This window comes from Inhella sp. (genome assembly GCF_041912635.1).
GTDB lineage: Bacteria > Pseudomonadota > Gammaproteobacteria > Burkholderiales > Burkholderiaceae_C > Inhella.
Window position 1 is genome coordinate 1 of record NZ_JAYRMO010000042.1, and the last position, 44,080, is coordinate 44,080.

Consider the following 44,080-nt stretch of genomic DNA (forward strand, 5'->3'; position numbering starts at 1 on the left):
GCCGATGATAGTGCGGATTGCCCGTGTGAAAGTAGGACATCGTCAGGCTATTAATACCCAAAACCCCCCCGCAGGTAACTGCGGGGGGTTTTGCTTTTGGGACTTGCTGCAAGAATGCTCACGCTAAAGCGTAGAAGCTAATTTGGCGTAGCTCGGCCTGTACCGACCCAAATCGACAGCAACGGAGTTGTGATCAATGAAAGACTCGCTAGGTTCGGATGCGCAGCCCCCCGCCCAAACGGCGGTGGTGAAGGACGGAGCAGCAGCAGGAGTCCTTCTCAAGGAGCTTTTCCCGGCGCTCTTCTCCGGCGCAGCTATGCCGCTCAAGCTCCGCATTCAAACGGATATCGAGTTGCGCGCCCCCGGACGATTTAGCCGCTCGGCTCTATCTGCCTTCTTGCGCCGCTACACCGCTACGACTGCGTACCTTATCGCCATTACGAAAGCGACACATCGCTTCGATTTGGACGGCCAGCCAGTGGCCGAACTCAGCCTCGAGCACAAGACCGCAGCACGTGAGGCGCTTGCTGAGCGCAAGGCACGGCTTCGTGCGCGAGAGACAGAGATGGAAGCGGCTCGCCGTTGGCGAGCGGAGTTCTTGCGAGATTGGTCAGGCACCAACCTGTCGCGGGCCAATTTCTGCACCCTGAAGGGCATCGCAGAAGAGGCCCTTGAAGCGCTCTTAGAACAGGCCAAGACAGAGGCGAGCGCTGTGCAAAAGACGCCTCCTCATCCGGCCCACCGTCCTTTGAGGCAGCGGGAGCGGGCCAAAAGATCCGCGACGTCCCCCTCAAAACCCCGCTGATTAGCGGCTATCGCAACCGGGATTGCAGACTCGTTCGTTGCGGCCAAGAACCTTCAAACTCCGCAGGTTACTTGGTAAGCGATGTTTCCCGCATTTGAAGCAGGACCGCATGTGGCCACTGCCGAAAAACGGAGATCCACCAACCTTCGACTCGTAACGCAAACCGTCATCGCGCACGGCCGTTTGGGTGTCCTGGAGCATGGGGCGTCTGCTTGGCAGTTGGGACGCCGGAATACTAGGCGCCGAAAATGACGGTGCCACTACCGATTTGCCCGTGTACCGCACGATCCGATTCCGGGCGCCGAAATAGAAGCGCCCTCGACTGAGGGCGCTCTCTTTTGTGCTGAACCAAAAAGCGTTAGGGCTTTTTGGCTGCCAGTTGTTCTTCGAGCTCCTTGCAAGAAGGTGCGCAAACCGGTTGACTCTTGCCAAGCAGCTTTCGTGACTTCAACATCGCCCGAGGACGATGCTTGCCGCACAAGAAGCACGACATTGTTGCGGCACCGAAGGATGAGGTCGCCGCAAACGGCGAGCCCGGGGCTTTGGACTTGTAGCGTAGGCCATCGGCCTCGATCAAGGTTTTGGTGGTTTCCTTCGCCACGCTGTTCCTGCCTGTAGTCTGGTTCGTTGGTAGGGTGCCGCAGATCTGCACCGCGGCGAAGCGGCAATTGTCGCTCAAGCTGCCGCACGAGGGCTAGCCGTAAACAGCCGTTGAACCCGAAGAGGAGTCACGAACCTTCGAAGCAAGGGGGGCGTTTCTCTGCCCAGGCCCGAAGGCCCTCAAGCAAATCGCTGGATTGAAGGCAGCGCTGTTGATCGGCCAACAGCTCCCCAAGCACTAACGTGTCAGCGGCAATCCGATTCAGGTGACGCTTCATCCCGCGAAGCGCCAGAGGTGCCAAAGCCGCAACCTCCTGGCTTCTTTGTGCTGTCAATTCCCGTAGAGCGGGCTCATCGGCAACCAGTTCATCCAGGAAACCGATACGCGACATCTCTTCGGCGCCCAGGGTTTGGCCGCCCAAAAGAAGCCGCTTGGCGGGGCCCAATCCGAGTCGGGTGACCAAGCGGCGCATCCCCCCGAGGTGGTAATGCAGGCCCAGGCGGGCGGCTGGCACGGCCATCACGCAACGGCGTGTGCCAAAGCGGATGTCGCTCGACAAAGCAAGATCGGTGGCGCCGCCCCATATCCCGGCATGCAAGGCCGCCATGGTGATCTGCGGCAAGCTCTCCCAGGCATCGCACAGTCGCTCAAAAATGGCAGGAGCGTCGACACCGGGCACTGCATCGATGTGAAAGCCGCTGCAGAAGTGCCGGCCCATGGCTTGAAGCACCACAACGCGCACCTCATCAGCCCCGCGAAGCGTTTGCATGTGCGCCTCCAGGGTGGCGAGGTCGCCCAACTCCAGGCGGTTGGCCTGGTGGGGTCTTCGCAGTGTGATGGTGGCCAGGGGCCCATCCACCCGAAGATCAGGAGATTCAGAAGGCTGCATAGGGAAGCATTCTCGGCGCCCTAGAATCCTGCGCTCCACCGATCAGGCTTGCCCTGATACTGTCAATTCGCGGCTTCCGCCGCTCATGGAACGAGTCCCCCAGTGCTGATTTCCAACGCCTTTGCCCAGGCCGCCGCGCCCGCCGCCACGCCCGAATCGAGCCTGATGAGCCTGCTGCCCCTGGTGGCGATGTTCGTGGTCCTTTACTTCATCATGATCCGCCCCCAGATGAAGCGTCAGAAGGAGCACAAGGCCATGATCGAAGCCCTCGCCAAAGGCGACGAAGTGGTGACCGCTGGCGGTCTGCTGGGCCGCGTGGCCAAGATGGGCGACAGCACCATTCACGTGGAACTGGCGACCGGTGTCGAGGTGCAGATGCAGCGCTCGGCGGTTGTGCAAGTGCTGCCCAAGGGCACGCTGAAGTAAACCGGCCGGCCCCGCTGCTGGGGCTAGCACTTTGCCGCGGGCGCCCCTGGGCCATTTTCATCCCCCGGGGGGGCCCCGGGGGGGGGGCCTCGCTGTGGGGGGGGGGGCGGGGGGGCCCCCCCCCGCCCCTGGGAGGGGCCATGAATCGTTATCCGTTCTGGAAGTACCTGGTGCTGGTGGCGGCACTGATGATCGGGGTCATCTATACCCTGCCCAATTGGTTTGGTGAGGCGCCGGCCGTCCAGATTTCGAGCGGACGAGCCACGGTCAAGGTGACCGAAGAAGTGCGTGCACGCGTTGCGCAGGCGCTCAGTTCCGCCGGGATCGCGTCGGACTTTGTGCAGTTCGAGGGCAACTCGGTGCGCGCACGCTTCAACGACACCGATGTGCAGATCAAGGCCAAGGACGCCATCGCCAAGGCTCTGAATCCCGACCCGGCCAACCCCGACTTCGTGGTAGCGCTGAACCTGATCTCCAGGTCGCCGCAATGGCTTGCCAAGCTGCATGCCTTCCCGATGTACCTCGGCCTGGACCTGCGCGGAGGTGTCCATTTCCTCATGGAAGTGGACATGAAGGCGGCATTGGCCAAGAAGAACGATGCCTTGGTCGGGGACGTGCGCACGCTGCTGCGCGATAAGGGCATCCGGCATGCGGGCGTCAGCAAGGACGGCGAGCGCTTGCAAGTCGCGTTTCGCGACGGTGCAACCCTGGAGGCGGCACGCAACCATCTGCTCGAAAAGCTGGCGGACCTGGAGTGGCAGACCACCGGCAGCGGCACTGAGCTCCAACTCGTGGGTCAGCTCAAGCCCGCGGCCCGCATTGCGGTGCAGGAGGGCGCGCTCAAGCAGAACATCAACACGCTGCACAACCGCATCAACGAGCTGGGCGTTGCCGAACCGGTGATTCAGCAGCAGGGTTTGAACCGTGTGGTGGTGCAACTGCCGGGTGTGCAAGACACCGCCAAGGCCAAAGACATCATTGGCCGCACTGCAACCTTGGAGGTCCGGCTGGTCGACGACAGTGCCGAGGCCCTGGCGGCCTTGAGTGGCTCCGGCCCGGTGCCCTTCGGGACGGAGCGCTTCCAGGAGCGTGGCGGCCAGGCCTTGATCGTCAAGCGCCAGGCGGTGCTGACGGGTGAGAACCTCAACGATGCTCAGGCCGGGTTTGACGATCAGCACAGCCCAGCCGTCCACCTCACGCTGGATGCCCGTGGCGCACGCATCTTCAAGGATGTGACGCGCGAGAACATCAACAAGCGCATGGCCATCATCCTGTTCGAAAAGGGCAAGGGTGAGGTGGTGACCGCGCCGGTGATCCGAGGCGAGATTGGCGGCGGGCGCGTCCAGATTTCGGGTGCGATGACTTCGACCGAGGCGGCAGATACCGCGCTGCTGCTGCGCGCCGGTTCGCTGGCGGCACCCATGGAGATCATCGAGGAGCGCACGATCGGTCCGACGCTGGGCAAGGAGAACATTGACCGGGGCTTCCAGTCGGTGCTGTGGGGCTTTGCCGCGGTAGCGGGCTTCATGTGCGTGTACTACATGCTCTTTGGTCTGTTCTCATCACTGGCCCTGGGCTTCAATCTGCTGATGCTGGTGGCGGTGTTGTCCATGCTGCAGGCCACCTTGAGTCTGCCCGGCATGGCGGCCATTGCCCTGGTGCTTGGCATGGCGATTGACTCGAACGTGCTGATCAACGAGCGCATCCGCGAGGAGTTGCGCGGGGGTGTTGCACCTCAGACGGCCATCCACCTGGGTTACGAGCGCGCCTTCGCCACCATCTTGGATTCAAACGTCACGACCCTGATCGCCGGTCTGGCCCTGCTGGCCTTCGGCACCGGGCCGGTCAAAGGCTTTGCCGTGGTGCACTGCCTGGGCATCATGACCTCGATGTTCTCGTCCGTGATGTTCTCGCGTGCGCTCGTGAACCTTTGGTATGGGCGCAAGCGCAAGTTGCAGACGGTGGCGATCGGCCAGGTTTGGCGCCAACAGGCCGCGGCACCGGCCGACGCGCAATAAGGGGAGCCCGAAATGGAATTCTTCCGAATCAAGCGGGACATCCCGTTCATGAAGCACGCGTTGATCTTCAACGTCGTGTCCTTTCTCACCTTCGCCGCTGCCGTGTTCTTCTTGGTCACCCGTGGCTTGAACTACTCGATCGAGTTCACCGGGGGCACGGTGATGGAGATCGAATACGGCCACGCGGCCGACGTCCAGCATGTGCGCGAACTGATCGAGCCGATGGGCTTTGGCGAAATCCAAGTGCAGAAGTTCGGCAGTTCACATGACGTCATGCTGCGGCTGCCGGTGCGCCCGGGCAAGAAGCAAACCGAGGTCGTGGACGAGGTGTTCGGCGTGCTCTGCAAGGCCGAAGCGGGGCAGTTGCAGCAGAAGTCCTATGTCAGCGACAAGGGCGAGGCGGTCACTAAGACGGTCTGCGTGAACGCGCAGGCCGCTGAACCCTTGAAGCTCACGCGCAGCGAGGTGGTGGGCCCCTCGGTGGGCGCCGAACTGGCAGCCGATGCAGCGAAGGCGCTAGCCTTCACTGTCTTGGGCATCATGGTCTACTTGGCGTTCCGATTCGAATGGAAGTTTTCGGTGGCCGGCATCATTGCCAACCTGCATGATGTGGTCATCATCCTGGGCTTCTTTGCCTACTTCCAGTGGGAGTTCTCGCTGTCTGTGCTGGCGGCCGTGCTGGCAGTGCTCGGCTACTCCGTGAACGAGTCGGTGGTGATCTTTGATCGCGTGCGCGAGGCCTTCCGCAAGTACCGCAAGCTCAGCACGCACGAGGTCATTGACCACGCCATCACCTCCACCATGAGCCGTACTGTCATCACGCACGGAAGCACGCAGCTGATGGTGCTTTCCATGCTGGTCTTTGGTGGGCCCACGCTGAAGTATTTCGCTGTGGCGCTGACCATCGGCATCCTGTTCGGCATCTACTCATCGGTCTTTGTGGCGGCGGCCATTGCCATGTGGTTGGGAGTCAAGCGCGAAGACTTGGTGAAGGTCGCGGCCAAGACCGAGGATCCCGACGACCCGAACGCTGGAGCGGTGGTGTAAGGTCCATCCCACCGTCCATGGCCTGCCGCGCTTCTCTTCCATGACTTCTCCTTCCGCTGCCCCAGCGTTGGCCCAGGCCGCGCGGCGCGTGTATGTGGAGGCCTTGGTCAAAGGGTCGGCGGCAGTGCCGGCGGCCCTGGTGGAGGCGTTGCAGCAGCGTCTCTTGAAGCCGGCGGAACCACTGAAGATCCGCGCTTGGCGCGACACGTTGGCTGCGCTGCAGCAGCACGGTGCCACCTGGCAAATGGGCGTGATCACGCGCCTGCGCCGGCTGAGCAAGTCCCAGGACCCACTGGGGCCGCCAACTGCCGGTCGACCGGCCAAGCCGTTAAGCCTGGTTGAGGATGACACCATCGAGCGGGAGATCCTGGCCTCACGACTGGCCTTGTCGATCCAGGGCGATGCCCAGTGGCAGCTGACCGACATGCGCACTCGCATGCAGGTTCTGGAAGGGCACCCCGATCTCGATCCGGAGGACAAGCTCCACCCCGCCGTGATGGCACGGCTCTGGGTGGATGCCTGGCGCGAGGCCGACCTCGGTCATGTCGATTGGCAGCAACTGCAGGATGTACTGCACCATGAATTCGGACACTGGATGGGCAGTGCCTACCATCTCACGAATCGTTGGTTGCTGGAGCAGGGCGTGTTGCCGGATGTGGACCTGCGGCCATTCATCGTGCGGTCGGTCGGTATCAACACCGGTGTTCAGCTGGGCGGGAGCTTTCTGGAGTCGACGAACCGCCGAACCCCCGAGTTCGAATCGGGGGGCGCGGCGCAGCTGAGCGCAAGCAGGCCAGGCAGCGGGCCCGGAAAGCTGCACGCCAGCGCCAGCACGCCCCAGCGGGCAGCGGGTGCCGGCAGTCCGCAGAGCCAGCAGGCCTTCCAGGTGCTGGAGCAGTTGCATGAGGTGCTCCAGCGCCAGATGCCGAGTTTGGCGCAGGTGATGGCGCAGCCCGTGCCCGCAGGCGGGCCTGAAGTGACGCCCCCGCCGACTGCCGCCAGCCTGACGCCCCGGCTGCAGGCCGTAATCCAGCGTGCCCAAGGGGCCTTGCAGCGGCCGCCCAGTGCGGAAGGGTCGGGCACGGCGGTGCTGGAAGAAATGCGCGCGCGCAGCCAAGCCTTCAAGCAGGTCTTGAAGCAGGCCGCAGGCACGCCGGAGGAACGCGCCACGATCGAAATCGTGGCCATGATGTTCCAAAGCATCCTTCAGGATGACCGGCTGCCAGCGACGGTGCGGGTCTGGTTCGCACGCTTGCAGATGCCGGTGCTTCGCGTGGCCGTTGCCGAGCCGGACTTCTTTGCCGCCAACGACCATCCTGCGCGACTCTTGATCGACCGCATGGGCGCCTGCGTGCTCGGGTTTGACAGTGCGGACGCTGTTGGTGACGTGCTGGAGCGAGAGATCAAGCGCGTGGTTCAGGTGGTGGAGGCCTACCCAGACACCGGTCGACGTGTGTTCCAGACGGTGTTGACCGAGTTTGAGCAGTTCCTCTCCAACTTTTTTGAGAAGGAGAACCCGCTCAGCCGCAAGGGTGTGTCCCTGGCGCAGCAGGTGGAGCAGCGTGAAACCTTGGCCATCCAGTACACGATCGAGTTGCGCAAGATGCTCGCCGACATGCCTGTCGATGAAAGTCTGCGCGACTTCCTGTTCCAGGTCTGGGCCGATGTGCTGGCCGTGACGGCGGTCCGCGAAGGCAGCCAGGCCGAGGTTACGCGGTTGATGAAGCGCGCCGCAGCCGATCTGATTTGGTCGGCGGGAGCGAAGGGCTCACCGGAAGAGCGGGCCGAGGTCATCCGGCGCTTGCCGGTCTTGCTCAAGACCCTGCGTGATGGCATGAGTCATGCCGGTATCGCGCCCAAGAAGCAGGATGAACACATCCGGCGTCTGAACAACACGCTGGCGGCCGCCTTCACGGCCAAGGCGGCGCCGATTCCGCGCGAGCGTCTGGAAGAGCTGATGGATCGTTTGCAGACGCTGGAATCGATGCTGCCCGGCTTGAGCGATATTGATCTGGACGAGGGGCTGCTGCGCGACATCTCCGGCCACGAGACCGAGGGGCTCGAAGTGGTGGGAGAGGGCGGTTCACCGCCGTCGCCGGCGATGCTGGCCTGGGCGCGCGAGCTGCCGGTGGGCAGTTGGTACCGACTGCAATTCAGGGGGCGCTCGGAAACCGTGCAATTGGCCTGGGCCGGTGCCCGCCATCAATTGCTGCTATTTGTGTCGCCTCAGGGGCGTGCCGTGCTCTTTCCCTTGCAGCGTCTGGCGGCCTTCCTGCAGGCCAGCCTGATGCAGCCGGCGCAAGATGAATCCGTGACGGTCAAGGCCACGCGTGATGCCCTCGCCCGACTGGAGAGTGATCCGGAGCAGCTGCTGCGCTGAAGGCTTGCCAATGACGACGGCTGCGAGCCGTTTAGTGGATTAGGCGTTCTTCAGGAGCGACGAAGAGCTCGTCCAGGATCAGGGCGTCCGGCTCTTCGCCCAGGCTCCAGAACACCATCAGCACGATGATCTTCAGGTCTTCAAGGTCGACCGGCCCGCCTTCGATGGCCATGGCTCGATCCAGCACGACCTCGCGCATCGGGGGCGGCAGGACACCCGCGCTGGCCAGGAAGCTGATGAACTCAATCGAGGCAGGGCCCAATTGAGCCAGCTCATCGGTTGTGTAGACCCGCAGGCTGTGCGCTTGCGTCTGCTCCCCCACCGACTGGGCTGCGGCCGCCAAGCCATCGAGCCAGTTGAGCGCGTCGCGAATGTCATCGCGCTCGAAACCCACAGCCGACAGCTTGCGGTGCAGCTGGGCTGCGTCCGGGCAGGCGTCGGGGCGCCAGTAGGTCTCGTAGAGGTAGACGAGCACATCAAACATGCGATCGATGATAGCCGAGGGGCCTCGGGCCACCGGCTCCGAATCAGGGGGGCTGCGACCCCGCATTCGTGCGCACAAAGCGCTCACCGGGTAGGCGTTGCACCTGGCCCTGCAATTCAAGCTGGAATATCTGCGTCAGCACTTCGGCAATGCCCCAGCCCAGGCGCTGCTGCAGACGGTCCAGTCCAACGGGCTCGAGCCCCAAAGCTTGCAACAGGGGGTCCGCGGGCTCAGCGTCGGGCGCGGAAAGTGGCGCCTGCGACGGCGCCGGGGGAGAAGGCGCGGGCAGCTCGTCCAGGATGTCCTGAAGGCTTTGCACCAGCTTGGCACCCTGCTGGATCAGCTGATGGCAGCCCTGTGCCTGCAGGGATCGAATCGGGCCGGGCACCGCGAACACCTCGCGGCCGGCTTCGCTGGCCAATCTTGCGGTGATCAGCGAGCCCGAACGCAGCGCGGCCTCGACCACGAGACAGCCCTGACTCAGACCGGCAATGATGCGGTTGCGGACTGGGAAGTTGGCGGGCAGGGGCGGTTCGCCCGGCGCGTGCTCACTGATCAGCAGGCCTTGCTCGCGGATCCGCGCCGCCAGGCTGCGATGCCGGGGCGGGTAAATCTGATCCAGGCCGCAACCCAGCACAGCCCAGGTACTGCCCCGCTGCAATGCGGCGGCATGAGCGGCGCCGTCAATGCCCAGTGCCAATCCGGACACGACCACCCAACCCGCTTGAGCGATGTCCTCGGCAAATTGCCGAGCCAGCTCCAGCCCGCTGGGCGTGGGGTGTCGGGTGCCGACGATGGCCAATGCGGGGTGCGAGAGCTGCTCGCGACGTCCGTCCAGGAACAAGGCGAGCGGGGGGTCCGGACTGTTCAGCAGTTGCTGCGGGTAGTCGGCATCGCCGAGCTTGAGCAGGCTATGGCCGGGTTCTTCCAGCCAAGCCAGCGCCTGTTCGAGGCGCCGCTGCTGCTCCGCCGAGGGAACGGACAAATGGGCCTGGGCGCGCCGGGCATCGCAAGCGCAGGCCTGCAGCAGCCGGCGTGCCTGGGCGCGCCCCATTTCGCCGCTCAGTCGCAGCCAGGCTCCCAGTTCCAGCTGGTCAGCTCTGGCAGGCACGGTCAGCGCGGTTCGCTGAAGCGGTCCCCGGTGCTGACCGGCTCCTTGACGGAGATGATCAACGCATAGGACACCCGCTTGAAGGTCTGGAACACGAACAGCACGCCGTGGGCCTCGTCCGGCAGCTGCACGGCTTCATTGCGATCGTCGGTACGGTCCTTCACCACGCGGCCGGCGCGCCACAGGCTGAGCACATGGCCGCGCTCCAGTCCATCGGCGCTGCCCCGGTTCAGGGCCACGATCTGGTTTTGCCCGGCGGTGATGGCGTCGCCGTACACGGAAATGATGCGTCCGCCGATCGGCTTGCCCGGGGCATGGGGCACGTAGCGGGAGTAACTGCGCGCCGGCACGGGCGCCAGGCGGTCACCGACACCGATCTCCTGCCGCATCTGGCGGATGGTGATGGTGGCCGGTACCTCCAGTTTGTCTCCCTGGTTCAGCGTCTCGCCGCCCAGTCGGGTCAGGTCGGCGGTGCCGAGGTAGACCGACTCATAGCCCAGGACTTCTTGGGTATCAATGTCACGCAGCGGCTTGGCGCTGCGGAACACACGGTAGCTGGACATCGGCTGCTGAATGCCGCGCACGTAGGCCGTCTCACCCTGGGACAACATTACCCGGCCTTCTTGCGCAGCGACGATGCGTGGCGACGTCGCCAGCTCGTCGCTGTCCAGCACGATAGCCTCGTTCAAGAAGGGCTCGATCAGGTGCTGCGGGATGGCCGCCACCGGGTTGTCGGCTAGGTCGGAAGTGCGCACGCGTGGCGTCAGCACGACGTCGCCGTTCTCGCCTGTCATGGCGGCCGCAGCGGTCTCACCCGGGCTCATTTGCAGCGTGGCACGGCCATCGCGCTTGACCAGGTACAGCGTTTGCCCCGGGTAGATCAGATGCGGGTTGGCGATCTGCTGCTTGTTCATGCCCCAGAGCTCTGGCCAGCGCCAGGGGCTCTTGAGGAAGATCGACGAAATGGCCCAAAGCGTGTCGCCCCGCTTGACGGTGTGGCTGTCCGGTGCGTTCGGGGCCAGCTCATCCAGCGGCACACCAGCCTGGGCCACGCGTTCGGCGGTGGCGCGCTGGTCCTCCGTGATGGGATAGGGATTGGCGCCAGCCGGCAGGGCATAGGCACAGGCCAGGGCGGCGGCGGTCAGACTCAGGCGTAGGCTCTTCAACAGGTTCTCCCGGTGCGCGCGCCGGCATGGCCTGGGCGCCGACAAGGTCCATGGGGCTGGGAGACAATCCGCGCCCCTGGGCTGCTTGGCATTCTGCCGTCATCGCCACGCATTGCCGCGATCCGTCTGCCGGGGCACACCTGGGGCAGACCCGCGCCACGTTGCGCACCGCCCACAGCCCTCCTGCATCGTCACACCCGTACACAGTCTCTATGGCCCGCCTGAACATCCTGCGATTCCCCGATCCTCGCCTGCACACCGTTGCCAAACCGGTCGCTGCCGTGGATGAGCGCATCCGTCAGCTGGTCGATGACATGCTGGACACCATGTATGCGGCCGAAGGCGTGGGCCTGGCGGCTACCCAGGTGGATGTGCATGAGCGCGTGGTGGTGATCGATGTCTCCGAAGACCGCAAGCAGCCGCGCGTGTTGATCAACCCGGAAATCATCGCCACCAGCGCCGAGATGTGCGAGGGCGAGGAGGGCTGCCTGTCGGTGCCGCAGACCTACGACAAGGTGATGCGCCACAAGCAGGTCACCGTGCGGGCGCTGAACCGCGAGGGCCAGACCTACGAGTTCGAGGCCGATGGCCTGCTGGCCGTCTGCGTGCAGCACGAGCTGGATCACCTGATGGGCAAGGTCTTCGTCGAGTACCTGAGCCCGCTCAAGCGCGATCGCATCAAGACCAAGATGCTGAAGAAGGCCCGCGAGGAACAGCAGCAGGTGCCTCGGCGCGCCTTCTGAAGGCGGGCCGGCGATGCGTCTGGTCTTTGCGGGTACCCCGGAGTTCGCTGCGCGGGCGTTGGACGCGCTGCTGGCGACCGGCCACGAGGTGGCGGGCGTGCTGACCCAGCCCGACCGCCCGGCGGGCCGCGGCATGAAGCTGCAGGCCTCGCCGGTCAAGCAGCGCGCCTTGGCGGCTGGCATCCCCGTGGCGCAGCCCCAGGGCCTGCGCCTGGATGGGCGTTATGCCGAAGACGCCGCGGCAGCCCGGCAGCAATTGCTGGCCTGGGCGCCCGAGTTGATGGTGGTGGCCGCCTACGGCCTGATCCTGCCGCGCTGGGTGCTGCAGTTGCCGGCGCGCGGCTGTTTGAACATCCATGCCTCGCTGCTGCCGCGCTGGCGCGGCGCGGCACCCATCCAGCGCTGCATCGAGGCCGGCGATGTGCAGACCGGCGTGACCATCATGCAGATGGACGAAGGCCTGGACACCGGGGCCATGCGCCTGATCGAGAGTCTTGAACTGGCCGCCGACGAGACCGCCGCCAGCCTGCACGACCGCCTGGCCGAGCAAGGCGCGCGGCTGATCGTGCAGTCCCTGGCACAGCTGGACGATCTGCCGCTGCGGGCCCAGCCCGAAGCGGGCGTCACTTACGCGGCCAAGATCGAAAAGCGCGAGGCCTTGATTGACTGGCGCCAGGACGCCACCCAGATTGAGCGCCGGCTGCGCGCCTTCGACCCCTTCCCGGGCGGCCAGACCAGCTGGCAGGGCGAGATCCTGAAGGTCTGGCGCGGCCGCGCCGAGCAGGGCCAGGGCGAGCCCGGCACGGTGCTGGCCCTGCACCCGGACGGCCCGGAAGTGGCTTGCGGCCAGGGCAGCCTGGTGCTGACCGAGCTGCAGCGGCCGGGCGGGCGCCGTTCCCCGGGGGCCAGCCTGGGCCTGCAGGCCGGTCAGCAGCTCGGGCAGACTTGAAGTCCGGCCCTGCGCGCCCATCTGGCGCTTGAATCCACTCTCTCCGGAGGACTGCTGCCATGTTCAATCTGATGAAGACCGCCATCCTGATGGCGGCCATCACCGCGCTCTTCATGGTGTGCGGCCAATTGCTTGGCGGGCAGAACGGCATGATCCTGGCGCTGCTGTTCGCGCTGGCGATGAACTTCTTCAGCTACTGGTTCTCCGACAAGCTGGTGCTGAAGATGTACAACGCGCAGGAGGTGGATGCCCGCTCCGCGCCGCGCTTCTACGCCATGGTGCAGGAACTGGCCGCCACGGCCCAACTGCCCATGCCGCGCGTCTACCTCATCGATGAACAGGCCCCCAACGCCTTCGCCACCGGCCGCAACCCCAGCCACGCGGCGGTGGCGGCCACCACCGGCATCCTGCGCGTGCTGAGCGAGCGCGAGCTGCGCGGCGTGATGGCGCATGAACTGGCCCATGTGAAGCACCGCGACATCCTGATCAGCACCATCAGCGCCACCATGGCCGGTGCCATCTCGGCCCTGGCCAATTTCGCCATGATCTTCGGGGGTCGCGACGAAGACGGGCGGCCAGTCAACCCGATTGCCGCCATCGCCGTGGCCATCCTGGCCCCCCTGGCCGCCAGCCTGATCCAGATGGCCATCAGCCGCTCGCGCGAGTTCGAGGCCGATCGCGGCGGTGCCGAGATCAGTGGCGACCCCGAGGCCCTGGCCAGCGCGCTCGACAAGATCCACCGCTATGCCAGCGGCATCCCGCTGCCCGCCGCCGAGGCCCACCCCGAGACGGCGCAGATGATGATCATGAACCCGCTCTCCGGCGGCGGCCTGCGCGGCCTGTTCAGCACCCACCCCAGCACCGAGGAGCGCATCGAGCGCTTGCTGGCCATGGCCCGAACTGGGCGCTGAAGCCGGCGCTGTTCCCGCTCAAGTGCGCGCCCCGCGCTCCGAAATGAAGGCCATGCGTCTTGTCATCTTGACCCTGCTGATCGCGCTCACCGGCTGTGAGCAGTTGGGCATTGAGGACCCGGCCAAGGTGGCGGCGGTCAAAGAGGCCGAGGGCAAGGCCATCGGCAGCGCCTGCCGCCATGCCATGCGCGCCATCGAGGACTGCTACACCCTGAACCCCAAGGCCAGCAAGGCCGCGGTGTACGCCGGCTGGCGCGAGATGGACGAGTACATGCGCGAGAACAAGCTCGAAGGCGTGGCGCCCGCGCTACCACGCGCCGAGCCCAAGAAGGCCAAGCCGGCCGACGAGGAAGAGGAGCCGGCTTCGGCGCCTGCGCCCAAGAAGGGCGGCAAGGCAGCCTCGGCCTGAAGCAGTTCGGCAGCGCCGAATCGCGCTTCGTCGCAGCGAGCTTGGTGGGCAGCCCGGGGCTGCGGGACGATGAATTCCATCGACAACCCCTTTGGAGCCCCACCATGAGCCTGGTCCGCCGCAGTCTTCTCACCGCCACTCTTGCAGCCGCCGCGGCCGCCACCCTCAGTGCTGGTGCGCTGGCCTGGGGCCAGGAACAGGTCAGGGGCGACGGCAAGATCGTCAAGGAGGCCCGTCAGCTGGATGGCTTTGACGGCATTGCCCTGGCGGGCCCCTTCGAGCTGAAGCTGCGCCAAGCCGATACACAGCGCGTGGAGCTGGAAGCCGACAGCAATCTGCTGCCTCTGGTGGAGACCCGCATCGTCTCGGGCTCCAAGGGCAAGACCCTGGAGGTGCAGGTCAAAAAGGGCTACTCGGTCTACTCCAAGCAGCCGCTGCGCATTGCCGTGGATGCCGCCACGCTGCGCCGCCTGGCCATTGCCGGTTCGGGCAAGGCCGAGATCGAGGCGCTGAAGACCGACAAGGTGGACTTCAGCGTGGCCGGGGCCGGCACCGTGCTGGCGCCGCAGCTGGATGCCGGCTCGGTCAAGATGAGCGTGGCCGGTGCGGGCGACATCCGTGCCGGCGGCAAGGCCGCCGAGCTGGAGGTGTCGATCGCCGGCAGCGGCGATGTCAAGGCCTTTGAGTTGGCGGGCGACGAGGTCAAGGTCTCGATCGCTGGCAGCGGCGACGCGCAGGTCCAGGCCAACAAGACGCTCAAGGTCTCGATCGCCGGCAGCGGCGATGTGGTCTACACCGGCAGTGCGGAGCCTTCGACCTCGATCGCCGGTAGCGGCAGCGTCAAGCGTCGCTGATCCACACGCGAACCCTGGGCCGGTGAGAATGCCGGCCCTGTGAAGTCTTCGCTGACCGCGCTGTCGCGCGACCCAGAATTTCGGCGCGGGGCCCGCGAGATGTCGGGCCCCGCGCTCGGCATTGCGGCCTGGGGTCTGGTGACGGGTGTGGCGATGGTCAAGAGCGGCCTGACGCTGGCTCAAGCTCTGGGCATGACCCTGCTGGTGTTTGCCGGTAGCGCCCAGCTGGCGGCCATGCCGTTGATGGCGGCTGGCGCACCGCTGTGGGTGCTGCTGGCCACGGCCTTTTGCGTCAACCTGCGCTTCGTCATCTTCAGCGCGCAGTGGCGTCACTATTTCGGCCACCTGCCACGCCGCCAGCGCCTGGCGCTGGGCTACTTCGCGGGTGACCTGAACTTCGTCTACTTCGTTCAGCGCTTTCCCGAGCCGCAGCCCGCACCCGGCCAGCTCGCCTATTTCCTGGGCACGGTGGCGGTGAACTGGACTTCCTGGCAGCTCGCCTCCATCGTCGGCATCCTGGCCGCGCATGCCATTCCCACGCAGTGGGGCCTGGGCTTTGCCGGCGTGCTGGCGCTGCTGGGCCTGAGTTACTCGCTGCTGAACGAGCGCCGCCTCTGGTGGACCGCACTGGTGGCGGGGCTGGTGTCGATCGCCGCCTATCAGCTGCCGCTGCGCCTGCACATCGTGGCGGCCATCGCGGCGGCCGGGCTGTTCGCGTGGCTGCTCAAACGTCTGGCGGCGCGATGAGCGAGGCGCAGATCTGGCTCGCCATCGCCGGCCTGGCCGGCATCTCGGTGCTGGCGCGCGGTTTCTTCATGCTGAGCGACAAGCCCTGGCCGATGCCCGAGTGGCTGCGCGAGCTGCTCAAGGTCGCGCCCTTGGCGGCGCTGGTGGCGGTGATCGCCCCCGAGGTGCTGATGAGTCAGGGCGAACTGATCCAGACCTGGCGCGACCCGCGCTGGCCGGCGGTGCTGGCCGCCACGGCCTACTTCTTCTGGCAGCGCAGCATCCTGGGCACCATCCTGGTCGGCATGGCCGTGCTGCTGGGCCTGCGTCTGGGCCTCGGTTGGTAAGCTGAATCCATTCCCTCTCCCTTTTCCCACAAGACCATGAAAGTTCTTCGCTTCTCCGACCTCATTGCGCAAGGCCAGGTGGCCGGCAAGCGCGTGTTCATCCGCGCCGACCTGAACGTGCCGCAGGACGACGCTGGCCGCATCACCGAGGACACGCGCATCCGCGCCTCGCTGCCCGCCATCCGCATGGCACTCGATGCCGGCGCGGCGGTGATGGTCACCTCGCACCTGGGCCGCCCCACCGAGGGCGAGTTCAAGCCCGAGGACTCGCTCGCCCCCGTGGCCGCGCGCATGGCCGAACTGCTGGGCCGCGAGGTGAAGCTGGTGGCCAACTGGGTCGATGGCGTGCAGGTGGCGCCGGGCGAGCTGGTGCTGCTGGAGAACTGCCGCGTCAACAAGGGCGAGAAGAAGAACAGCGAGGAGCTGGCGAAGAAGCTGGCCGCGCTGTGCGACATCTTTGTGCACGACGCCTTCGGCACGGCCCACCGCGCCGAGGGCACGACCTACGGCATCGCCCAGTTCGCGCCCATCGCCTGCGCCGGTCCGCTGCTGGCGGCCGAGATCGACGCCCTCACCAAGGCCTTGGCGACGCCGAAGCGCCCGCTGGTGGCCATCGTGGCCGGCTCCAAGGTCAGCACCAAGCTCACCATCCTGCAGGCGCTGGCCAGCAAGGTGGACGGCCTGATCGTCGGCGGCGGCATTGCCAACACCTTCATGCTTGCGGCCGGCCTGAAGATCGGCAAGAGCCTGGCCGAGCCCGATCTGCTGGGCGAGGCCAAGGCCGTGATCGAGGCTATGAAGGCGCGCGGCGCGGCCGTGCCCATCCCGGTGGACGTGGTGTGCGCCAAGGCCTTCGCGGCCGACGCCCCGGCCACCGTCAAGGCCGCCACCGAGGTGGCCGACGACGACCTGATCCTCGACATCGGCCCGCAGACTGCGGCGCAGCTCGCCGCCCAGCTCAAGGCCGCTGGCACCATCGTCTGGAACGGCCCGGTGGGCGTGTTCGAGTTCGACGCCTTCGCCAAGGGCACCGAGACCCTGGCGCGCGCGATTGCCGAATCGGACGCCTTCTCGATCGCCGGCGGCGGCGACACCCTGGCGGCGATTGCCAAGTACGGCATCACCGATCAGGTTGGCTACATCAGCACCGGCGGCGGCGCCTTCCTCGAAGTGCTGGAGGGCAAGACCCTGCCGGCCTTCGAAATCCTGAGCCGCCGCGCGGCCGGCTGAAACCGGGCTGTTCCCAGGCGCGGCTCTGTAACCGTATCATCCGCAGATCAAGTAATCGAGTTACATCCATGAGCCGTGCCACCAAGATCGTCGCCACCCTCGGCCCCGCCTCCAACACGCCTGAAATCCTGGAGCGCATGATTCGCGCCGGGGTCGATGTGGTGCGCCTGAACTTCAGCCATGGCAAGGCGCAGGACCACATCGACCGCGCGCAGATGGTGCGCGAGGCCGCGCTGCGGGCCGGCAAGGCGGTGGCCATCATGGCCGACCTGCAGGGCCCGAAGATCCGCGTCGGCAAGTTCGAGGGTGGCAAGGTGCAGCTGGAAAACGGCATGCCCTTCGTGCTGGATGCCGACCGCACCGAGCTCGGTACGGTGGAGGCCGTGGGCCTGGACTACAAGGAGCTGCCGCGCGACGTGAAGCCCGGCGACACCCTGCTGCTGAACGACGGCATGATCGTGCTGACGGTGGACGCGGTGCGTGGCAGCGCGGTGTTCACCACCGTCAAGGTCGGCGGTGAACTGAGCAACAACAAGGGCATCAACAAGCAGGGCGGCGGCCTCACCGCCCCGGCCCTGACCGGCAAGGACATGGAAGACATCAAGACTGCGATGTCCTTCCAGTGCGAATACCTGGCGGTGAGCTTCCCCAAGAGCGCCACCGACATGGAGCTGGCGCGCCAGCTGGCCAATGTGGCCGGCGAGCCCTACCGCCACAAGCCCGGGCTGATCGCCAAGATCGAGCGCAGCGAGGCGATCCCGCAGCTCGAAGCCATCCTCAAGGCCAGCGACGGCATCATGGTGGCGCGCGGTGACCTGGCCGTGGAAGTGGGCAACGCGGCCGTGCCGGCGCTGCAAAAGCGCATGATCAAGATGGCGCTGGAGATGGACAAGCTGACCATCACGGCCACGCAAATGATGGAATCCATGATCGTCAACCCGGTGCCCACGCGCGCCGAGGTGAGCGACGTGGCCAACGCCGTGCTGGACGGCACCGACGCCGTGATGCTGAGCGCCGAGACCGCAGCCGGCAAGTTCCCGGTCGAGACCATCGAACAGATGGCCGCCATTGCGCTCGAAGCCGAGCGCGCCGAGTTCGTCAGCCTGGAAACCGACTTCGCCGACCGCCGCTTCGCGCGCATCGACCAGTCCATCGCCATGGGCGCGCTGTTCACCGCCCACCACCTCGGCTGCAAGGCCATCGTGGCGCTGACCGAGTCGGGCTCCACCGCGCTGTGGATGAGCCGGCACCGCATCCATGTGCCGATCTATGCGCTCACCACCCAGGCCATCAGCCAGCGCAAGATGGGCCTGTACCGCAACGTCTACCCGCTGCTGATGCCGCGCATGGACGACCGCGACACCGCGCTTCTGGCAGCCGAGAAGCTGTTGGTCGACAAGGGCGTGCTGATGCCGGGCGACACCTATGCCATCACCTGCGGCGAGCCGATGGGCTACCCGGGCGGCACCAACATGCTGAAGGTCTGCCGGGTCGGCTGAGCCTTTCCGCCGCGGCGCCAGGGGTGTCCAATTCCTTGGTGCGCCCCGTCACCGCCCTGAACCGCCGCCGTCTGATGTTGCTGACGGCCGGCGGGATGTTGACGTCTGTGTGGGCGCGCACCCGTGTGCCGCTGGCGGTGGGTGACCACGGCGGCCACCAGCACTGGATGCCGCTGTTCGAGCTGCTGGCCCGCGCCGTGACCCTGGAGTGGGAGCTGCGCCCGATGCCCTGGCCGCGCGCACAGGCCTTTGCCGAGCAGGGTGACGGCCTGATGTTCGGCCTGGCCCGCACCCCCGCACGCGAGGCCCGTTTTGCGTTCAGCCGCCCGGTGGCTGTGATGCGCAGTTGGGCCGTGGTGCGTGAAGGCGAGGCGCACGCGCTGGGCCGGCCGGGCGGGCTGGCCGAACGCCAAGTGTGTATGGCGCGAGGCTCGTCCTACCCCGACACCTTGCGGGCTCAAGGTGTGCCGATTGGTCACTGGCTGGAGTCGGACCAAGGCGACCCCGGCGCCCTGCGCATGCTGGCGGCGGGCCGCTGCGATGCGGCGGTGCTCACCCTGCCGGGGGCCACGGCTGAGCTGGCCACCCAGCATCTCGCCGCCATCGGCGTTCCCACGGCGGGCCTGGAGCTGCTGTCACAGCATCTGCAGCAAACGCCGCTGCACTTTGTGACCGGGCGCCGCAGCCGCTGGCGCTGGGTGCTGGTCCGCCTGGACGACACACTGCAGCGCGACCGCCGCCTGCAAGAGACCCTTCAGCGGCTGAGCGGTTGAGCCGGGTTACGCTGGGGCCATGAGCCCCGCCCAACTCGCCCAAGAGCAGCTGATTGCCTACAACGAGCGCAATCTGGACCGCTTCCTCGCCTGCTACGCCGAAGACTTCGCGCTCTACCGCCCACCCGCCGCAGAGCCCGTGATGCGCGGCAAGGCCGCGCTGGCCGCGCACTACGCCAACAACCGCTTCAACCTGCCCGGCCTGCATGCCGAACTGCTCGGCCGGCTGGTGGTGGGCAGCAAGGTGTTCGACCACGAGCGCGTGCATGGCGTGCGGCCCGAGCCCTTCGAGGTGGTGGCCAGCTACGAGGTGCGTGATGGCCTGATCGTGGCGGCCTATTTCTTCGACGCCTGAAGGAGACCCGCATGAGTTCCTTTGCTGGCACCCGTGCCGCCGATGAAGCCTGGCTTGATCTGCCCGCGCTCGAAGCCTTGCTGCGGCGTGAGCTGCCGGGCTTCGAGGGGCCGCTGAGCGCCGAGCGCTTCAATGGCGGCCAGAGCAACCCGACCTTCAAGCTGCTGACCCCTGGCCGCGCCTATGTGATGCGCTGCAAGCCCGGCCCGGTGGCGCAGCTGCTGCCCTCGGCCCATGCCATCGAGCGCGAGGTGCGCGTGCAGCGGGCGCTGGCGGGCAGCGCCGTGCCGGTGCCGCGCATTCATCTGTTGCACGAGGACGAAGCCCTGCTGGGTCGCGCCTTCTACGTGATGGAGATGCTGGACGGCGAGGTGCACTGGGATCCGCGCCTCAAAGACCATGACCCCGCGCAGCGGGCGGCGATCTTCGACGCCATGAACGCCACCATCGCGGCCATCCACGGCGTCAACCTCGATGCCCAGGGCCTGCGCGACTACGGCGCCGCCGGCAATTACTACGACCGCGGCATCGGCCGCTGGGCCAAGCAGTACCGCGCCTCCGAGTTCAAGGAGACGCCCATCGAGGCCATGGAGCGCCTGATTGAGTGGCTGCCCGCCAACGCCCCGCCGCCCGAAACCGTGCAGACCCGCCTGGTGCACGGCGACTTCCGGCTCGACAACCTGGTGTTCGAACGCGGCAGCGCGCGCGTCATCGGCGTGCTCGACTGGGAGCTCTCCACCCTGGGCGACCCGCTGGCCGACTTTGCGTACCACGCCCTGGCCTGGGTGGCACCGCCGGGGCCGATGCGCGGCCTGGCCGGCGTGGATCTGGCTGCCGCCGGCATCCCCAGCCTGGCCGACTACTGCGCGCGCTACGAGCAGCGCAGCGGCCTGAAGGTGGACGGGCGCTGGAACTTCTACTTCGCCTACAACCTCTTTCGCCTGGCCGCCATCATGCAGGGCGTGGCCGCCCGCGCCCGCCAGGGCACCGCCAGCAGCGCCCAGGCCGTGGCCCAAGGCGCGCTGGCGCCGCAGGTGGCGGCGCTGGGTTGGCAGCTCGCACAACAAGGACTGAATCCATGAACTTCGACACCACCCCGCGCGGCCGTGAACTCTGGGCCCGCGTGGACGCTTTCATGCGCGAACGCATCGAACCCCAGGAGCAGGCCGCGCGCGAGGAACTAGCCGCCAACACCGCCGCTGGGCGCCGCTGGACGCCACTGCAAACGATTCAGAACCTGAAGCAGCAGGCCAAGGCCGAAGGCTTGTGGAACCTGTTCCTGCCGGACAGCGACCAAGGCGCCGGCCTGACCAACTTCGAGTACGCCCCGCTGGCCGAGCGCATGGGCCATGTGCTCTGGGCCTCCGAGGTCTTCAACTGCAGCGCCCCCGACACCGGCAACATGGAAGTGCTGGCCCGCTACGGCACGCCCGAGCAGCAGGATCGCTGGCTCAAGCCCCTTCTGGCCGGCGAGATCCGCTCCGGCTTTGCGATGACCGAGCCCGAGGTGGCCAGCAGCGACGCCACCAACATCGCCACCCGCATCGAGCGCGATGGCGACGAGTACGTCATCAATGGCCGCAAGTGGTGGACCAGCGGCGCCGGCGACCCGCGCTGCGCGGTCTACATCGTCATGGGCCGCTCCAACCCCGAGGCGGGCAAGCACGAGCAGCAATCGATGATCCTGGTGCCGGCGGACGCACCGGGCGTCAAGGTGATCCGCGCGCTGCCCGTGTTCGGCAATGACGACGCCCCGCACGGCCATTGCGAAATGCTGTTCGAGAACGTGCGCGTGCCCGCCAGCAATCTGCTGCTCGGCGAGGGCCGCGGCTTCGAGATCGCCCAGGGCCGCCTGGGCCCCGGCCGCATCCACCACTGCATGCGCCTGATCGGCATGAGCGAGCGCGCGCTGCGCCTGATGTGCGAGCGCCTGTCCAGCCGCGTCGCCTTCGGCAAGCCGCTGGCCACGCAGGGCGTGTGGCACGAACGCATCGCGCAGAGCCGCATCCTGATCGACCAGGCACGCCTGCTAACCCTGAACGCCGCCCACATGATGGATACCGTGGGCAACAAGGTGGCCAAGCAGGAGATCGCCATGATCAAGGTGGTGGCGCCCAACGTCGCCACCCAGGTCATCGACTGGGCCATCCAGGCCTGGGGCGGGGCGGGTGTCAGCGATGTGACCCCGCTGGCCGAGCTGTACGGCGCGGCGCGCACGCTGCGTCTGGCCGATGGGCCGGATGAGGTGCATCGGGTGTCGATTGCGAAGCAGGAGTTGGGGCGGTACGCAGCCGCTCGATGAGTCGTTTTCGGTTTGCCGCGGCGCTGGTCGCGGCTTTGGGCCTGTTGGTCCTATGGGTTGGGTTGCGTCAGGCGCCAAAGGAGCCCCAACCGACTGCTGCGGCTGCGCCTACAGCCGAGCCTGCCGAACGACCTGCTTCCTTGTCAGCAGGGCAACAGCTGGCGCAGCCTCCACACCTGGCATCGCCCGTCATGCCCGGGGCCGACCCCAGGCTGGCGCCGGATTGGGAGACCTCCGTAGCAGGCCTGCTGGAAAGCCGCGAGTGGTGCACCCAGGCCGTGCGCCGGGCGCGTGGAGAAGAGGAGGCCCAGCGGCGTGCCGAACTGCAGCCGGGGCGGCCACAGCCGGATCCTGAACCTGATACGGTGATGGAGCGGGCGCAGGAGCGCGTGGTGCTGCGCTGGGCGAGGCAGTTGCAGGCCGAGGGCGATGAGGCGGCTCTGGCCTTGGCGGATTTCCTGCTGACGGGCGCCCCAACGGAGCAGGTCGGCGCTCGCGAGCGCCTGGTGGAGCGTGCGCAGCGCAGCTCGCAGGGTTTCGTGATCAGCCTGGCCTTGCAGCGCTGCGCGCTGGACAGCGTGTGCAATTCGTTGGCGCGACGCTGGACGCAGCAGGAGCCGGACAACGCGGCCGCCTGGCTCCACAGCGGCGGTGTGCTGACGCCGGCCGAGGTGTTGAGAGGCGTGCAAGCGGCGACACGTGCACAGGATTACCGGCTGACCCTGGCAGCGCGCCTGCTCGGCCTGGCGCAGGCGCCCTCGGTTGGCTTGCGCGATGCAGCCGAGCTGCAGCTGATGTTTGGCATGTCCGCGGCCTGGGCCTTGCCCCGCTGGGCGCCGCTGCTCAAGCACTGCCGGGCGCTCCCTCAGGCCTCAGAGTGCGTGGGCAGTGCGGATCGGCTCTGGCGCCTGGAAGACCCTCAGCTCATCAATCGAATACTGAGCATCAAGCTGGCCGGAGAGCAGGCGCGCCAATCGCCCGAATGGCATGCCAGAGCGGCGGAAGCGGAGGCCATTTCGCAATGGAGCCTGGAGCGCAGCGAGTTGGAGCTGGCGGCTTGGCACTCGGTCGATAGCTGTGACCCAAGCCAGGGCTTCGGCGCCTGGCTGCGCGTCCGTCTGGCGCAAGGGGAATGGCCGCGCTTGGTGGCGGACATGCGGGAACAACGCCAGAGCGTGGCCGAGTTGGCCGAACGCCGCCGTCTGCGGACGGGCCGCAGCCTGCTGGATCCACCCAAACCCTGAGTGCGCCGGATTCACCCCGTTTGCGCTGCTCGGGCGTACAAGCCCTGCAACCGCCCTCCGGCGGACCTCACGGAGACCTTCCATGCAGCGATTCAACCCCTGGCGCCAGGCCCTGGGCCTGCTGACCGCCAGCCTGCTCTGGGCCTGCAGCGCCCCCGGCTCCCAACCCGAAGGCCCTACCAGCCCGCCCCCGGCCCGGCAAGAAGTGGCGGCCCAGCCGGTGCTGGAGTCGGTACCCATGGTCAGCGCGGCACCCGTGCCTGCCGCCCCTCTGCCGCGGGCCGACCTCGGCAAATCCGCGCTGGCCGACGCCCCGCGCGCCCAGGAGCTGCGGCCAGCGCCGCCCCCTGCTGCTCCCGCCAAGCTGATGGCCCAGGGCAGCCATGCGCTGATGGCGCCGCGCCCATTCATGCCCCAGCCCCAGTCTGATACCGCCCAGTACACCGGCTTCAAGGACAACCCCTGGCAGCGGGTGACCGAGCAGCCGGTCTCGACCTTCAGCGCCAGCGTGGACACCGGCTCTTACGCCAATGTGCGGCGCTTCCTGAACCGCGGCCAGTTGCCGCCGCGCGATGCGGTGCGGGTGGAGGAGCTGGTGAACTACTTCGGCTATGCCGACCCGCTGCCGGCAGCGGGCGATGCCCTGCCGCTGCGCGTGACCCTGCAGCAATCGCGCTCGCCCTGGCATCCGGAGCGCGGCCTGTTGCGCATCGGCATCCAGGGCCGCGACACCGCGCGTGCCACCTTGCCGCCGGCGAATCTGGTCTTCCTGGTTGATGTGTCGGGCTCGATGGGCCCGCCGGATCGGCTGCCGCTGGTGCGCTCCTCCTTGCAACTGCTGGCGCAGCAGCTGCGTCCGCAGGACCGCGTCAGCCTGGTCAGCTACGCCAACGGCACCCAGGTGGTGCTGCCGGCCACGGCGGGTGATCAGCAGGAGGCCATCCGCGCTGCCATCCAGCAGCTGGCCGCAGGCGGCGGCACCTACGGTGAGGCCGGCATCCGCCTGGCTTATGCGCAGGCGCGCGCCGGCTTCATCAAGGGCGGCATCAACCGCGTGCTGCTGGCGACGGATGGCGACTTGAACATCGGCGTCACCGACCCCGCCGCGCTCAAGGCCCTGGTGGAGGAGCAGCGCCAGGCCGGCATCGGCCTGACCACCCTGGGCGTGGGCGACAGCAATTACAACGAGGCCCTGATGAAGAAGCTGGCCGATGCCGGTGACGGCAGCTACCACTACCTCGATTCGCTGCAGGAGGCGCACAAGGTGCTGGTGCAGCAGATGCGCTCGACGCTGGAGGTGATTGCGAAGGACCTGAAGCTGCAGATCGAGTTCAACCCCGCGGTGGCCGATGAATACCGTCTGATCGGCTACGAGCTGCACCAGCTGCAGCGTGAGGACTTCAACAACGACCGGGTCGACGCCGGCGAGATCGGCGCCGGCCATCGCGTCACCGCGCTGTACGAGTGGGTGCCCAAGGGCGGCGCGGGCACGGTGGACCCGCTGCGCTACCAAGGCGAGAAGAAGGCCGGCGGCCCGGCCCACGAATTGGCCTGGTTGAAGTTGCGCTTCAAGTACCCGGGCCAGAGCGAGAGCGTGCTGCACCAGCTGCCAGTACCCGTGCGGGCCCTGGTGCCGGCGCAGCAGGCTGATGCCGAACTGCGCTGGGCTGCGGCCGTGGCGGGCTGGGGCCAATGGCTGCGCGGCAGCACCCAGATCGGTGATTTCGACGGCCAGCAGGCCCTGAGCCTGGCGCGCACGGCGGTGGGAGAGGATGCCTATGGTCACCGTGCCGAGGCGTTGCGCCTGATGACGCTGTCGACGGCCCTGAAAACCAGCGCCCCCAAGCCCTAGACTGCCCCCGCGTCGCCTGATGCGGCGTGGGAGAGCAGGTCAGGATGAATACCGCAACCCGCACGCTCGGCACCCTGGTGGTGCTGGGCGTTTTTGCTGCCGCGCTGTTCTGGGCGCTGCGCGATGGCAAGGTCGAAAAGCAAGCCGCGCAGGAGCAGGCCGAGATCGCCTCGGCCGAGCCGCTGAAGGGCCTGATCGCCGTCGACGCCGAGCCCTTCTTCAAGGACGAGCGCGTGCAGAAGGTGCTGGCCGCCCACAAGCTGCCAGTGCAGGTGGCGCGCGTGGGCAGCCGCGACATGGCGAGCAAGGTTACGGCCAGCGGCGGGCCGGACTTTTTCTTCTCCAGCGGCGTGGTAGCGGCCAACATGATCCTGGACGCGGCGCGCCGCACCAAGATCAATGCCACGCAGAGCTCGCCCTTCCACACCCCGCTGGTGGTGGCGAGCTGGGAGCCGATTGCCAAGATTTTGGTGGCCAACCAGATGGCCAAGCCCAACGCCGCCGGCTATTACGAGCTGGACATGGCCGCGCTGACCAAGGCCATGCTGGCCAAGCAGCGCTGGAAGGACCTGAAAGGCAGTGCGGCCTACGACGTCTCGCGCAGCGTGCTGGTCTCGACCACCGACATCCGGCGCTCCAACTCGGCGGCCATGTACCTCGCGCTGACCTCCCAGGCCCTGAGCGGCGAGGTGGTGACCGACCGCAACGCCGCCCAGCAGCAGGCCGCGCAGCTGGCCGAACTGTTCAAGCGCCAGGGCTACCAGGAGAACTACGTCAACGGCGCGTTTGACGACTACCTCTCCATCGGCATGGGCAAGACGCCGATGGCCTTCATTTACGAGAACCAGATGCTGGCGCACGCGCTGAAGAACGGCGTTCGCAAGGACATGGTGCTGCTGGTGCCCCAGCCCACCATCGTCAACAAGGTGGTGTGGGTGGCCATGAACGAGCGCGCCAAGCGCCTGGGCGAGCTGCTGGCCACGAACAAGGAACTGCAGGCGGTGGCCCTGGAGCTGGGCTTCCGCACCGGTGATCCGACGGCCTTTGCCGCCGCCGCCCAGCGCGCCGGGCTGGCGGTGGATCAGCAGCTCAACAACGTGGTGGACCCACCCAGCTTTGAGCTGATGTTCGAAATGATCGACGTGGTGAGCCGGGAGATGAACCAATGAAGCCGATGCGCCGCATCCTCTGTGTGATGGGTCTGGGCCTGCTGCTGTCCGCCTGCAGCAAGGAGGAGCCCGCCGCGCCGGCTGCGCCGGCCGTGGTGGACACCACCCCACCGCTGCAGATTCTGGCCACCAGCGATCTGAAGGACTTGGAGCCCCTGGTGCCGCTGATCCGCGAGGCCACCGGCGTGAACGTCAAGTTCCGCTTCGGCGGCACGATGGAGAGCACGCAGGAGGTGCTGGGCGGCGAGAGCAAGGCCGATGCCGCCTGGTTTGCCAACGCCAAGTACCTGCTGAGCGACCGCATCGGGCAGTCGCGCGTCAAGGTGCAAGAAAAGATCATGCTGTCGCCCATCGCCATCGGCGTGAGCGAGTCCGACGCCAAGAAGTACGGCTGGGTCGGCAAGCAGATGACCTGGGCTGACATCACCGCCGCGGCCAAGGCGGGGCGGCTGACCTATGCGCTTTCTAACCCCGCCACCAGCAACCAGGGCTTCATGGCCCTGCTGGGCGTGGTGGCTGCGGCCAGCGGCAGCCCCGAGGCGCTGACGGCCGCCGATGTGGACCGCGGCGCGATTGCCGACTTCCTCAAGGGCTACAAGATCGTTGGCGACAACTCCACCTACCTGGCCGAGCAGTTCGCCAAGTACCAGGGCACGCGGGCCAACGCCTTCATCAACTACGAGAGCTGGCTGCTGACCTTGAACAACAGCGGCAAGCTGCGCGAGAAGCTGCACCTGATCTACCCGCACGAGGGTGTCAGCACGGCCGACTACCCGCTGATGCTGCTGAACGAGGCGCGCCGCGCCGACTACGTCAAGGTGGTGGAGTACCTGAAGGGCGACAAGGCCCAGCTATGGCTGGCGCGCCAGACCCTGCGCCGCCCCATCAAGGCCGAACTGGCCCAGCAGGTCGAGGACCTGCTACCGGCGCGCGGCATGCAGGTGGAGCTGCCCTTCTCGCCCGAGCGCCAGCTGGCCGACGGCCTGATCGATGCCTACCTGAACGAGTTCCGTCGCCCGATCGCCAGCGCCTTTGTGCTGGACACCAGTGGCAGCATGCACAAGGAAGGCCGCCGCCAGCAGCTGATCGAGGCCATCCACTACCTAGCCGGGGCCGACAACAGCCTCACCGGCCGTGTGGCCAAGCTCACCAACCGTGAGCGGCTCTGGTTCGTGCCCTTCTCCGGCACGGTGGGCAAGCCCGAGCTGTTCGAGATCCCGGCCGGCTCGCCGATGAAGAAGGGCGTGGCCCTGCAGGCCGACACCGAGGCCAAGCTGGCCGAACTGCGGCGTGTGCGCGATGCGGCCGATGCCCTGCACATGGACGGCGGCACGGCGCTCTACGACGCCGTGTACGAGGCCCTCAAGCACCTGATGCAGGAGCGCAAGCGCAACCCCGAGTACCAGTATTCGGTAGTCGCCTTCACCGATGGCATGAACAACAACGGCCGCAACCTCGAGCGCTTCAAGCGCGATTACGAGGCCCTGCCCGAGGACGTCAAGGCCATCCCGGTCTTCATGGTGCTGTTCGGTGAGGCCGCCGAGGGCGAGCTCAAGGCTGTCGTCGAACTCACCGGCGGCAAGGTTTTCGACGCCCGCAAGACGCCGCTGTACGCGGTCTTCAAGGACATCCGCGCGTACCAGTGATGCAAGGACTTTTCCGCTGGTTGAACGCACCAGCCAATTGGCTGGGCTTTGGCGCCGCCACCCTGGTGCTGGTGCTCAAGGCGCTCGGTTTTCTGGGTAGCTTGGGTATCGGCGTGGCGGCCATCGGTTATGGGGCTGGCTTGGTGGTTGGGGGGCTGTGGTGGGGCTGGCCCAGCACGCGTGAGGCCCCGTTCGAGGCCCTGGTCTTCAAGGACGAGGGCGATGCCCGCGAGGCCATGGGCCGTGCGCTGAGCGGCGTGCGCCGCCTGACCGAGCACAACCCCGGTCAGCGCATTCCGCCGCCGCTGCGCCAGCGCATCCTCTCGCTGTGCGACTCGCTCGAAGCCCTGCTGGACCAATGGGAGCGCAGCCGCGGCCAGCTCTCGCTGCAGGAGACCTTCCATGCCCGCCACATCGCCATCAGCTACCTGCCCGAGGCCCTGAACACCTATCTGAGCATCCCGGCTCAGTTCGCCACCACCAAGTTGCTCGGCAATGGCAAAACCGCCCAGGCCACCTTCGAGGGGGTGCTAGGTGAGCTGGAGGCCAAGGTGGTGCAGCTCGGTGACGACCTGGCCGGGCAGGACGCCCAAGCCTTCCTGACGCACAGCGAATTCCTGAAGCAGAAGTTCGGTCAGGCGACCGAACGCATCAAATCCTGAACCCACCCCTGGGGAGCCCCATGAGCGAAACCAAAACTGCTGTCAAACCCGTCTTCACGCTGGAGCCGCCCGAGGTCATCACCCCGGTGCAGCCCGAGGCCGCCACCGAAGTCGTGCCCCTCAAGCCCGAGGTGGCCGACAAGGTGGACGAGCAGGTGCAGCGCTTCATCGAGGCGCTGGAGCAGGAGGACCTGCACAGCGAGCCCTTCAAGCAGCGGCTCGACTCTGCCTTCCAGCTCGGCCGCCAGGAGATCAGCGTGGCCGCCAGCCTGATGCAGAGCAGCCTGATGCAGCGCAACTTCGTTGGCGCCGAGGACACGCCGGCCTACAAGGCCATCTCGGCCATCCGTGCGCAGCTCGACGATCTCAACCCTGGCAAGGAAGGTGATCTGTTCCAGCCGCGCAAGCTGCTCGGCCTGATCCCCTTCGGTAACAAGCTCGAAGCCTATTTCCGCAAGTTCGAGAGCGCGGCCTCGCAGCTGCAGACCTCGATGACCCAGCTCTACGCGGCCAAGGACGGTATCCAGAAGGATGTGATCGACATCGAGGCCACGCGCGGCAAGCTGTGGGAGGCGATGCAGTCGCTCGCCGCCGCGGCGCGCTTCGCCAAGGTGCTGGACCAGCGCCTGGAAGAGCGCGTCAATGCCCTCAAGCCCACCGACCCGATGAAGGCCAAGGCGCTGGAGCAGGAGGTGCTGTTCTACGCGCGCCAGAACCTCACCGACATCCAGACCCAGCAGGCCGTGTGCGTGAACGGCTACCTGGCGCTCGACGTGCTGAAGAAGACCGGGCGTGAAATGATGAACGGCTGCGACCGCGTGGCCACCACCGGCATGAGCGCCCTGGCCGTGGCCCAGACGGTGGCACGTGCCACTGGCAACCAGATCCAGGTGATGCAGATGCTGCAAGGCGTCAACGCCACCATCGGCAATCTGATCCAGGAAACCGGCCGCCAGCTGAACCAGCATGTCGACCAGACGGCCGAGTTCGCCGCCAACCCCATGCTGGGCATCGAGCAGATCCAGTCGATGTTCGACCAGACCTTCCAGGCCATGGACGCGATGGACAACTTCCGCTCCAAGGCCATCGAGACCATGGGCCAGAACAACAAGCTGATCGCCGAACAGCTGCAGCGCTCCGAGGCCTACATCGACCGCGTGCGCCAGCAGCAGGCCAAGGACGCGGTGGCGGGCAGCGTCAGCGGACCGGTCAAGCTCTGACTGTGCAAGGCCCTCGCGCTCTGCGGGGGCCGCGCAGGCAATAAAAAAGCCACCCGAAGGTGGCTTTTTGCTTCAGATCCGGGAGGATCAGAAGTTGTGGCGCACGCCCATGGCCAGCGAGCTGAACTCGTTGTCGGCCGCGGAGGTGTTCTTGTTCAGGTCGTTCTTCGTGTAGAAGGCGTAGACCTTGGTGCGCTTGCTCAGGTTGTAGTTGTAGCCCAGGGTCCACTGGTCCTGCTTGGGCGACAGCACGGTGGCGCCGCTCTTGGCTTGGCTGGCACGTCCCATGTTCACGTGGAACTCGCTGGCGCCCACGGCGTACATGGCAGCCAGACGCCACACGTCACGGGTGTCGGCGCCGAGGTCGTCCTTCTGGTAGTAACCACCCACCACCACGGGGCCGGCTTCCACCAGGGCGCGCACGGCCCACTGGTTCATCTCGCCCTGCTTGCTGTAGCCGAAGCCGCCATGGAAGGGGCCAGCGTCGTAGTTCATGGCGAAATCGGTGCCATTCTTCTCGACCTTCTCGCCAGCGGTACCGGCGATCGAGGCGCTGAAGCCGCCCACGGTCGGGGTCATGTACATGACCTTGTTCTTGTTCAGGAAGGGACCGCCGTACAGCGCATCGCTCGAGGTGCCCGTGTCATGGTTGTGCATGCTCACGTAGTCGGCGGTGGCGAAGTACGACTCGGGGGTGATGTTGCCCAGGCGGATGGCACCGAAGGAGCCAGCCAGCTGCACCCAGGCCTCACGGCCCCAGAAGGTGGCGTTGGCAGCACCGGTGTCCGACGCGAAGCCATGCTCCAGCTGGAAGCTGGCCTTCAGACCGCCGCCCATGTCTTCGGTACCCTTGAAGCCGATACGCGAAGAGTTGTTCTGCACCACCCACTTGCGGGCCTGGTTGTTCACCTTCTGGTTTTCGACCGTGGTGTTCAGGCGGCCGTACAGGGTGACCGAGCTTTGAGCGAACGCCGGGGCTGCGACAGCAGCAGCCACCAGAGCGATGGCGGACAGAGTGAATTTCTTCATCATTGGCCTTACGTTTGGGGTTGAGAGGGTGCTCCGGAATGGGGCACCTGATTCAAGGTCGGGGCAGTATAGGCAGCGGGTTTTCGCGCATTCCCGCCTTCGACGCGTAATTGCAACACCGTGACTTCGGCCAGCTTCCGGGCCGTCAAAGCGTCTCCCACAACACGGGGAAATTTTTGTTTGCGGCCCGCTGCAAGAGCTCCCGCAGGGGCCAGGCGCGCTGGCGCAACTGCGGGTCGGGCAAGCCTTCGTTTGCCTCGCCCTCGTCCGGTTCGGCGTCAGGTACGGGCAATTGTTCTGCGCGGTCCAGGCTGTGCAGCGCGGCGGCAATCTGCTCGGGCAGGAAGATGCCCTGGGGCGCCGGTTCGCGCCCGAGCGCGCGCAACACCCGGTCGGCATGCGCGGCGAGCATCAGCACATCGGCGCCCGCCTTGGAGTGGAAGCGCAGCATCGGGCCTCAGGCGTCCAGGGGGCTGGCTTCGCTGGCGTGGAAGTAATAGGCGAAGCGGGCCCGCGGGCGCAGGTAGAGCGTCGCGGCACGCGGCAGATCGGCCGATTTGAGGCTGCGCCGGATGCCCAGCGTAGGGCTCTCTTCCAGATTGAGCGACAGCGCCTGGTCAGATGGCACATGGGCGTCATAGACCATCACACGCGGTTTGAGAGGCCGGCTGGAGTTCACCGCCACCACCAGGGCGTAGCGGTCGTCGGTCAGTTGCACGATGGAGCCGGGCGGGTAGACACCCATCATGCGGATGAAGGCGTTCAGCATGGTGGCGTCGAAACGGCTGCGGCCCTGGGCAAACATCAGCGACAGGGCCTCGTGAGGAGTCAGGCTCTTGGAGCTGACGGCCGGATTGCACAAGCCGTCGAAGCGGTTCACCAGGGCCACCACGCGCGCCAGCGGGTGCATGCGCTCGCCACTGAGCTTCTGCGGGAAGCCGGTGCCATCGGCGTGCTCATGATGCTGGGCGATCACCGCCAGCGCATCGGGCCCCAGCAGCATGTTCTGCGCCAGCTTGACGCCCTTGGCCACATGCTCCTGGTAGGCCAGCAGCTCGATCGAGTTGAACTGCTCGCCGCGGTGGCGGAAGCGGCTCTCCACCTCGAGCTTGCCCACATCGTGCAGCAGCGCGCCGGTGCCCAGGGCCAGCAGTTCTTCTTCACCCAGGCCGCAGGCGCGGCCCAGAAGCAGGGCCACCAAGCTCACGTTCAGGGCGTGCGCGGTGGCGCGGTCACCGGCCGCCTCGTTGAGCAGGCGCAGGTTCAGATCGCCGGCCACCAGCATCTTGTCGAGCAGGCTGCGCGTGAGCAGCATCGCCTGCTGACCGGCCGCGCGCGGATCGGAGAACACCAGGCCCATCAGTTCGGTCAGGGCCTGGGCGGCTTCACCGTACTGGGCTTCGCACTGGGCCAGCTGATCCTGCTGGGCCTTGAGCGCGGCGCGGCGCGCCTGGGCCACCTGCTCGGCGGGGTCCGGCGGCGCTTCTTCGTTCACGGCTGAAGCGGTCGGGGCGGCTTCGGGTGCTGCGGGGGCCGGCTCTTCCAGCAGGCTCTTTGCGGGGCTCCAGCGCACCTGCTTCAGACCGAGACGGCGCAACACCACCAGCTGGTCTTCCGAGCTGATGCGGAAGCTGGAGAGCGGGAAGGGATGCCGCATCCAGCCCACGTCCAGGTGGATGAACATGCCTACTTTGAGCTGCGCGATGTCGATCAGTTCTTCGCTGGCCATGCGCGTGAACGAGGGGAGTCGGGAGGGAAGTATCACCCGTCCCAACCACAATGGCGGCACTCTGGAGAACCCAATGACCCAAGCCTATCTCTGTGAGGCCCTGCGAACGCCCATCGGGCGCTATGCGGGGGCTCTGTCTGCCGTGCGTGCTGATGACCTGGCGGCCCATGTATTGCGGGCCCTGCGCGAGCGTCAGCCGAACCTGGATTGGTCGGCCGTGGACGATGTGATCCTGGGCTGCGCCAACCAGGCCGGCGAGGACAACCGCAACGTCGCCCGCATGGCCAGCCTGCTGGCGGGCCTGCCGCTGGATGTGCCCGGCACCACCGTGAACCGGCTCTGCGGCTCGGGCCTGGATGCCGTGGGCCTGGCGGCCCGTTCCATCAGAGCCGGCGACGCCGACCTGATGATTGCTGGCGGCGTGGAGAGCATGAGCCGCGCCCCGTTCGTGATGCCCAAGGCGACCGAGGCCTTCGCGCGCAGCAATGCGGTCTACGACACGACGATCGGCTGGCGCTTCGTCAACCCCTTGATGAAGGCGCAGTTCGGCGTCGACGCCATGCCCGAGACGGCCGAGAACGTCGCCACGGACTTTGGCATCTCCCGCCAGGACCAGGACCGCTTCGCGCTGGCCAGCCAGAACAAGACCCTGGCGGCACGCGAGCGCGGCTTCTTCGCCCGCGAGATCGTGCCCGTCAGCATTCCGCAGAAGAAGGGCGACGCGATCCGGGTAGACCAGGACGAGCATCCGCGCGCCACCAGCCTGGAGGCGCTGGCCAAGCTCAAGCCCATCGTGCGCCCGGACGGCACGGTGACGGCCGGCAATGCCAGCGGCGTCAACGATGGCGCCTGCGCGCTGATCCTGGCCAGCGAGACCGCGGCCCGCATCCACGGCCTGACGCCGCGCGCCCGTGTGCTGGGCATGGCCACGGCCGGCGTGGCGCCGCGCATCATGGGCATCGGCCCGGTGCCGGCCACGCGCAAGCTGCTGGCACGCCTGGGCCTGACGCTCGGTGATTTCGACCTCATCGAGCTCAACGAGGCCTTCGCCGCCCAGGGCCTGGCGGTGCTGCGCCAACTGGAGATTGCCGACGACGACCCGCGCGTCAACCCGAACGGCGGCGCCATCGCGCTCGGCCATCCGCTGGGCATGAGCGGTGCCCGGCTGGTGACCACGGCGCTGAACCAGCTGGAGGCCACGGGCGGCCGGCGCGCGCTGTGCACCATGTGCATCGGCGTGGGTCAGGGCATTGCGCTCGCCATCGAGCGGCTGTGAGCCCCGCGCCGCGCGCCGGCCTGCGCCAGCTCTTTGAGGCGGCGGTGGCCGCCGCGCAGCCGGCGCGCGTGTTGCCTGCCGCGCTGCCACCGCCACCGCGCGGGCGCACCGTGGTGCTGGGTCTGGGCAAGGGGGCCTGGGCCATGGGCGCGGCGCTCGAAGCCGCCTGGCCGGCGGAACGCCCCTTGAGCGGCGTGCTGGTGGCGCCGCGCGGCAGCCCGCGCCCGGCCTTGCAGCGCCTGCAGGCGCTGGAGGGCGCGCACCCGGTGCCCGATGCCAGCAGCCTGGCCGCCGCCCAGGCCCTGCTGACGGCCACCCAGGGCCTGGGCCCGGACGATCTGGTGATCGCGCTGCTCTCGGGCGGCGCCTCGGCCCTGGCCACGCTGCCGCTGCCGGGCCTGAGCCTGGCCGATCTGCAGGCTGTGAACCGCGCCTTGCTTGCCAGCGGCGCGCCCATCGACGCCATGAACACCTTGCGCAAGCACCTATGCGCGCTCAAGGGCGGCCGTCTGGCCGCGACCTGCGTCAGCGCGCCGCTGCTGACGCTGGCGATCTCCGACATTCCGGGTGACCGGCTGGACCTGATCGGTTCGGGCCCCACGCTGGCTGACCCCAGCACCTGTGCCGACGCCCTGGATGTGGCGCAGACCTATGGCATCCCGCTAACTGGGGCGGCCCTGCAGGGCCTGCGCAGCGGCGCCTTCGAAACCCCGAAGGGGTTGCCGGCCGCGCATCGCGTGCAGCTGCTGGCCTCGCCGGCCCTGGCGCTGCAGGCTGCCGCGAAGCTCGCGCAAGGCTGGGGCCTGCGCGTCGAGCTGCTGGGCGATGCCTTGCAGGGCGAGGCGCGCGAACTGGGCCACGCGCTGGCCCAGCGCTGTCAGGCGCCCGGCCTCTACTTAAGTGGGGGCGAAACCACTGTGACGCTGCGCCACGCCCAACCCGGCCAGGGCGGGCGCAATGCCGAATGCCTGCTGGCCGCGCTGCTGACCTGGCACGGCCGCCCCGGCGTGCACGCCTTGATGGCCGACACCGATGGGATCGACGGCGCCAGCCCCTGGGCCGGCGCCACTTGCGGGCCCAAGACCTGGGCGCGGGCGCAGGCCCAGGGCCTGGATCTGGCCGCTGCCCTGGAACGCCACGACGCCGGTGGCGCCTTCCATGCGCTGGGCGAAAGCCTGCTCACCGGCCCGACCGGGACCAATGTCAATGACTTCCGGGCCATCTGGGTGGGCTGAGCGCCGCACCCCAGCCCGGGATTAGCGCGACTTGTCCAACCAGTAGCGCTGCCGCAAGTAGGGACTGACGCGGTAGCGCTCGCTGCGCGTGTGTTCCCACAGCCGGTCCAACAACTGACAAACCGGCGGCACCCCCAGCAGCTTCAGCCACTCGAAAGGGCCGGCCGGGTAGTTGACGCCGAGCTTCATGGCGGTGTCGGCGCCGGCCTCATTGCAGACGCCCTGCCAGACCGCATCGGCGCCCTCGTTGACGAGCATCGCCAGCGTGCGCGCCACCAGCAGGCCGGGGGTGTCGCGCAGCGGCACGGCCAAGAAGCCGGCGGCGGCCAGGGCCTCCTGGGCGGCGCTCTGGGCGCCGGCCTGCACATGGGGCCCGTAGGCCAGCGCCAGGGCGGTGCCGGCCTGGCCGGGCAGGCACCAGTCCAGCACGGCCATGGGCTTGCTGTGGCCGGCCGCGCGCTCCACGGCGCAGCGGCCATCGGTCAGCATCAGGTCGATGACGCCGTCGCCCACGCGCAGCCCAGACCACTCGCTGTCGCCCCGGCGCGCCACGCCGGGCAGGCGCTGGGCCAGGGCGTCCACCGCGGCACCGCGGCCATGGAGCATGAGTGCGGGCACATGCGCGGGCGCGCTCGGGGCGGGCAGGCGCTCCGGCTCGCCCACATAAAAGCCCTTGCCGACCTTGCGACCCAGGCGGCCGCCGTCCACCAGGGCTTGCTGCACGGTGCTCGGCTGGTAGCGGCGGTCGCCGAAGTTCGCCTCCCAGACCGAGCGGGTGACGAGGTTGTTGGTGTCCTGGCCGATCAGGTCCATCAGTTCGCAGGGCCCCATGCGAAAGCCCGCGGCGCGCAGACAGGCGTCCAGCTGGGCCGGGCTGCCGGCCTGTTCCTGCAGCAGGGCCAGGGTCTCGGCGTAATAGGGCCGGGCGATGCGGTTGACGATGAAGCCCGGCGTCGATGCTGCGCGCACCGGCACCTTGCCCCAGGCGCGCGCCAAGTCTTCGGTGGCCGCGGCCACGGCGGGGTTTGTCTCCAGGCCGGACACCACCTCGACCAGCTTCATCAGCGGCACCGGGTTGAAGAAGTGCATGCCCACGAGGCGCTCGGGGTGGGCCAGCCCATTGCCCAGCGCCGTGATGCTGATCGACGAGGTGTTGGAGGCCAGGATGGCGCCGGGCGGCAGCAGGGCGTCGAGCTCGCGCAGCAGCGCCCGCTTGGGTTCGAGCAGTTCGACGATGACTTCCACCACCAGCGCGCAGTCGGCCAGATCGGCCACGCCGCCCACGGGCTGCAGGCGCGCCAGCGCGGCCGTGCGCGCGTCGGCTTCCAGCTTGCCCTTGGCGACCAGGCCGGCCAGGGTTTCGCTTAAGCGGGCGATGCTGCTGGCCGCAAAGCCCTCGCGGGCATCCAGCAGTTTGACCGGATGGCCGGCCAGCGCGGCGATCTGGGCGATGCCGATGCCCATGACCCCGGCGCCGACGATGCCGACGCAGGCGCCGGCGGGAACGTGAACTTCACTCATGGCTGGATGCTCCAGGTGGCGGGGCGCTTGTCGGTGAAGGCGGCAAAGCCTTCGCGCGCCTCCGGGGTGGCGCGCACGCGGGCGATGGTGGCGGCGGTGAGCGCTTGCGCCTCGGGCCCGAAGTCCCCCGGGCGCAGCTGGGCGAACAGGGCCTTGATCTCGGCTTGTGCCTGCGGGCCGCTGGCCAGCAGCTCGGTCAGCGTGGCCTCCACAGCGATGTCGAGCTCGGCGGCCGGCACGGTCTGCTGCACCAGGCCCAGGCGCAGGGCCTCGGCGGCGCCGATGCGGTGCGCCATCAGCGCCAGGCGTTGCGCCTGGCGTGGGCCGGCAGCGCGAATGACATAGGGGCCGATGACGGCGGGCAGGATGCCGAAGCGTGCCTCGCTGACGGCGAACTGAGCGTCTTCGGTGGCGATGGCGATGTCGCAGGCGCAGGCCAGGCCCACGCCGCCACCCAGGGCCAGGCCTTGCACGCGCGCGACGGTGGGTTTGGGGCAGGCGGCCAGCGCGGCGAGCATGGCGGCAAAGGCCTGGGCGTCGGCGCGGTTCACGTCTTCGGGCGCGGCGGCGGCGCGGCGCATCCAGCCGATGTCCGCACCGGCGCTGAAGTGCTTGCCGGCGCCGGCAAGCACCAGCACGCGCACGGCGGGGGCGGCGGCGCAGGCCTGCACGGCCTGGTGCAGGGCGGAGATCAGCGCTTCGTCAAAGGCATTGAAGCGCTCGGGCCGGTGCATCGTCAGCGTGGCGACGCCGCGCGCATCGGTTTGGACTTGCAGGGATTCATGGGCTTGCATCCCTGCAGTATCGATTTCAAAGCCGATCAGAGCCGGATCGGCAGCTGGCGGATCCTGCGGCCGGTGAGCGTGGCCAGGGCGTTGCAGACGGCCGGGGCAATCGGCGGGGTGCCGGGTTCGCCCACGCCGCCGGGCGGCGCCGTGCTGGGCACCAGGTGCACGTCGATCTGCGGCGTCTCGGCCAGGCTCAGCAAGGGCTGGTCGGGGAAGTTGCGCTGCTGCACGGCGCCGTTCGCAATCGTGATCTCGCCATGCAGTGCCGCCGTCAGGCCGAACAGGATCGAGCCTTCCATCTGCGCCCGCACCGTGTCCGGGTGCACGAGGGTGCCAGCGTCGAGTGCGCAGACCACGCGGTGCACGCGCGGGCGCCCGGCCTCGATCGAGACCTCGGCCACCTGGGCACAGATCGAGCCGAAGCTCTCGTGCAGGGCGATGCCGCGCGCCCGGCCGGCGGGCAGCGCGCTGCCCCAGCCCGCCTGGGTGGTTGCCAGGCGCAGCACGGCGAGCTGGCGCGGGTGCCGCGCCAGCAATGCCTCGCGGTAGCGCAAGGGGTCCTGCCCGGCGGCCTGGGCCAGTTCATCCAGAAAGCACTCGGTGAAGAAGGCGTTCAGGCTGTGGCCCACGCTGCGCCAGCTGCCCACCGGCACGCCCAGGGGCACGCGCAACTGGCGCACGCGCAGATGGGGAATGGCGTAGGGCAGCTCGAACGCCCCCTCGATGTGGTTCTTGTCGGGGAGATCGGCCGCCAAGCCGGGCAGCAGGCGCGCCACCGTGTCGGTCCCAACCGAGGGCCCGGCGACCTGGTTCAGCCAGGCCAGCGGCAGGCCGTCGGAGCCCAGCGCGGCCTCGAAGCGCGCCATCGCCATGGGGCGGTAGACATCGTGGGTGAAGTCCTCCTCACGGTTCCACAGCAGCTTGACCGGCGCGCCGCCGCAGCGCAGCGCAATGGCGACCGCCTGTTCGATGGCGTCGGTTTCCAGGCGCCGGCCGAAGCCGCCACCGAGGTAGGTCGTCTCCACCGTCACCCGCTCCTGTGCCACGCCGGCCACCTGCGCCGCCTTCCAGCGCGCTAGCGAGGCGACCTGCGTCGGGCACCAGACATGCACCTGGCCGTCCTTCACCTGGGCCGTGCAGTTCAGCGGTTCCAGCGCCGCATGGGCCAGGAAGGGGGCTTCGTACTCGGCGCGCAGCACCGCTGCGGCCCGCGCCAGCACGGCGCGCGCGTCGCCTTCGTTGCGAAAACCGGTGCCGCTGTGCTGGTCGAGCGCGCGCTGCAGGGTCTGGCGCATGCCAGCCGTGTCCAGCCCGGCGCGCGGGCCCGCATGGAAGCGTGGGGGATGGGCCTTGAGCGCGGCTTCGGCGCGCCACCAGCTGTCGGCCACGACGACGGCAGTGCCTTCGTTCAGCAGGAAGGCGTCGAACACGCCGCGCCGCTGCCGGATCGCTTCGACCTCGAAACGCACCACGCTGCCGCCAAAGCTCGGCGCCTGGCGCAGGGCTGCATGGCGCAGCCCGGGTAACTGCACGTCGATGCCGTAGCGGGCCAGCCCCTGCACCTTGGCGGGCAGGTCGAGCCGCGGAGGGCTGCGGCCGATCAGGCTCCAGTCCTCGCGGCGCTTGAGCGGCAGTTCGTGCGCCGGGCTGAGTTGCGCCGCCTCGGCGGCGAGCTCGCCGTAGCCCAGGCGGCGCTCGCCGTGCAGCACGAAGCCGCCCGCCGTCTTCAACTCGGCCAGGGGGCGCTGCCAGCGCGCCGCGGCGGCCTGCAGCAGCAGGTTGCGGGCCGCGGCGCCGGCCAGGCGCAGCGGCTCCCAGGCATCGCGCACGCTGCTGCTGCCGCCGGTGACCTGCAGGCCCAGGCTGTAGCCCAGGCGCTGCGCGGCGCCCCGAGCGAAGCGGGCGAGCGCGCCGTCGTCATCGGGCTGCAGGGGCAGCACATTCAGCAGCAAGGCCGCGTTGGCATAGACGGGAGCCCCGGTGGCGTCATGCACGCCCACCTGCGCCCAGTCCGCTTCCAGCTCCTCGGCCAGCAATTGCGCCAGCGCGGTGTGCACGCCCTGGCCCATTTCGGCTCGCGGTACGGCCACGCTGACCCGCCCATCGCGGCCGATCTGGACCCAGGCGTTCAGCGCCACGCCATCGCCCTGCGGAGGCTGCGGCGCGCCGCGGCCCATCCCGAGCCGGCTGCGGGCGTCGGGCGGCTGCAGGCCCACCCCCACGAGCAGGGCGCCACCGGCTGCCGCCGCACCGGCAATCAGAAAGCCGCGCCGCTTCATGGGAGCTGAGCGCGCCGCAGGGCACGGCGGATGCGCGGGTAGGTGCCGCAGCGGCAGAGATTGCTCATGGCCGCTTCGATCTGCGCTTCGCTCGGCTGCGGGTGCCGGCGCAGCAAGGCGTGCGCTGCCATCAGCATGCCGCTCTGGCAGTAGCCGCATTGCGGCACCTGCTCGGCCAGCCAGGCGGCCTGCAGGCGCTGCATCAGCGCGTCGTCGCGCAAACCTTCCAGCGTGGTGACTTGCCGGCCCTGCAGGCCGCCCAGCGGCAGCATGCAGCTGCGGGCGGCTTCGCCGTCCAGGTGCACGGTGCAGGCGCCGCAGGCGGCGACGCCGCAGCCGAACTTGGTGGCCGTCAGGCCCAGTTCGTCGCGCAGCGCCCAGAGCAGGGGCATGTCGGGTTCCAGGTTCAGATCCTGGGTGTGGCGATTGATTTCAAGGACGGGCATGGGCGCACCTTACGCCGCGGCGCCGCAGGCGCCGTGGCAGGAAAACCGCGAGCGTAGGATTAAAGCCGGCTTGAAGGTCAAGGGGGGGGATCGATGCGCATCGGTGAATTGGCGGCCGCCGTGGGCATCCGCGCCTCGGCCATTCGCTTCTATGAGGCCAGTGGTCTGCTGCCCGAGGGGCGGCGCGGCGCGAATGGGTACCGCGACTATGACGATGCTGCGCTCAAGCGCCTGCAGATGATCCAACTCGCGCAGCGCCTGGGCTTTTCGCTCGAAACCCTGCGTGGGCTGTTCGCCGCCGCCCGGCCGGGCGTGCTGCCGAAGGAAGACATCCTGCGTGAACTGCAGCGCCGTCGCGACGAGATTGCGGCGCTGCGCGAACACTTGGACGCTCAGGAGCGCGAGCTGCTGGGGCTGATGGCAGCCTGCGAGACCCAGTGGACCTCGGGCGCCTGCCTGGACCTGACCCGGGTGGCGCCGGCCGAGGCGGTGCAGCGCTCCCGCTAGCGCGGCCAGGCTCGGGTTGCCGGCCTTGCCAGACGAAGGTTCTTGGCCGACGCTTGCCGGGCTGCAAATCCGCGCCATCCGCCGTGACCGTGAGCAAGCCCGATCCGCTTCAGGCCGCGCTGGCGGCCGCCGTGCATCAGTTGCACGCGGCCGACGAAGTCTGGAAGCTCGCCCTGGAGGCCAGCGGCGATGGCGTGTGGGACTGGTACATCCAGGCCGGCGTCGAGCTGTACTCGGCCGGCTTCCTGCAGATCTACGGTTACAGCCCTGACGATTTGGAGGCGAACCCGGCCATCATCGATTCGCTCACCCACCCCGACGACCGCGAGCAGATGAGCCGCGACCGCCAGGCCCACTTCGACGGGCTGACGCCGGTCTACAGCAACGAGCACCGGGTGCGCTGCAAGGACGGCAGCTGGAAGTGGGTGCAGACCCGCGGCATGGTGATCGCGCGCGACGAGCGGGGGCGGCCCTTGCGCATGGTGGGCACCCACACCGACATCACGGAGCGCAAGCGGGTCGAGGCGTTGACCTGGCGACAGGCCAACTACGACGCCCTCACCGACCTGCCCAACCGGCGCCTGTTGGCCGAGCGCCTGGGCAACGAGATGAAGAAGGCACGGCGCGAGGGCCGCCACCTGGCGCTGCTGGCGCTGGACTTGGACCGCTTCAAAGAAGTGAACGACCGTCTCGGACATGACGCCGGGGACGAACTGCTGCGCCAGGCGGCCCGGCGCATCGCCGGCTGCATCCGTGAAGTGGACATGGTGGCGCGCCTGGGGGGCGACGAATTCATCGTGCTGCTGGCCGATCTGCAGGGCGAGCCCAGCAGCGTGGAGCGCGTGGCCAATGCCCTGGTGAACAGTCTTGCGCAGCCCTTCGCGCTGGCCGAAAGCCAGCATACGGTGTCGGTCAGCGTGGGCATCGCCCTCTTTCCGGCGGACGCGGACGATGCCCAACACCTGTTCAAGCGCGCCGATCAGGCCCTCTATGCCGCCAAGCATGCCGGGCGCAGTGGCTACCGCTTTGCGGGGCGGGCCGTGCATGAGGCTGCCCAGGCACGCAGCCGGCTTGGCGCCGAACTGCGACTAGCGCTGGAGCGCCAGGAGTTCTGCCTTCATTTCCAGCCGGTGCTGCCGGCCAACGGCGGGGCCTGCACCCAGGCCGAGGTGTTGCTGCGCTGGCGCCACCCGGTGCTGGGCCTGCTGGGCCCGGGCTCGTTTCTCGCGCTGGCCGAGAGCAGCGGTCTGATCTGCGAGATTGGCGCCTGGGTGCTGCAGGACGCGGCGGCGCAGCTCAAGGCCTGGCGGCGGGAGCTGCAACCCGAGCTCAGCCTGGCCGTGAACCTGTCCGGCACGCAGCTGCGCGAGTGGGGCTGCAGCGTCACGGACTGGGCGGCGCGCTTGCTGCGCCTGGGTGTGCCGGGCTCCGGCCTGGTGCTGGATCTGCGCGAAGCCCAGTTGCGCGACCCGCAGATCCGCGGGCTCATGCAGCTGCCCGCGCTGCGCGCCGCCGGAATCGGCCTGGCTCTGGACGACTTCGGCGCCGGCGACAGCATGCTGCACAGCCTGCGCCATCCTGGCCTGAGCCAGCTCAAGTTCTCGCGTGAGCTCCTGGCCGATCTGCGGCCGGGCACCCGCGAGGCCGATTGGCTGGCCGCCCTGGTGCAGCTGGCCGGAACCTGCGGACTGAACACTGTGGCCAAAGGGGTGGAGACCCCGGTGCAGGCGCGCATGCTGATCGATCTGGGTGTGGGCGCCCTGCAAGGGCACCACCTGGCTCCTGCCATGCCGGCCAGTGAATTTCGGGCCTGGCTGGACCGGCACAAGAACCAATTGCCGCCCGGCGCCGCGCCGGGCTAGGCTGCCGGCATGAGCACACGCCTGAACTTCGACCACTTCACGCAATGGATCACCGCCGCGGCGCGCGAGCATTCGCACCAGCTGGCAGACCATGTGGTCGAACGAACGGGCGCGAGCCGGCGCGCTGCCCAAGCCATGCTCAAGCGCCTGGTGGATGCCGGCTGGCTGCAGCGCGAGGGCGGCTTCAGCCGGCCGGTCTACAGCCCGGGCGCGCTGCGCCAGGTGGTACGCAGCTATCCCCTGTACGGGCTGCAGGAAGACTTGCCCTGGCAGCGCGACTACGCCCCCAACTTCAACCTGCCAGCGCATGTCGGCCGCATGGTTCAGCACGCCTTCACCGAGTTGCTGAACAACGCGATTGATCACAGCGGAGGAACTTCGGTCACCGTCAGCTTGCGTCAGACCCCCACCCATGTGCAGCTGCTGGTCAGCGATGACGGCTGTGGCGTCTTCCAAAAGATCGCTGGCACCTACGACATCGCAGACCCCAGCCTGGCCATGCTGGAGCTCAGCAAGGGCCGCCTGACCACGGCGCCGCAGGAGCACACCGGCCGTGGCCTGTTCTTCAGCAGCCAGCTGGCCGACGTATTTGATCTGCACGCCAACGGCACGGCCTACCAGCGCCGCGCCTGGGACAGCAGCGGCTGGCGTCCTGGCAAGGCGCTGCCGCGCCAAGGCACCAGCATCTACTTTGCGGTGGCGCTCGACACCACGCGCACTTTGGATCAGGTGCTGGGTGCCTGGAGTTTGGACGGCAGCGGCATTGCTTTCGACCGCACGGTCATCAGCTTGCGCCTGCTGGCCGGCCCCGGCCAGGCGCTCGACAGCCGGGCGCAGGCGCGCCGCGTCACCGCGCGCCTGGAGCGCTTCAAGCGCGCAGAGATTGACTTCGATGGCGTGCCCGACATCGGACATGCCTTTGCCGACGAGCTCTTTCGCGTGTTCGGCATGAATCACCGCAGCGTGGAGCTGGTGCCCTTGAATGCCAATCGCCGCATCCTGGCGCTGATCGACAACGCGCGATCGGGCTGAAGGCGGCGTGCTTGCTTACATAGAAGCGTGATCGTTCGTGCTCGGCGCAAGCCTGAGTCTGTCGAATCGCCCCACGCTGGACTTGCCCGTGCAAGAGAGGGGCTCACCCTGAGCCAGGACCTCCTCACGGACCCTGAAGCCGGGCTTTTGGGTGCAGCCCTCGAAGAGCGCTTGCGCCGTTCTCAAAATCCTTGCTATAGTGGCGGGCTTCGCTGAACGAAACGCCGTAGGGCAACCCCTGGTGCGGTTCGGTTAGTGAAGGATGTTGAGTTTGGGTTGCGAAGAAATTTTCGATCCAGGTGTTGACAGGCGGTTTGAAGTTTTGCAACAATATCTGGCTCGGCTGCTGATTTATATCGCGGTCGAGAACAAAAGATCAGTAAAACGATCTTTGCGAGAAGTTGGCGCTGAGTTTGAAGAGGTTTTCAAGAATTTCTTCGCAAAGTGTTGACAAGCGGAACGAAACGCTGCAACAATCTCGCTTCTGCGCTGCTGACAAGTCAGTGGCGACGCAAGAAAGATCAAGCGATTGATCGTTTTGCGCAAGTTCTTTAACAA

The 44,080-nt window shown here is 67.7% G+C and carries 42 protein-coding genes; 29 read left to right on the forward strand and 13 right to left on the reverse strand.

Going from position 1 to position 44,080, the window contains the following annotated elements:
- The first annotated feature begins 196 nt into the window (after nucleotides 1–196).
- Nucleotides 197–805: a ProQ/FINO family protein gene (locus ACE3QP_RS19575; RefSeq protein ID WP_374438437.1), complete on the forward strand. Its 609-nt coding sequence runs from the start codon at nucleotides 197–199 to the stop codon at nucleotides 803–805.
- 358 nt (nucleotides 806–1,163) lie between these two features.
- Here the strand turns inward: ACE3QP_RS19575 and ACE3QP_RS19580 are convergent, their stop codons facing one another.
- Both ACE3QP_RS19580 and ACE3QP_RS19585 read right to left on the reverse strand, forming a co-directional pair.
- On the reverse strand, nucleotides 1,164–1,406 hold the full coding sequence (locus ACE3QP_RS19580) for a hypothetical protein (protein WP_374438509.1): 243 nt from the start codon (nucleotides 1,404–1,406) through the stop codon (nucleotides 1,164–1,166).
- Nucleotides 1,407–1,533: 127 nt separating this feature from the next.
- Nucleotides 1,534–2,295, reverse strand: a complete 762-nt coding sequence (locus ACE3QP_RS19585) for an enoyl-CoA hydratase/isomerase family protein (RefSeq protein WP_374438439.1) — start codon at nucleotides 2,293–2,295, stop codon at nucleotides 1,534–1,536.
- A gap of 102 nt (nucleotides 2,296–2,397) precedes the next feature.
- Here ACE3QP_RS19585 and yajC point away from each other — a divergent pair, with 102 nt between their 5' ends.
- From yajC to ACE3QP_RS19605, 4 genes are all read left to right on the forward strand, one after another.
- Nucleotides 2,398–2,721: a preprotein translocase subunit YajC gene (gene yajC / locus ACE3QP_RS19590; protein ID WP_198113440.1), complete on the forward strand. Its 324-nt coding sequence runs from the start codon at nucleotides 2,398–2,400 to the stop codon at nucleotides 2,719–2,721.
- Nucleotides 2,722–2,861: 140 nt separating this feature from the next.
- The gene (secD, locus tag ACE3QP_RS19595) at nucleotides 2,862–4,739 is read left to right on the forward strand and encodes a protein translocase subunit SecD (RefSeq protein WP_374438442.1); all 1,878 of its coding nucleotides are present in this window, start codon (nucleotides 2,862–2,864) and stop codon (nucleotides 4,737–4,739) included.
- Nucleotides 4,740–4,751: 12 nt separating this feature from the next.
- Nucleotides 4,752–5,786, forward strand: coding sequence for a protein translocase subunit SecF (gene secF, locus ACE3QP_RS19600; RefSeq protein ID WP_374438444.1), 1,035 nt, complete (start codon nucleotides 4,752–4,754; stop codon nucleotides 5,784–5,786).
- 40 nt (nucleotides 5,787–5,826) lie between these two features.
- The gene (locus ACE3QP_RS19605) at nucleotides 5,827–8,166 is read left to right on the forward strand and encodes a DUF1631 family protein (protein ID WP_374438446.1); all 2,340 of its coding nucleotides are present in this window, start codon (nucleotides 5,827–5,829) and stop codon (nucleotides 8,164–8,166) included.
- A gap of 31 nt (nucleotides 8,167–8,197) precedes the next feature.
- Here the strand turns inward: ACE3QP_RS19605 and ACE3QP_RS19610 are convergent, their stop codons facing one another.
- The 3 genes from ACE3QP_RS19610 to ACE3QP_RS19620 are packed head-to-tail and all read right to left on the reverse strand — an operon-like array spanning nucleotide 8,198 to nucleotide 10,927.
- The gene (locus ACE3QP_RS19610) at nucleotides 8,198–8,650 is read right to left on the reverse strand and encodes a DUF494 family protein (protein ID WP_374438448.1); all 453 of its coding nucleotides are present in this window, start codon (nucleotides 8,648–8,650) and stop codon (nucleotides 8,198–8,200) included.
- A 43-nt stretch (nucleotides 8,651–8,693) separates the two neighbouring features.
- Nucleotides 8,694–9,761, reverse strand: coding sequence for a DNA-processing protein DprA (gene dprA, locus ACE3QP_RS19615; protein WP_374438450.1), 1,068 nt, complete (start codon nucleotides 9,759–9,761; stop codon nucleotides 8,694–8,696).
- Between the two features lie 2 nt (nucleotides 9,762–9,763).
- Nucleotides 9,764–10,927 (reverse strand): LysM peptidoglycan-binding domain-containing protein, encoded by a 1,164-nt coding sequence (locus ACE3QP_RS19620; protein WP_374438452.1) that lies wholly within the window; start codon nucleotides 10,925–10,927, stop codon nucleotides 9,764–9,766.
- Between the two features lie 212 nt (nucleotides 10,928–11,139).
- On the opposite strand from ACE3QP_RS19620, the gene def reads away from it, so the two are divergent.
- From def to ACE3QP_RS19715, 19 genes are all read left to right on the forward strand, one after another.
- Nucleotides 11,140–11,670: a peptide deformylase gene (gene def / locus ACE3QP_RS19625; RefSeq protein WP_374438453.1), complete on the forward strand. Its 531-nt coding sequence runs from the start codon at nucleotides 11,140–11,142 to the stop codon at nucleotides 11,668–11,670.
- A 13-nt stretch (nucleotides 11,671–11,683) separates the two neighbouring features.
- On the forward strand, nucleotides 11,684–12,619 hold the full coding sequence (gene fmt, locus ACE3QP_RS19630; RefSeq protein WP_374438454.1) for a methionyl-tRNA formyltransferase: 936 nt from the start codon (nucleotides 11,684–11,686) through the stop codon (nucleotides 12,617–12,619).
- Nucleotides 12,620–12,678: 59 nt separating this feature from the next.
- Nucleotides 12,679–13,530: a zinc metalloprotease HtpX gene (gene htpX / locus ACE3QP_RS19635; protein WP_374438456.1), complete on the forward strand. Its 852-nt coding sequence runs from the start codon at nucleotides 12,679–12,681 to the stop codon at nucleotides 13,528–13,530.
- Between the two features lie 52 nt (nucleotides 13,531–13,582).
- Nucleotides 13,583–13,939, forward strand: coding sequence for a hypothetical protein (locus ACE3QP_RS19640; RefSeq protein WP_374438458.1), 357 nt, complete (start codon nucleotides 13,583–13,585; stop codon nucleotides 13,937–13,939).
- A gap of 104 nt (nucleotides 13,940–14,043) precedes the next feature.
- The gene (locus ACE3QP_RS19645; RefSeq protein ID WP_374438460.1) at nucleotides 14,044–14,793 is read left to right on the forward strand and encodes a head GIN domain-containing protein; all 750 of its coding nucleotides are present in this window, start codon (nucleotides 14,044–14,046) and stop codon (nucleotides 14,791–14,793) included.
- A 99-nt stretch (nucleotides 14,794–14,892) separates the two neighbouring features.
- On the forward strand, nucleotides 14,893–15,540 hold the full coding sequence (locus ACE3QP_RS19650; RefSeq protein WP_374438510.1) for an AzlC family ABC transporter permease: 648 nt from the start codon (nucleotides 14,893–14,895) through the stop codon (nucleotides 15,538–15,540).
- Entirely contained in the window at nucleotides 15,537–15,866 is a 330-nt protein-coding gene (locus tag ACE3QP_RS19655; RefSeq protein WP_374438462.1) for an AzlD domain-containing protein, read from the forward strand. The genes ACE3QP_RS19650 and ACE3QP_RS19655 overlap by 4 nt, the downstream gene beginning before the upstream one ends.
- A 36-nt stretch (nucleotides 15,867–15,902) precedes the next feature.
- Entirely contained in the window at nucleotides 15,903–17,096 is a 1,194-nt protein-coding gene (locus ACE3QP_RS19660; protein WP_374438464.1) for a phosphoglycerate kinase, read from the forward strand.
- 68 nt (nucleotides 17,097–17,164) lie between these two features.
- On the forward strand, nucleotides 17,165–18,595 hold the full coding sequence (pyk, locus tag ACE3QP_RS19665; RefSeq protein WP_374438465.1) for a pyruvate kinase: 1,431 nt from the start codon (nucleotides 17,165–17,167) through the stop codon (nucleotides 18,593–18,595).
- A 23-nt stretch (nucleotides 18,596–18,618) separates the two neighbouring features.
- Nucleotides 18,619–19,368, forward strand: a complete 750-nt coding sequence (locus ACE3QP_RS19670) for a substrate-binding periplasmic protein (RefSeq protein ID WP_374438467.1) — start codon at nucleotides 18,619–18,621, stop codon at nucleotides 19,366–19,368.
- Between the two features lie 19 nt (nucleotides 19,369–19,387).
- Nucleotides 19,388–19,723, forward strand: coding sequence for a nuclear transport factor 2 family protein (locus ACE3QP_RS19675; protein WP_374438469.1), 336 nt, complete (start codon nucleotides 19,388–19,390; stop codon nucleotides 19,721–19,723).
- An 11-nt stretch (nucleotides 19,724–19,734) separates the two neighbouring features.
- Nucleotides 19,735–20,805, forward strand: a complete 1,071-nt coding sequence (locus ACE3QP_RS19680; RefSeq protein WP_374438470.1) for a phosphotransferase family protein — start codon at nucleotides 19,735–19,737, stop codon at nucleotides 20,803–20,805.
- Entirely contained in the window at nucleotides 20,802–22,025 is a 1,224-nt protein-coding gene (locus tag ACE3QP_RS19685) for an acyl-CoA dehydrogenase family protein (RefSeq protein ID WP_374438472.1), read from the forward strand. The genes ACE3QP_RS19680 and ACE3QP_RS19685 overlap by 4 nt, the downstream gene beginning before the upstream one ends.
- A 191-nt stretch (nucleotides 22,026–22,216) precedes the next feature.
- Nucleotides 22,217–23,269 (forward strand): hypothetical protein, encoded by a 1,053-nt coding sequence (locus ACE3QP_RS19690; RefSeq protein WP_374438474.1) that lies wholly within the window; start codon nucleotides 22,217–22,219, stop codon nucleotides 23,267–23,269.
- 82 nt (nucleotides 23,270–23,351) lie between these two features.
- A complete protein-coding gene (locus ACE3QP_RS19695) occupies nucleotides 23,352–25,121 on the forward strand; it encodes a von Willebrand factor type A domain-containing protein (RefSeq protein ID WP_374438476.1) in 1,770 nt (589 codons plus the stop codon).
- A gap of 44 nt (nucleotides 25,122–25,165) precedes the next feature.
- Nucleotides 25,166–26,290, forward strand: coding sequence for a hypothetical protein (locus ACE3QP_RS19700; RefSeq protein ID WP_374438478.1), 1,125 nt, complete (start codon nucleotides 25,166–25,168; stop codon nucleotides 26,288–26,290).
- Entirely contained in the window at nucleotides 26,287–27,936 is a 1,650-nt protein-coding gene (locus tag ACE3QP_RS19705; protein WP_374438480.1) for a substrate-binding domain-containing protein, read from the forward strand. Before ACE3QP_RS19700 ends, ACE3QP_RS19705 begins: the two co-directional genes overlap by 4 nt.
- Nucleotides 27,936–28,598 (forward strand): hypothetical protein, encoded by a 663-nt coding sequence (locus ACE3QP_RS19710; protein ID WP_374438482.1) that lies wholly within the window; start codon nucleotides 27,936–27,938, stop codon nucleotides 28,596–28,598. Before ACE3QP_RS19705 ends, ACE3QP_RS19710 begins: the two co-directional genes overlap by 1 nt.
- A gap of 20 nt (nucleotides 28,599–28,618) precedes the next feature.
- On the forward strand, nucleotides 28,619–29,818 hold the full coding sequence (locus ACE3QP_RS19715) for a toxic anion resistance protein (RefSeq protein ID WP_198113409.1): 1,200 nt from the start codon (nucleotides 28,619–28,621) through the stop codon (nucleotides 29,816–29,818).
- A gap of 87 nt (nucleotides 29,819–29,905) precedes the next feature.
- Here the strand turns inward: ACE3QP_RS19715 and ACE3QP_RS19720 are convergent, their stop codons facing one another.
- The 3 genes from ACE3QP_RS19720 to ACE3QP_RS19730 form a co-directional block, all read right to left on the reverse strand.
- Complete coding sequence (locus tag ACE3QP_RS19720; protein ID WP_374438484.1) at nucleotides 29,906–30,847, reverse strand: porin; 942 nt, start codon at nucleotides 30,845–30,847, stop codon at nucleotides 29,906–29,908.
- 145 nt (nucleotides 30,848–30,992) lie between these two features.
- A complete protein-coding gene (locus ACE3QP_RS19725; RefSeq protein WP_374438486.1) occupies nucleotides 30,993–31,298 on the reverse strand; it encodes a DUF1840 domain-containing protein in 306 nt (101 codons plus the stop codon).
- 6 nt (nucleotides 31,299–31,304) lie between these two features.
- Nucleotides 31,305–32,576: an HD-GYP domain-containing protein gene (locus ACE3QP_RS19730; protein ID WP_374438488.1), complete on the reverse strand. Its 1,272-nt coding sequence runs from the start codon at nucleotides 32,574–32,576 to the stop codon at nucleotides 31,305–31,307.
- 73 nt (nucleotides 32,577–32,649) lie between these two features.
- On the opposite strand from ACE3QP_RS19730, the gene pcaF reads away from it, so the two are divergent.
- On the forward strand, nucleotides 32,650–33,852 hold the full coding sequence (gene pcaF / locus ACE3QP_RS19735; RefSeq protein ID WP_374438490.1) for a 3-oxoadipyl-CoA thiolase: 1,203 nt from the start codon (nucleotides 32,650–32,652) through the stop codon (nucleotides 33,850–33,852).
- Nucleotides 33,849–35,087, forward strand: a complete 1,239-nt coding sequence (locus ACE3QP_RS19740; RefSeq protein WP_374438492.1) for a glycerate kinase — start codon at nucleotides 33,849–33,851, stop codon at nucleotides 35,085–35,087. The genes pcaF and ACE3QP_RS19740 overlap by 4 nt, the downstream gene beginning before the upstream one ends.
- A 21-nt stretch (nucleotides 35,088–35,108) precedes the next feature.
- Here ACE3QP_RS19740 and ACE3QP_RS19745 read toward each other — a convergent pair whose 3' ends face one another.
- From ACE3QP_RS19745 to ACE3QP_RS19760, 4 genes are read right to left on the reverse strand one after another with little or no spacing between them, the layout of a single operon-like run.
- On the reverse strand, nucleotides 35,109–36,608 hold the full coding sequence (locus ACE3QP_RS19745; RefSeq protein ID WP_374438494.1) for a 3-hydroxyacyl-CoA dehydrogenase: 1,500 nt from the start codon (nucleotides 36,606–36,608) through the stop codon (nucleotides 35,109–35,111).
- Nucleotides 36,605–37,402, reverse strand: coding sequence for an enoyl-CoA hydratase-related protein (locus tag ACE3QP_RS19750; protein ID WP_374438496.1), 798 nt, complete (start codon nucleotides 37,400–37,402; stop codon nucleotides 36,605–36,607). Before ACE3QP_RS19750 ends, ACE3QP_RS19745 begins: the two co-directional genes overlap by 4 nt.
- A 26-nt stretch (nucleotides 37,403–37,428) precedes the next feature.
- Entirely contained in the window at nucleotides 37,429–39,675 is a 2,247-nt protein-coding gene (locus tag ACE3QP_RS19755) for a molybdopterin cofactor-binding domain-containing protein (protein WP_374438497.1), read from the reverse strand.
- The gene (locus tag ACE3QP_RS19760; protein ID WP_374438499.1) at nucleotides 39,672–40,121 is read right to left on the reverse strand and encodes a (2Fe-2S)-binding protein; all 450 of its coding nucleotides are present in this window, start codon (nucleotides 40,119–40,121) and stop codon (nucleotides 39,672–39,674) included. The genes ACE3QP_RS19755 and ACE3QP_RS19760 overlap by 4 nt, the downstream gene beginning before the upstream one ends.
- 93 nt (nucleotides 40,122–40,214) lie before the next feature.
- Here ACE3QP_RS19760 and ACE3QP_RS19765 point away from each other — a divergent pair, with 93 nt between their 5' ends.
- The 3 genes from ACE3QP_RS19765 (at nucleotide 40,215) to ACE3QP_RS19775 (ending at nucleotide 43,522) form a co-directional block, all read left to right on the forward strand.
- Nucleotides 40,215–40,628, forward strand: coding sequence for a MerR family transcriptional regulator (locus tag ACE3QP_RS19765; protein WP_374438501.1), 414 nt, complete (start codon nucleotides 40,215–40,217; stop codon nucleotides 40,626–40,628).
- 89 nt (nucleotides 40,629–40,717) lie between these two features.
- Nucleotides 40,718–42,490 carry a putative bifunctional diguanylate cyclase/phosphodiesterase gene (locus tag ACE3QP_RS19770; RefSeq protein ID WP_374438503.1) on the forward strand — a complete coding sequence of 591 codons (1,773 nt, stop codon included), beginning with the start codon at nucleotides 40,718–40,720 and terminating at the stop codon, nucleotides 42,488–42,490.
- A 9-nt stretch (nucleotides 42,491–42,499) separates the two neighbouring features.
- Nucleotides 42,500–43,522, forward strand: coding sequence for an STAS-like domain-containing protein (locus tag ACE3QP_RS19775; protein ID WP_374438505.1), 1,023 nt, complete (start codon nucleotides 42,500–42,502; stop codon nucleotides 43,520–43,522).
- Between the two features lie 376 nt (nucleotides 43,523–43,898).
- On the opposite strand, the gene ACE3QP_RS19780 is transcribed toward ACE3QP_RS19775, so the two are convergent.
- On the reverse strand, nucleotides 43,899–44,080 hold a 182-nt coding region (locus ACE3QP_RS19780), incomplete at its 5' end, for a hypothetical protein (RefSeq protein ID WP_374438507.1).

Coding starts and splice junctions, on each gene's coding strand:
- pcaF (WP_374438490.1), top strand. CDS start 32,650: ATGACCCAAGCCTATCTCTGTGAGGCCCTGCGAACGCCCATCGGGCGC.
- ACE3QP_RS19645 (WP_374438460.1), top strand. CDS start 14,044: ATGAGCCTGGTCCGCCGCAGTCTTCTCACCGCCACTCTTGCAGCCGCC.
- ACE3QP_RS19750 (WP_374438496.1), bottom strand. CDS start 37,402: ATGCAAGCCCATGAATCCCTGCAAGTCCAAACCGATGCGCGCGGCGTC.
- ACE3QP_RS19725 (WP_374438486.1), bottom strand. CDS start 31,298: ATGCTGCGCTTCCACTCCAAGGCGGGCGCCGATGTGCTGATGCTCGCC.
- ACE3QP_RS19700 (WP_374438478.1), top strand. CDS start 25,166: ATGAATACCGCAACCCGCACGCTCGGCACCCTGGTGGTGCTGGGCGTT.
- def (WP_374438453.1), top strand. CDS start 11,140: ATGGCCCGCCTGAACATCCTGCGATTCCCCGATCCTCGCCTGCACACC.
- ACE3QP_RS19585 (WP_374438439.1), bottom strand. CDS start 2,295: ATGCAGCCTTCTGAATCTCCTGATCTTCGGGTGGATGGGCCCCTGGCC.
- secD (WP_374438442.1), top strand. CDS start 2,862: ATGAATCGTTATCCGTTCTGGAAGTACCTGGTGCTGGTGGCGGCACTG.
- ACE3QP_RS19690 (WP_374438474.1), top strand. CDS start 22,217: ATGCCCGGGGCCGACCCCAGGCTGGCGCCGGATTGGGAGACCTCCGTA.
- ACE3QP_RS19660 (WP_374438464.1), top strand. CDS start 15,903: ATGAAAGTTCTTCGCTTCTCCGACCTCATTGCGCAAGGCCAGGTGGCC.
- ACE3QP_RS19710 (WP_374438482.1), top strand. CDS start 27,936: ATGCAAGGACTTTTCCGCTGGTTGAACGCACCAGCCAATTGGCTGGGC.
- ACE3QP_RS19640 (WP_374438458.1), top strand. CDS start 13,583: ATGCGTCTTGTCATCTTGACCCTGCTGATCGCGCTCACCGGCTGTGAG.
- ACE3QP_RS19745 (WP_374438494.1), bottom strand. CDS start 36,608: ATGAGTGAAGTTCACGTTCCCGCCGGCGCCTGCGTCGGCATCGTCGGC.
- ACE3QP_RS19680 (WP_374438470.1), top strand. CDS start 19,735: ATGAGTTCCTTTGCTGGCACCCGTGCCGCCGATGAAGCCTGGCTTGAT.
- ACE3QP_RS19675 (WP_374438469.1), top strand. CDS start 19,388: ATGAGCCCCGCCCAACTCGCCCAAGAGCAGCTGATTGCCTACAACGAG.
- ACE3QP_RS19610 (WP_374438448.1), bottom strand. CDS start 8,650: ATGTTTGATGTGCTCGTCTACCTCTACGAGACCTACTGGCGCCCCGAC.
- ACE3QP_RS19715 (WP_198113409.1), top strand. CDS start 28,619: ATGAGCGAAACCAAAACTGCTGTCAAACCCGTCTTCACGCTGGAGCCG.
- ACE3QP_RS19695 (WP_374438476.1), top strand. CDS start 23,352: ATGCAGCGATTCAACCCCTGGCGCCAGGCCCTGGGCCTGCTGACCGCC.
- ACE3QP_RS19605 (WP_374438446.1), top strand. CDS start 5,827: ATGACTTCTCCTTCCGCTGCCCCAGCGTTGGCCCAGGCCGCGCGGCGC.
- ACE3QP_RS19760 (WP_374438499.1), bottom strand. CDS start 40,121: ATGCCCGTCCTTGAAATCAATCGCCACACCCAGGATCTGAACCTGGAA.
- ACE3QP_RS19720 (WP_374438484.1), bottom strand. CDS start 30,847: ATGAAGAAATTCACTCTGTCCGCCATCGCTCTGGTGGCTGCTGCTGTC.
- ACE3QP_RS19765 (WP_374438501.1), top strand. CDS start 40,215: ATGCGCATCGGTGAATTGGCGGCCGCCGTGGGCATCCGCGCCTCGGCC.
- ACE3QP_RS19655 (WP_374438462.1), top strand. CDS start 15,537: ATGAGCGAGGCGCAGATCTGGCTCGCCATCGCCGGCCTGGCCGGCATC.
- pyk (WP_374438465.1), top strand. CDS start 17,165: ATGAGCCGTGCCACCAAGATCGTCGCCACCCTCGGCCCCGCCTCCAAC.
- ACE3QP_RS19650 (WP_374438510.1), top strand. CDS start 14,893: ATGTCGGGCCCCGCGCTCGGCATTGCGGCCTGGGGTCTGGTGACGGGT.
- ACE3QP_RS19755 (WP_374438497.1), bottom strand. CDS start 39,675: ATGAAGCGGCGCGGCTTTCTGATTGCCGGTGCGGCGGCAGCCGGTGGC.
- ACE3QP_RS19775 (WP_374438505.1), top strand. CDS start 42,500: ATGAGCACACGCCTGAACTTCGACCACTTCACGCAATGGATCACCGCC.
- htpX (WP_374438456.1), top strand. CDS start 12,679: ATGTTCAATCTGATGAAGACCGCCATCCTGATGGCGGCCATCACCGCG.
- secF (WP_374438444.1), top strand. CDS start 4,752: ATGGAATTCTTCCGAATCAAGCGGGACATCCCGTTCATGAAGCACGCG.
- ACE3QP_RS19685 (WP_374438472.1), top strand. CDS start 20,802: ATGAACTTCGACACCACCCCGCGCGGCCGTGAACTCTGGGCCCGCGTG.
- ACE3QP_RS19575 (WP_374438437.1), top strand. CDS start 197: ATGAAAGACTCGCTAGGTTCGGATGCGCAGCCCCCCGCCCAAACGGCG.
- ACE3QP_RS19730 (WP_374438488.1), bottom strand. CDS start 32,576: ATGGCCAGCGAAGAACTGATCGACATCGCGCAGCTCAAAGTAGGCATG.
- ACE3QP_RS19705 (WP_374438480.1), top strand. CDS start 26,287: ATGAAGCCGATGCGCCGCATCCTCTGTGTGATGGGTCTGGGCCTGCTG.
- fmt (WP_374438454.1), top strand. CDS start 11,684: ATGCGTCTGGTCTTTGCGGGTACCCCGGAGTTCGCTGCGCGGGCGTTG.